55 protein-coding genes and 1 pseudogene (2 of these 56 cut by a window edge) are annotated in these 55,814 nt (G+C 71.4%); 23 read left to right on the top strand and 33 right to left on the bottom strand.

All coding sequences use genetic code 11. The features are described 5' to 3' along the window. Positions 1-494 carry the beginning of an SMP-30/gluconolactonase/LRE family protein gene (locus Raf01_RS32605; RefSeq protein WP_239134115.1) on the bottom strand. Its footprint begins 508 nt before the window's first position, so the window shows 494 of its 1,002 coding nt (coding positions 1-494); its start codon is at positions 492-494; its stop codon lies off the left edge, out of view. A 300-nt stretch (positions 495-794) separates the two neighbouring features. Between Raf01_RS32605 and Raf01_RS32600 the strand changes: the two genes are divergently transcribed. Continuing rightward, entirely contained in the window at positions 795-1,928 is a 1,134-nt protein-coding gene (locus Raf01_RS32600; protein ID WP_203921908.1) for a hypothetical protein, read from the top strand. Here the strand turns inward: Raf01_RS32600 and Raf01_RS32595 are convergent, their stop codons facing one another. The 3 genes from Raf01_RS32595 to Raf01_RS32585 all read right to left on the bottom strand — a co-directional run bounded on the left by Raf01_RS32595 (position 1,929) and on the right by Raf01_RS32585 (position 5,102). After that, positions 1,929-3,101: a low temperature requirement protein A gene (locus tag Raf01_RS32595; protein WP_203921907.1), complete on the bottom strand. Its 1,173-nt coding sequence runs from the start codon at positions 3,099-3,101 to the stop codon at positions 1,929-1,931. It lies immediately after the preceding gene. A gap of 92 nt (positions 3,102-3,193) precedes the next feature. Then, complete coding sequence (locus Raf01_RS32590) at positions 3,194-4,402, bottom strand: FAD-dependent oxidoreductase (protein ID WP_203921906.1); 1,209 nt, start codon at positions 4,400-4,402, stop codon at positions 3,194-3,196. 178 nt (positions 4,403-4,580) lie between these two features. After that, positions 4,581-5,102, bottom strand: a complete 522-nt coding sequence (locus Raf01_RS32585) for a hypothetical protein (RefSeq protein ID WP_203921905.1) — start codon at positions 5,100-5,102, stop codon at positions 4,581-4,583. Positions 5,103-5,790: 688 nt separating this feature from the next. Here Raf01_RS32585 and Raf01_RS32580 point away from each other — a divergent pair. Continuing rightward, positions 5,791-6,795, top strand: coding sequence for a phosphotransferase family protein (locus Raf01_RS32580; RefSeq protein WP_203921904.1), 1,005 nt, complete (start codon positions 5,791-5,793; stop codon positions 6,793-6,795). Between the two features lie 24 nt (positions 6,796-6,819). Here Raf01_RS32580 and Raf01_RS32575 read toward each other — a convergent pair whose 3' ends face one another. Then, positions 6,820-7,341, bottom strand: a complete 522-nt coding sequence (locus tag Raf01_RS32575) for a GNAT family N-acetyltransferase (protein WP_203921903.1) — start codon at positions 7,339-7,341, stop codon at positions 6,820-6,822. 95 nt (positions 7,342-7,436) lie between these two features. On the opposite strand from Raf01_RS32575, the gene Raf01_RS32570 reads away from it, so the two are divergent. Together Raf01_RS32570 and Raf01_RS32565 are read left to right on the top strand one after the other, a co-directional pair. Further along, positions 7,437-8,798 carry a serine/threonine-protein kinase gene (locus Raf01_RS32570; RefSeq protein ID WP_203921902.1) on the top strand — a complete coding sequence of 454 codons (1,362 nt, stop codon included), beginning with the start codon at positions 7,437-7,439 and terminating at the stop codon, positions 8,796-8,798. A 558-nt stretch (positions 8,799-9,356) separates the two neighbouring features. After that, positions 9,357-10,193, top strand: coding sequence for a hypothetical protein (locus Raf01_RS32565; RefSeq protein ID WP_203921901.1), 837 nt, complete (start codon positions 9,357-9,359; stop codon positions 10,191-10,193). A gap of 73 nt (positions 10,194-10,266) precedes the next feature. Here the strand turns inward: Raf01_RS32565 and Raf01_RS32560 are convergent, their stop codons facing one another. The 4 genes from Raf01_RS32560 to Raf01_RS32545 are packed head-to-tail and all read right to left on the bottom strand — an operon-like array spanning position 10,267 to position 14,097. Beyond that, positions 10,267-10,932 (bottom strand): response regulator, encoded by a 666-nt coding sequence (locus Raf01_RS32560; RefSeq protein WP_203921900.1) that lies wholly within the window; start codon positions 10,930-10,932, stop codon positions 10,267-10,269. A gap of 23 nt (positions 10,933-10,955) precedes the next feature. Then, a complete protein-coding gene (locus Raf01_RS32555; RefSeq protein WP_203921899.1) occupies positions 10,956-12,365 on the bottom strand; it encodes an RNA-guided endonuclease TnpB family protein in 1,410 nt (469 codons plus the stop codon). Then, the gene (locus Raf01_RS32550) at positions 12,362-12,700 is read right to left on the bottom strand and encodes a recombinase family protein (RefSeq protein WP_203921898.1); all 339 of its coding nucleotides are present in this window, start codon (positions 12,698-12,700) and stop codon (positions 12,362-12,364) included. Before Raf01_RS32550 ends, Raf01_RS32555 begins: the two co-directional genes overlap by 4 nt. Before the next feature lie 38 nt (positions 12,701-12,738). Further along, a complete protein-coding gene (locus Raf01_RS32545) occupies positions 12,739-14,097 on the bottom strand; it encodes a sensor histidine kinase (protein WP_203921897.1) in 1,359 nt (452 codons plus the stop codon). A 206-nt stretch (positions 14,098-14,303) separates the two neighbouring features. On the opposite strand from Raf01_RS32545, the gene Raf01_RS32540 reads away from it, so the two are divergent. The 5 genes from Raf01_RS32540 to Raf01_RS32525 all read left to right on the top strand — a co-directional run bounded on the left by Raf01_RS32540 (position 14,304) and on the right by Raf01_RS32525 (position 18,170). Next, positions 14,304-14,831 carry a DUF1707 SHOCT-like domain-containing protein gene (locus tag Raf01_RS32540; RefSeq protein WP_203921896.1) on the top strand — a complete coding sequence of 176 codons (528 nt, stop codon included), beginning with the start codon at positions 14,304-14,306 and terminating at the stop codon, positions 14,829-14,831. After that, positions 14,828-15,592, top strand: a complete 765-nt coding sequence (locus Raf01_RS32535) for an SDR family NAD(P)-dependent oxidoreductase (RefSeq protein ID WP_203921895.1) — start codon at positions 14,828-14,830, stop codon at positions 15,590-15,592. Before Raf01_RS32540 ends, Raf01_RS32535 begins: the two co-directional genes overlap by 4 nt. 70 nt (positions 15,593-15,662) lie before the next feature. Continuing rightward, the gene (locus Raf01_RS49910; protein ID WP_239134114.1) at positions 15,663-16,472 is read left to right on the top strand and encodes a metal-dependent hydrolase; all 810 of its coding nucleotides are present in this window, start codon (positions 15,663-15,665) and stop codon (positions 16,470-16,472) included. Further along, complete coding sequence (locus tag Raf01_RS49905; RefSeq protein WP_239134113.1) at positions 16,469-17,380, top strand: amidohydrolase family protein; 912 nt, start codon at positions 16,469-16,471, stop codon at positions 17,378-17,380. The genes Raf01_RS49910 and Raf01_RS49905 overlap by 4 nt, the downstream gene beginning before the upstream one ends. 10 nt (positions 17,381-17,390) lie before the next feature. Then, a complete protein-coding gene (locus Raf01_RS32525; protein ID WP_203921894.1) occupies positions 17,391-18,170 on the top strand; it encodes a methylenetetrahydrofolate reductase in 780 nt (259 codons plus the stop codon). Between the two features lie 192 nt (positions 18,171-18,362). Here the strand turns inward: Raf01_RS32525 and Raf01_RS32520 are convergent, their stop codons facing one another. After that, positions 18,363-18,935: an SRPBCC domain-containing protein gene (locus tag Raf01_RS32520; protein ID WP_203921893.1), complete on the bottom strand. Its 573-nt coding sequence runs from the start codon at positions 18,933-18,935 to the stop codon at positions 18,363-18,365. A 168-nt stretch (positions 18,936-19,103) separates the two neighbouring features. Here Raf01_RS32520 and Raf01_RS32515 point away from each other — a divergent pair, with 168 nt between their 5' ends. Then, positions 19,104-19,634 carry an NUDIX domain-containing protein gene (locus Raf01_RS32515; RefSeq protein WP_203921892.1) on the top strand — a complete coding sequence of 177 codons (531 nt, stop codon included), beginning with the start codon at positions 19,104-19,106 and terminating at the stop codon, positions 19,632-19,634. Here the strand turns inward: Raf01_RS32515 and Raf01_RS32510 are convergent. The 7 genes from Raf01_RS32510 to Raf01_RS32480 all read right to left on the bottom strand — a co-directional run bounded on the left by Raf01_RS32510 (position 19,616) and on the right by Raf01_RS32480 (position 28,309). Next, positions 19,616-21,493 (bottom strand): bifunctional 3'-5' exonuclease/DNA polymerase, encoded by a 1,878-nt coding sequence (locus tag Raf01_RS32510; protein WP_203921929.1) that lies wholly within the window; start codon positions 21,491-21,493, stop codon positions 19,616-19,618. The genes Raf01_RS32515 and Raf01_RS32510 overlap by 19 nt on opposite strands. A gap of 67 nt (positions 21,494-21,560) precedes the next feature. Beyond that, positions 21,561-22,505: a carbohydrate ABC transporter permease gene (locus Raf01_RS32505; RefSeq protein WP_203921891.1), complete on the bottom strand. Its 945-nt coding sequence runs from the start codon at positions 22,503-22,505 to the stop codon at positions 21,561-21,563. A 12-nt stretch (positions 22,506-22,517) separates the two neighbouring features. After that, complete coding sequence (locus Raf01_RS32500) at positions 22,518-23,429, bottom strand: carbohydrate ABC transporter permease (protein ID WP_203921890.1); 912 nt, start codon at positions 23,427-23,429, stop codon at positions 22,518-22,520. A gap of 16 nt (positions 23,430-23,445) precedes the next feature. Continuing rightward, positions 23,446-24,900 (bottom strand): N-acetylglucosamine/diacetylchitobiose ABC transporter substrate-binding protein, encoded by a 1,455-nt coding sequence (ngcE, locus tag Raf01_RS32495; protein ID WP_203921889.1) that lies wholly within the window; start codon positions 24,898-24,900, stop codon positions 23,446-23,448. Between the two features lie 22 nt (positions 24,901-24,922). Continuing rightward, positions 24,923-25,702 (bottom strand): sugar isomerase domain-containing protein, encoded by a 780-nt coding sequence (locus tag Raf01_RS32490; RefSeq protein ID WP_275413101.1) that lies wholly within the window; start codon positions 25,700-25,702, stop codon positions 24,923-24,925. Next, a complete protein-coding gene (locus tag Raf01_RS32485; protein ID WP_203921888.1) occupies positions 25,699-26,652 on the bottom strand; it encodes a MurR/RpiR family transcriptional regulator in 954 nt (317 codons plus the stop codon). Before Raf01_RS32485 ends, Raf01_RS32490 begins: the two co-directional genes overlap by 4 nt. Positions 26,653-27,001: 349 nt before the next feature. Further along, the gene (locus Raf01_RS32480; protein WP_203921887.1) at positions 27,002-28,309 is read right to left on the bottom strand and encodes an aspartate aminotransferase family protein; all 1,308 of its coding nucleotides are present in this window, start codon (positions 28,307-28,309) and stop codon (positions 27,002-27,004) included. 129 nt (positions 28,310-28,438) lie between these two features. Between Raf01_RS32480 and Raf01_RS32475 the strand changes: the two genes are divergently transcribed. From Raf01_RS32475 to Raf01_RS32460, 4 genes are all read left to right on the top strand, one after another. Next, positions 28,439-29,317 (top strand): helix-turn-helix domain-containing protein, encoded by an 879-nt coding sequence (locus tag Raf01_RS32475; protein ID WP_203921886.1) that lies wholly within the window; start codon positions 28,439-28,441, stop codon positions 29,315-29,317. A 21-nt stretch (positions 29,318-29,338) separates the two neighbouring features. Continuing rightward, positions 29,339-29,533, top strand: coding sequence for a DUF397 domain-containing protein (locus Raf01_RS32470; protein ID WP_203921885.1), 195 nt, complete (start codon positions 29,339-29,341; stop codon positions 29,531-29,533). Between the two features lie 97 nt (positions 29,534-29,630). Continuing rightward, entirely contained in the window at positions 29,631-29,984 is a 354-nt protein-coding gene (locus Raf01_RS32465; RefSeq protein WP_239134122.1) for a YciI family protein, read from the top strand. Positions 29,985-30,005: 21 nt separating this feature from the next. After that, complete coding sequence (locus tag Raf01_RS32460) at positions 30,006-31,259, top strand: RNA polymerase sigma factor (RefSeq protein ID WP_239134111.1); 1,254 nt, start codon at positions 30,006-30,008, stop codon at positions 31,257-31,259. Here the strand turns inward: Raf01_RS32460 and Raf01_RS32455 are convergent. Then, positions 31,252-32,208: a helix-turn-helix transcriptional regulator gene (locus Raf01_RS32455; protein WP_203921883.1), complete on the bottom strand. Its 957-nt coding sequence runs from the start codon at positions 32,206-32,208 to the stop codon at positions 31,252-31,254. The genes Raf01_RS32460 and Raf01_RS32455 overlap by 8 nt on opposite strands. Positions 32,209-32,290: 82 nt before the next feature. On the opposite strand from Raf01_RS32455, the gene Raf01_RS32450 reads away from it, so the two are divergent. Further along, on the top strand, positions 32,291-33,460 hold the full coding sequence (locus Raf01_RS32450) for an epoxide hydrolase family protein (protein WP_203921926.1): 1,170 nt from the start codon (positions 32,291-32,293) through the stop codon (positions 33,458-33,460). A gap of 33 nt (positions 33,461-33,493) precedes the next feature. Here the strand turns inward: Raf01_RS32450 and Raf01_RS32445 are convergent, their stop codons facing one another. Next, positions 33,494-34,078 carry a TetR/AcrR family transcriptional regulator gene (locus tag Raf01_RS32445; protein ID WP_203921882.1) on the bottom strand — a complete coding sequence of 195 codons (585 nt, stop codon included), beginning with the start codon at positions 34,076-34,078 and terminating at the stop codon, positions 33,494-33,496. A 91-nt stretch (positions 34,079-34,169) separates the two neighbouring features. Here Raf01_RS32445 and Raf01_RS32440 point away from each other — a divergent pair, with 91 nt between their 5' ends. Then, the gene (locus Raf01_RS32440) at positions 34,170-34,874 is read left to right on the top strand and encodes an SDR family oxidoreductase (protein ID WP_203921881.1); all 705 of its coding nucleotides are present in this window, start codon (positions 34,170-34,172) and stop codon (positions 34,872-34,874) included. A 55-nt stretch (positions 34,875-34,929) separates the two neighbouring features. Here the strand turns inward: Raf01_RS32440 and Raf01_RS32435 are convergent, their stop codons facing one another. Beyond that, the gene (locus tag Raf01_RS32435) at positions 34,930-35,778 is read right to left on the bottom strand and encodes a polysaccharide deacetylase family protein (RefSeq protein WP_203921880.1); all 849 of its coding nucleotides are present in this window, start codon (positions 35,776-35,778) and stop codon (positions 34,930-34,932) included. Positions 35,779-36,197: 419 nt separating this feature from the next. Here Raf01_RS32435 and Raf01_RS50820 point away from each other — a divergent pair. After that, positions 36,198-36,857: pseudogene (locus Raf01_RS50820) on the top strand (hypothetical protein); the annotation flags it as partial. Between the two features lie 235 nt (positions 36,858-37,092). On the opposite strand, the gene Raf01_RS32425 reads toward Raf01_RS50820, so the two are convergent. The 4 genes from Raf01_RS32425 to Raf01_RS32410 form a co-directional block, all read right to left on the bottom strand. Next, complete coding sequence (locus Raf01_RS32425; protein ID WP_203921879.1) at positions 37,093-38,751, bottom strand: PucR family transcriptional regulator; 1,659 nt, start codon at positions 38,749-38,751, stop codon at positions 37,093-37,095. 1 nt (position 38,752) lies between these two features. Next, the gene (locus Raf01_RS32420; protein ID WP_239134109.1) at positions 38,753-39,604 is read right to left on the bottom strand and encodes a TrmH family RNA methyltransferase; all 852 of its coding nucleotides are present in this window, start codon (positions 39,602-39,604) and stop codon (positions 38,753-38,755) included. Positions 39,605-39,809: 205 nt separating this feature from the next. Continuing rightward, positions 39,810-40,889, bottom strand: coding sequence for an SPFH domain-containing protein (locus Raf01_RS32415; protein ID WP_203921877.1), 1,080 nt, complete (start codon positions 40,887-40,889; stop codon positions 39,810-39,812). A gap of 2 nt (positions 40,890-40,891) precedes the next feature. Continuing rightward, positions 40,892-41,317 carry an NfeD family protein gene (locus tag Raf01_RS32410; RefSeq protein WP_239134108.1) on the bottom strand — a complete coding sequence of 142 codons (426 nt, stop codon included), beginning with the start codon at positions 41,315-41,317 and terminating at the stop codon, positions 40,892-40,894. Between the two features lie 215 nt (positions 41,318-41,532). Between Raf01_RS32410 and Raf01_RS32405 the strand changes: the two genes are divergently transcribed. Then, positions 41,533-42,849, top strand: coding sequence for a serine hydrolase domain-containing protein (locus tag Raf01_RS32405; RefSeq protein ID WP_203921875.1), 1,317 nt, complete (start codon positions 41,533-41,535; stop codon positions 42,847-42,849). Positions 42,850-42,891: 42 nt separating this feature from the next. On the opposite strand, the gene Raf01_RS32400 is transcribed toward Raf01_RS32405, so the two are convergent. After that, positions 42,892-43,698: a DUF3097 domain-containing protein gene (locus tag Raf01_RS32400; protein WP_203921874.1), complete on the bottom strand. Its 807-nt coding sequence runs from the start codon at positions 43,696-43,698 to the stop codon at positions 42,892-42,894. 237 nt (positions 43,699-43,935) lie between these two features. Here Raf01_RS32400 and Raf01_RS32395 point away from each other — a divergent pair, with 237 nt between their 5' ends. Beyond that, positions 43,936-44,721, top strand: a complete 786-nt coding sequence (locus Raf01_RS32395; protein WP_203921873.1) for an Rv1486c family protein — start codon at positions 43,936-43,938, stop codon at positions 44,719-44,721. Between the two features lie 37 nt (positions 44,722-44,758). Here Raf01_RS32395 and Raf01_RS32390 read toward each other — a convergent pair whose 3' ends face one another. From Raf01_RS32390 to Raf01_RS32360, 7 genes are all read right to left on the bottom strand, one after another. Further along, complete coding sequence (locus Raf01_RS32390; protein ID WP_203921872.1) at positions 44,759-45,538, bottom strand: HAD-IIA family hydrolase; 780 nt, start codon at positions 45,536-45,538, stop codon at positions 44,759-44,761. A gap of 80 nt (positions 45,539-45,618) precedes the next feature. Then, positions 45,619-46,743: a ferrochelatase gene (locus tag Raf01_RS32385; protein WP_203921871.1), complete on the bottom strand. Its 1,125-nt coding sequence runs from the start codon at positions 46,741-46,743 to the stop codon at positions 45,619-45,621. Positions 46,744-46,795: 52 nt separating this feature from the next. Then, the gene (gene fabI / locus Raf01_RS32380; protein ID WP_203921870.1) at positions 46,796-47,563 is read right to left on the bottom strand and encodes an enoyl-ACP reductase FabI; all 768 of its coding nucleotides are present in this window, start codon (positions 47,561-47,563) and stop codon (positions 46,796-46,798) included. 92 nt (positions 47,564-47,655) lie between these two features. Then, complete coding sequence (fabG, locus tag Raf01_RS32375; protein ID WP_203921869.1) at positions 47,656-48,360, bottom strand: 3-oxoacyl-ACP reductase FabG; 705 nt, start codon at positions 48,358-48,360, stop codon at positions 47,656-47,658. Positions 48,361-48,803: 443 nt separating this feature from the next. Further along, complete coding sequence (locus Raf01_RS32370) at positions 48,804-49,754, bottom strand: VWA domain-containing protein (RefSeq protein WP_203921868.1); 951 nt, start codon at positions 49,752-49,754, stop codon at positions 48,804-48,806. After that, on the bottom strand, positions 49,751-50,740 hold the full coding sequence (locus tag Raf01_RS32365; protein WP_203921925.1) for a DUF58 domain-containing protein: 990 nt from the start codon (positions 50,738-50,740) through the stop codon (positions 49,751-49,753). The genes Raf01_RS32370 and Raf01_RS32365 overlap by 4 nt, the downstream gene beginning before the upstream one ends. A gap of 93 nt (positions 50,741-50,833) precedes the next feature. After that, the gene (locus Raf01_RS32360; RefSeq protein WP_203921867.1) at positions 50,834-51,967 is read right to left on the bottom strand and encodes an AAA family ATPase; all 1,134 of its coding nucleotides are present in this window, start codon (positions 51,965-51,967) and stop codon (positions 50,834-50,836) included. Between the two features lie 273 nt (positions 51,968-52,240). Between Raf01_RS32360 and Raf01_RS49895 the strand changes: the two genes are divergently transcribed. The 4 genes from Raf01_RS49895 to Raf01_RS32340 all read left to right on the top strand — a co-directional run bounded on the left by Raf01_RS49895 (position 52,241) and on the right by Raf01_RS32340 (position 54,816). Further along, entirely contained in the window at positions 52,241-52,561 is a 321-nt protein-coding gene (locus Raf01_RS49895) for a hypothetical protein (RefSeq protein ID WP_239134106.1), read from the top strand. 83 nt (positions 52,562-52,644) lie between these two features. Then, positions 52,645-53,517, top strand: a complete 873-nt coding sequence (locus tag Raf01_RS32350) for an NAD(P)-dependent oxidoreductase (protein ID WP_203921866.1) — start codon at positions 52,645-52,647, stop codon at positions 53,515-53,517. Between the two features lie 91 nt (positions 53,518-53,608). Continuing rightward, entirely contained in the window at positions 53,609-53,989 is a 381-nt protein-coding gene (locus tag Raf01_RS32345; RefSeq protein ID WP_203921865.1) for a thioesterase family protein, read from the top strand. Then, a complete protein-coding gene (locus Raf01_RS32340; protein ID WP_203921864.1) occupies positions 53,986-54,816 on the top strand; it encodes an MBL fold metallo-hydrolase in 831 nt (276 codons plus the stop codon). The genes Raf01_RS32345 and Raf01_RS32340 overlap by 4 nt, the downstream gene beginning before the upstream one ends. 91 nt (positions 54,817-54,907) lie before the next feature. On the opposite strand, the gene Raf01_RS32335 is transcribed toward Raf01_RS32340, so the two are convergent. After that, positions 54,908-55,814, bottom strand: the 3' portion of a protein-coding gene (locus tag Raf01_RS32335) for an alpha/beta fold hydrolase (protein WP_203921863.1). Its footprint extends 776 nt past the window's final position; 907 of the gene's 1,683 nt are visible here — the last part of the coding sequence; its start codon lies off the right edge, out of view; its stop codon occupies positions 54,908-54,910.

Genomic DNA, 55,814 nt, shown 5'->3' with positions numbered 1-55,814 from the left:
AGCAGCCGCCCGGTGCCGGAGTGCTCCATCAGGTCGGCCCGCCAGTGCGCCAGGGTGAAGCGGCGTGAGGAGTCGCTGAAGTAGATGCTACCGTCGCCGGCCACCGCCGCGTTGTCGCACAGCAGCAACTGCTCCCCGTCGACCTTGTCGACCAGTACCGTGACCGTGCCCCGCCGCGGGTCGACCCGCAACAGCCCCCGGTACGCGTCGCAGACCACCAGGTCACCGCCGGGATCGACCTCGACGCCCAGCGGCCGGCCACCGGTGTCGGCGATGACCGCGACCTCACCGTCCGGCGCCAGACGCAGCAGCCGCCCGTCGGCCACCCCGGTGTACGCGGTGCCCCCGGCGTCGATCGCGATGTCCTCCGGCCCCCGGCCGCCGATCGGCCGCAGGCTCGGCGCGGGCATCGGGGGTTCGCTGTCCCGCTGGCGGGACCGCACCGGCGCGCGGGGCGCCTGCCAGGACACGGGGTGGATGCTCGGTCGACGCACGCTGCCTCCAACCACATGGGAGCCCTCGCCCGGCGGTGTGCCCGACCCAGCGAGCCCGGTCCATGCATCGTGCCGGGCGTACCGCCGGGTCGCAACCGCCCGCTCGCGCCACCGCCCGCTCCCGCCACCGCCCGCTCCCGCCACCACCCGCTCCCGCCACCGGCCGGCCCACCGGGTGCCCGGCCGGCGCCCCGTGGCCGCGAACGCCGGCACCCGCCGACACGCCGGGCGCGCGAGCCGGCACCGCCCGATTCGGTACCGCGGCCCCGCGCCCGCCCCGGCGTCCCGGAGGATGGGCACATGCGGGTCTTCATCGGAGTGCTGGGCGGCCTGCTCCTGCTCGTCACCCTCGGCAGCGTCCTGCGCAACATGGTGGTACCCCGGGGACTGGGCTCGCTGCTGACCAGGGTCGTCTGGCACGTCGTGCGGATCGTCATGTCGGCCGTGGCCCGGCCGTTCCACAGCTACGAGACCCGCGACTGGCTGCTGGCCTGGCTCGCCCCGCTGGTGCTGGTCGGCGTCCTCGCGTCCTGGCTGACCTCGGTCTTCTGCGCGTACGCGCTGATGGTGCACGCGATCTCCGCGCTCGGCTGGGCGGAGTCGTTCCGGGAGGCCGGCTCCAGCCTGTTCACCCTCGGATTCGCCTCCGGTGCCCGGTCACAGCTCAACGCCTTGGACTTCGTGGCCGCCGCGACCGGTCCGCTGATCATCGCGCTGCAGATCGCCTACCTGCCCACGCTCTACGACGCGTACAACCGGCGCGAGACCGAGGTGACCCTGCTGCAGGCCCGGGCCGCCGAACCCGCCTGGGGGCCGGAGCTGCTGGCCCGCCAGGCACTGATCGGCACCCTCGACCAGCTCGAGGGGCTGTACCAGAGCTGGGAACGGCTGGCCGCGGACATCGGCGAGAGCCACGCCAACTACCCGGTGCTGCTGGCGTTCCGCTCTCCCCGCCCGTACCGCAGCTGGATCATCGCCCTGCTCGCGGTCATGGACGCCGCGGCCATGCAGATGGCGCTGACCCCGACCACCTCCCCGGCCCCGGCGGCCCGGCTGATGCTGCGCTCCGGATTCACCGCGCTGCGCGACATCGCCCGGGTCATCCGCATACCGTTCGACCCGGATCCGCTGCCGGACTCCCCGATCCGGCTGACCTTCGAGGAGTTCGCCGAAGCGGTACGCCACGTCGAGGAGGCCGGGCTGCGCTCGGAGCGCAGCCCGGAGGAGGCGTGGCCGCACTTTCGCGGCTGGCGGGTCAACTACGAGCAGATCGTGTACGCGCTGGCCCGCAGGGTCGACGCGGTACCCGCACCGTGGAGCGGCGACCGGGACTGGACCAGCCAGCCGATGTCGCCCCTGCGCCCGCTGGACCGCCGGCCCGACAAGCCGATGGAGGGCAGACCCGACTCGACGCTGAAGAGGAGGTCCGCCTGATCACGCCGACGGCTCGGGCTTGTTCGCGAGCCGGGTGGTCACGTACTGGTGCGCGACGATCCCGAACAGGACCAGATCGGAGGCCGCGATCGACGCCGGGGGCGGCAACCGCAGCAGCGCGGGGATCAGGACCAGCAGGGCGGCCAGCGCGCTCAACCCCGCCCACGGCGGCCGGCGGTCGATCAGGTACGCGGTGAGATTGCGCCCGACCAGGAACAGCACGGTTCCCCCGACCGTGACGGCCACGACGCTGGTCGGCGTCGGCGAGTGCGGATGCTGGATGGCCAGCTCGTCCCCGACGGCTGTGGCCACGACGCTGCCGATCAGGGCCAGGTGCAGGAACGCGGTGTCCATCGCGAGGCGCCCCGGCACGTCCGACTCGTCGATCACCGTGCCCAGCCGCCCCTCCCGGGGAATGAAGTAGACCACCGCGAGCAACGCCGCGTTGAGGAAGGCCAGCGCGAAAGCGATAGACCGGGCGGTGTCGAAACCGGAGTCGCTGTACGCCCCGCCGACCGCCAGGATCAGTTCGCCGAGGGCGACGATGAAGATCTGCTCGTACCGCTCGGAGAGGTGCTCGCCGAACACGCGCAGCTCCTCCCAGGTCGACCGGCCGGCCCACGGGATCGGCCAGCGCAGCCGGGTCATCAGGTAGTCCAGGAACACCGCCAGCGCCCACAGCGCCTCCCGAGCCTGGGGTATCAGGATTCCCGCCACCCAGGGGACGCCGGTGAACCCGAACGCCATCACGATGCGCAGCGACCGCCACACCCGGGGGTGGCCGCGCAGCGCGAGGCTGAACCCGAGCCCGCGACCGACGTGCACGGCCAGGTACGCGCCGGCGAACACCATGGCGTGCCGGCCGAACGCCTCCGGTACCGAGGCGGCCATCAGCAGCCCGCCGAACATGACGGCGATCAGGAACTCGCGGGTGACCCGGTTCCCGGTGTCGTACCAGTTCGCCGACCAGGCGGTGGTGACCCACACCGCCCAGAGGGCCGCCAGCAGCAGGAAGGTACGCGCGGCACCGGCCACGCTCAGGTCGGCGAGCAGGTGCCTGGACAGCCGCATGAGCGCGAAGATGAACGCCAGGTCGAAGAAGAGCTCCAGATAGGAGGCTCTTCGCGGGTCGGTCGCCTGGCGCAGGACTCGAGGCGCCCTGCTCTGCGTCATGCCCGGGTCGTGCCCCGGACCGCCATGATCACTCCGCCCCTGCCGCGCCGCCCGCGACGCGCCGGTTCAGGCCGGATAAGCGGAGACCCTTCTCAAGAGTTGACCTCGACGCTGGCCATCTCCCCCACACGCTGCAGGTATGAGCGGATCGCGATGAGCGCCGCGATCCCGTCGCCGACCGCCGAACCCAGCTGCTTGGTCGCCCCGGAGCGCACGTCGCCGGCGCAGAACACCCCGGGCACCGACGTGGCGAACGCGTCGTCGGTGACGATGAAGCCCCACCGGTCGCGCCGCAGCATGCCGCCCAGCCAGTCGGTGTTCGGATTCAGCCCGATGAACACGAACGCCGCCGCCGGCGTGAACCGCAGTTCCCGCCCGGCCGCCCGGTCCCGGGCCAGCACCTCGGTCAGCCGGCCGCCCTCGCCGGCGAGCGACATGATGTCGGTGTTGGTGTGCACGGTGAACCGCGGATCCTTGCCGACCTTCTCCCGGACCAGCGCCGAGGCGCTCAGCTCGCCCCGGGTCACCACCCGGATCCGCTCGGCGAACTGCGACAGGTACAGCGCCTCCTCCAGCCCGGAGTTGCCGCCGCCGATGACCATCAGCTCCTCGACCCCGCGGTAGAACGGACCGTCACAGGTCGCGCAGAAATGCACCCCGGCGCCGATCAGCTCCTCCTCGCCCGGCACGCCCAGTCGCTTGTACGTCGAGCCGGTCGCGATCAGTACCGTCGGTGCGCAGATCTCCTGGCCGCCACCCAGCCGTACGCACAGGCACTGCCCGTCGGGCTCGACCTCGGTGACCTCCGCCGCCTCCAGTAGCTCCACGCCGTAGCGGCGGGCCTGCGCGATGAACCGGTCGGCCAGCTCGCCGCCCCCGATCCCGTCGGGGAAACCCGGGTAGTTCTCGATCCGCTCGGTGACCCCGGCCTGCCCCCCGAGGCCCGCCTTCTCCACCACCAGCGCCTCGATGCCCTCCCGGGCGGCGTAGATCGCAGCGGCCAGACCGGCCGGCCCGCCACCCACGATCACCAGGTCGTAGGACTCCCGCTCGGCCCGCACGGCCAGGCCGAGCTTGCCGGCCAGCTCGTCGTCGCCGGGGGCGATCAGGTGGGTACCGTCCGGAAACGCCACCGTGGGGATCGTCCGGCCACCGTGCTGTACCCGCTCGACGTAGGCGCGCCCCTCCGGATCCCGGTCGATGTCGACCCAGTCGTACGGGATGCGGTGGGAGGTCATGAACTTCTTCGCGCGCCGGCAGTCGGGGCACCACGGTGCGCCGTAGAGCTGAATGTCTGCCACGCCCTAAGCGTCACACGAAAACGCCGGCCGGGGTGGGCGGCGCGACCCCCACCCACCCCGGGTCCCTGGGGCGTTGCGGGCGGGTCGGGCCGGCTAAGGGGCCCGACCCGACCCGCCCGCGACGCCGGCCGGCTTCACTGCGTTGGCGTGGGCGACGCCGGCCGGCGTCCGCCGGCTCTCAGCCGGCCGGTAACGGCAGTGTCTGCGACCGGTCTGGCTCGGCGAGTCTGGTGTCTCGCCACGACCCAGACCAGTCGTACGGCGCGTCGACGCTGGCGTCGGCCGGCGCGCACGGGCGGATCATGCGATCCCCTGCCGCCACCCGCGGGCCGCTGTCGAAGCCGCTGTGATGGCCGCTGTCGGAATCGCTGTCCTGGCCGGTGTCGGGTGCGGTGCCGCCGACCGCCGGCGCTCCGGTGGCCCCGGGCGTGGGCACCGAACCGGAGGGGCTCATCGCGGTGCTCGCCTCCACCGGGCGCGCGATCGGTGTCGCGCTGCCGCCGGACGTGGCGCTCGTCGGGTCTGTGGGTACCGGGTCGCGCAGCCGCCGGCCACCGACCGGGCCGGAATCGGCGGACGCCGCGGTGACCACGATCGCGACGGCAGGTGCCTCACCGCCGGCGACGTCCCCGCCGGTGTCCAGGACGGCGGCGCTCCAGCGACGCAGGCGACCGACCATCCTGTGCCGGAGCAGTCTCACCGGGGGCATCCTCATGCCGACGACTCCTTGGGACCGAACGACGTTACGCGGGCGGTGGAAACTCGGGTGTTGCGCCGGGCGCGCACGGCTTGCCGACGCGCAGCGGGCCGCACTGCTGGTGTGCTTGGTTACCCGGCCGTGAACCGCGGGTGTGGTGGTCACGTCGTCGTCCCTGATCGGGTGCCCTCGACGGCGTCCTACGAGAACTGGCTCCCCATGAGTCGCTGACATCGTGGCATGGAAACGCTCCCAGGACAACCCGGCACCTTGTGAACGGCTACGGAACGCAATCTTGCCGGGGGTCTTTTACAAACTCGAAACGAGTACTACAGTCCACAACCAACATCGATGGAAGCGCTCCCATCGATGCCGGTCGAACCCGGACGATGGACCAGCCTACTGGCCCCATTGTGTCCGGTGGCGACCCGGCGGTTAGCGGCGGGCCAGCCCGGACGCCGCCGCTAACCGATCCACCGAGCCGCTCTGAAGGAGCGGTACCCGAAGGAGGTGGTCACCGGAACCACTGCGAGGCCCCGGCTCCCAAGCCGTGACACCGCCAGACGCCAGCAAGCACAACGGCGGATGTCATCGACAGCCGTGGGGGTGGGGATTGCCCTCCCCGCCCCCAACGGTACGCCAGCGGTACCGTCAGATCATTCCCCCAGTCGTCCGATCGGAGATCTGGTCGATGGTCTACAGCCGTACGAAGGTGCCGGTCAGCGATGCCGACCTGGCCGCGATGGTTCGCCGCGGATTCGGCGCCGGAACCGGTGTCATCGAGTGCGCCGAGCTGACCGACGGGTCGTACAACGCGGCGTATCGCGTGCGCCTGACCGACGGCACGCCGCTGGTACTCAAGGTCGCCCCGCCACCGGAGTTCACGCTGCTGACCCACGAGGTCGACCTGATGCGCACCGAGGTGCACTTCTACGAGCGGGCAGCCGCCGCCGGCGTACCGGTGCCGCGCGTCGCCTTCGCCGACCTGAGTCGCGAGACCTTCGACCGCGACTACGTCTTCCTGGAACTGCTCACCACCACCGACCTGTACAGCAGCCGGGAGCATGTGTCCACTGTGGACATGCAGCCGGTACGGCGGGAAATCGGCGCCGCCGTCGCCCGGCTGCACACCGTCACCGGCCAGGCGTACGGGTACCCGCTGCGCGAGTCCGCCACCTGGCAGCCGACCTGGCGCGACGCCTTCTTCGCGATGATCGACGACATTCTCGCCGACGCCAGTCGCCTGCACACCGAGTTGCCCGAAGCACCCGGCGCGATCGCGACCCGGCTGGGCCGCCACGCCGACGCGCTGGATGCCGTGACCCGCCCCGCGCTGGTGCACTTCGACCTCTGGGACGGCAACGTCTTCATCCACCCGACGCCGCACGGCTGGCGGTTGACCGGCCTGATCGACGGCGAACGCGCGCTGTACGGCGACCCGTGGGCCGAGTTCGTTTCGCTGGCGCTGTTCCGTGACGTGAGCGAGGTACCGGAGTTGCTGGAGGGCTACACGTCGGTGACCGGCGAGCCGGCCGAAATCACCGAGGAGATCCGGACCCGGCTCGCCCTCTACACCAGCTACCTGTACCTGCTGGTGGTCACCGAGGGTCCGACCCGCGACTACGAACCGGCACACTACGAGCCGGTGCGCCGGGAGACCCTGGAGCTGCTCGCCGTCCAGCTGGCCAAGCTGTAGGCGGACCCGAGACCCCGGGCCGCCTCAGCCGGAGGTCAGGTCGGCGCGCAGGACGCTGTAGAGGACGGCGTCGCGCCATTGGCCGTCGCGGAACCCGTAGCCACGCAGCACTCCCTCACGGGTGAACCCGGCCCGTTCCAGGCTGCGCTGCTCGGCCACGTTGGCGACCTCGGTGGCCGCCTCCACCCGATTGACCGGGGTGTGCGCGAACAGGTATTCGACGAGCAGCCGCTGGGCCCGGGTGCCGTGGCCGTGCCCGCGGGCGTCGGGGGCGAGCACGATGCCGAGATTCCAGCAGTGCGACGGCCGCGCGGTCACGATCTTCCGCCACCCGACGAGACCGAGCGCACGGTCACCGGACGCGACGACCAGGGTGCCGGCGTCCGGGCCGAGCATCCCGTCCTCGACCCACCGGTTGCGTACCCGCTGCGCGTCGTGCCACCCGTACCACTGGAACTTCCCGCCGCCGTCGGGATCGTTCATCAGGTAATACAGGAACGCCAGATCGGCTTCCAGGACCGGCCGCAGCTTTACGCTCTCCCCCATCCGGGCGAGGCTACCCGATGGTCATTCGGCACCGTCGGCCACAACTGGGTGACGGAACCTGGCGGGGCGCACGAGCCTGTCGCAGACTCATCGATATGTGGGCGTTGGCTGCCGGTACCCCGCTCGCCGGCCGGTACCTGCTGATCGAACGGCTCGGCGCCGGCGGGATGTCGGTGGTGTGGCGCGGCGTCGACACCGTGCTGGCCCGGCCCGTGGCGGTCAAGGTGCTGGCCGGTCCGCTGGCCGCCGACCCGATGTTCCGCCAGGTCATCGAGCGCGAGGCGCGGGCCGCCGCCCGGCTGACCCATCCCCACCTCACGCACGTGTACGACTACGGCGAAGCGTCCCTGCCCGACGGGCACGTCGTGCCGTACGTGGTGATGGAGTTACTCACCGGGCGCCCGCTGGCCGACCGGCTGCGTGAGGGTCCGTTGAACTGGCCCGAGGCGGTGCGGCTGTGCGCCCAGGTCGCCGACGGGCTGGCCGCGGCGCACCGGCGGGGCATCGTGCACCGCGACATCGCCCCGGCCAACGTCATGCTCACCGGCACCGGCGCGAAGCTGCTGGACTTCGGCATCGCCACTCCCGCCGGTACGCGCAGCGAGGCCGAGGACGGCAGCCTGCTCGGCACCCCGGCCTATGTCGCGCCGGAGCGCCTGGACGACGCCCCGGCCGCCCCGGCCATCGATGTGTACGGGCTGGGCGCGCTGCTGTACGAGACGCTGGCCGGATCGCCGCCGCTGGCCGCGCAGACCTGGGACGCGCTGGCCCGGGCGCACCGCCAGGGGGTCCGGGTCGAACCGCTGCGCATCGAGGGGCTCCCCCCGGCCGTGGACCGGCTGTGCCAGCGGTGCCTGGATCCGGATCCGGCCACCCGGCCGGGCAGTGCCGAGGTCGCCCGGTCGCTGCGCGAGGCGCTGCCGGCCGGGCACGCCGAGGTGCTGTTCACCCCGATCGTCGCGCCGGTGCCGGCGCACCCGTCCCGCCCGCGTCGGCGCCTCGACCGCCCGATCGTCGCCGCGCTGGCCGCGCTCGTCGTGGCCGGCACGCTGGCGGCGTTGGCCACGCACCACTGGCGAGCGGAGACTCCGGTGGGTGCGCCCCGGACGGCGCCGAGCACGCCCGCGTCGGTACCCGCGGCATCGGCCGCCTCGCCACCGGCGGCGCCGCAGAGTCCACCGGCCACGCCCGGCACCCGGATGGGTGTGGTGCAGCAGCTCATCGACGAGGTCGAGGCCGGACGCAGGTCCGGCGCGATCCGCTCCGACGTGGCCTTGGACCTGGACAATATCCTGCGCGATTTGCAACGCCAGCTCGCCGCCGGTACGCCGGTCGATCTGGCCGCAGAGGCGACGGCGATCCGCAACAAGATCGCCTCCCGGCTCGGTGAGGGCGGAATCGCCTACCCCAACGCCAGCCAGTTACTGTCCACTCTGGACACTCTGGTCAGCCCTTGAGCGGGCACGCAGCGGCGGGTGATCTCGTGCGTGATACGCGTCTCAGGGCGGTCGCACGGGGCGCGACGTAGCCTCGCTCGGGATCGGATCACACCGCCGCCCCGGCGCGGACCTGGACAGCCGGGCGGAGAGGGTAACCAAATCCGGGCATTGCGGCGATCATTAGGTATGCCGGCGCTTCCCGGTTCGGGGATCGCTGCGTAGAGTCTGCGGGCGACGCGTCGGTGAGGGTTGCCGTGGGAGGAGTCTGTGTCCGTGCAGCAGGAGAGGGCCGAAAATCAACCGCTGTTCGGTGGACAGCCAGCCCAGCACTCCGATGCGACCCAGCCGATCGTTCCGCCGGTCCCCGCGGCCGAGCCGCCGGCCGGGGCGCCGCCGTTCGGGTCGCCGTTCGGCGTACCCGGGCGACCGGGCTTCGGGACGACCGCCGGTGCCGTGCCGACCAGCGGCGGACCCGCCGGTGCCGCGCCGACGAGTGGGGCGCCCGCCGCGCCGGGGCGGCCGGTGAGCGGTCCGCCGGTAAGCGGTCCGCCAGTGAGCGGTCCGCCGGGAGCGCCCGTGGGTGCGCCGGGCATGCCGCACGTACCGGCACAAAGGCCGGCAAACCCGGAGTACCCGGCCAGTCGCAACGACCAGCCGACTAACCCGGAATACGGTCGCGAACACTTCACCGGGCCGCTGCGCAGCAACCGGAGCGCCCAGCACCGGGCCACCGACGAGGAAGCCGCCGACAGCGACCGCACGGTGGCCATCCCCCGTCCGGGCGAGGGCAACCACCCGGCCAACGCCGAGACCATGGTGCTGCCGGTCTTCGTCACCGGAAAGAAGGAGCCGGAGCCCGCGCCGGCACCGGCCCAACCGGCCCGTCAGCCGGGCGCCGACGGCTCCCTGCCGGCCAGCGAGCGCGGCATGCTCGTATTCGTGGCAGCGCTGCTGGGCATCGGTACGGTCGCCGTGGTCGTCATGCTCGGGCTCGGCGGGCTGGAGAAGCACCCCGCGCAGATACAGCCGACCGCGCCGGCCAGCACCGGTCCGGCGGGCGGTGTCCCCGCCCCGGCGGCAAGCCCCTCCAGCCTGTCACCGTCGCCCACAGCGCCGGGGTCCCCGTCGACGGCGGCCTCGCCGACGCTGGCCAAGACGACGGCCAAGCACATCGCGCCGCCGGCGCCGGTCCTGCTGGGCCAGCCGCAGCCGCTGGCCTACTGCGTCGCGAAGGACCACGGGCTAGCTCAGGCGCCCGGCCACGACCACAACACCTGGACGTGCACGACCGGGCGCCACGGCCAAGCCGACCCGTTCACCCCGGAGCAGGTGTGCGACTGGCAGTACGGGACCGCCGCGCACGCGGTCGTCGGCTCGCTCGCCGACTACACCACCTGGAAGTGTTACAAGTAACCGCCGGGATCGGCGGCCAGGCCGGCTCGTCAGCCCAGCCGACGCGCGGTACACGCGAGTCAGGACGGATCCGTCAGCCCAGCCAGCCCGGGCGCACCAGGCCGGCCTCGTAGGCGAACACCACCAGCTGCGCCCGGTCCCGCGCCGACAGCTTCACCATCGCGCGGCTGACGTGCGTCTTCGCGGTCGCCGGGCTGACCACCAGCCGTTCGGCGATCTCCTCGTTCGACAACCCCTCACCGACCAGGGCCATCACCTCCCGCTCCCGGTCGGTCAGCGCGGCCAGATCCTTCGGCGCGCGGGGTGCCCGGGCCCGGGAGGCGAACTCGGCGATCAACCGGCGGGTCACGCCCGGCGAGAGCAGGGCGTCGCCGCCGGCCACCGCGCGTACCCCGCGCAGCAACTCGACCGGTTCGGTGTCCTTGACCAGGAACCCGCTGGCACCCACCCGTAGTGCCTCGAACACGTACTCGTCCAGGTCGAAAGTGGTCAGGATGACCACGTGGACGCAGGTCAGCGCGGGATCGGCGGCGATGCGCCGGGTGGCTTCCAGCCCGTCGAGGCCGGGCATCCGGATGTCCATGAGCAGCACGTCGGGCCGGCACTGGGCGGCCAACCGGACAGCCTGCGCGCCGTCGCTGGCCTCACCGACCACCTCGATGTCGTCCTGCGCGTCGAGCAGGGCACGGAACCCGGCGCGTACCAGCGCCTGGTCGTCGGCCAGCAACACCTTGATCATCAACTCTGCTTCCTACTTATCGCTCATTCCTGAGCGGTTTCGGATGATTCGCTCTCCGCCCGAACGGGTGTCGGGCTGGAGTCCTGGACCGGCAGTCTGGTCCGGTGGCGATCGGCCCTATCCAGCAAGATCTGCTTCACCCGCTGATGCGGAGTGTGCAGGGCGATGTCGGGATCGCCGGCTCTTGCCAGGATGTTGATCGCGGCGTTCACGTCGGCCTGCCACACCACCCCGCACAGCGTGCAGTGAAGCCGATCCCCGGCGCGGCGCCCGAGGACGCCGCAGCGGTGACAGACTTGTGAGGTGTAGGCGGCGTTGACGTGGACGAGCACAGAACCTCTGCGCTCCGACACGTTCGCCAGCGCCTCCGCAGTGACCCCTTTGGTCCACCCGGCCAGGCGCCTGTTGATGTTCTTGCCCAGCGTTTTACGCCCGGCGAAAGTCTTGGTCAGGTCCTCTGCGACCACCGTGTCGGCCTTGTCGACCACCCGGTGGACGGCGCTGAAGATCTCCGTGCGTACCTGAGCCCGATGCGTCACGGCCTGCCGATCCCGCTTCACATAGCCCAGGTTGTTGGCCCTGATTCGCGCCGCTTTGGTGTGATTACCCCGCTGGGCGGCGGTGTTAGCGATCGAGCGCAGCCTGGCCCGCCGCCGATTGCGCTCCTTCAGCCGATCCGACTCAGCCGACAACATTCCTCCGAGTCGGATACCGTGACGCTCTCCGTCGGAGTCGGTCAATGCCTCGGTGTACCCCTTGTCCACACCGATCGCTTGGCCGCCACAGGGTCGCTTCGAGGTCGGCATCTGTCCATCGTCGATCTGGTAGTGCACCTGAACCCGGCCGCCACGCAGGATGAGCCGCAATGTACCGACAGGGGCCACCGTGGTGGACAGCGGAATCTTGATCAGATTACGACGCTCCAGTCCGGGAACGGCCAACCACAACCGGCCCCGCCCATCCATCAGAGTGTTGTACTTGTCGGCACGTACCACGATCTGATCATGGGTGCGGTTGCAACCCCGCCTCCACCGCTTACGCACCTGCCGGGCCAGAAACGGATCATCACCCCACCGATCGGCGTTCAGCGCGGTGAACAACCGCTTCCTTTCGAGCGGATCACTGGTACGCCGCGCGACTGCCCGCCGGACCCCGACCTTGGCAGCGGCCAGGTTCGCCGCGATGTCATCCACCGCGTCACGAACCGTCTCCTTCCACGCATTCGCCAACACCTCGAACCGCAGATACGTGCCATCGGCCAACCAACGATCCCGAACCTGCCGACCCGAAAGCCCACCGCCAACACCACAGACCGACCCGTACCGCTGCCACACCTCGCTACGCACCCGACCCAACCGCGCAGCCTGCTCTGCCAAGGCGGCGTACTTGCCCGGGTTCAGCTGGCGCGAATAGGCGATCCGAGTGACCTTCACCGACCCCTGCCCACCGTCAAGTCCGCTGCCTCAAGTCTCTTCAGCTGCTTCTCGTATCGCCACATCCTGGACGGTCGAGGCGAGAACGTGCGTGCGATCACCGCCAGATCCTCGACCAGTTCCTCCTGTTGGGGCAGTGGCTTTCGGTTAGCCCCGATGATCTTGCGGCTGCGACGTTTGGCGACATAGCCCATAAATTCGAATCCGAACCGGGCCAGTCGATCCTTTTCAGCCACCACGAGCGCGCCGATCTCGCCCCGTCGATCACGGCTGGAAAGTCCTTCTGGGCACGTCTTCGCGATCGCCCTGATCCGATAAACACTGCCCGCTGCCACCGAATGTGAGCAAGTATGAGATGAAGTCAACAGACTAGTCACTGCTCCCATGGCAGGTGGGCCTCGACCCGGAAACCGCCCGCGGGGCCCGGCCCGGCGCTCAACGTACCGCCCAGCGCGGTAGCCCGGGCGCGCATGCCGGCGATGCCGTTGCCGTCCTCGGCCGGCTCGCCGCCGGTACCGGTGTCGTCCACCCGTACGGTCAGCTCGCCCTCCCCGTACCCGATGGTCACCGTCGCCCGGGCCTGCGATCCGGCGTGCCGGCGGACGTTGGTCAGCGCCTCCTGGACGATGCGGAACGCGGCCCGGTCCAGTTCGGCGGGCAGCGTCCGGGCGGTACCGGTGATGACGACCTCGGTGTCCGACCCTTCCACGAGCGTGGACAGGTTCGCCAGGCTGGGCGCGGGCGCCCGGGGCGCGGCCTCGTCCTCGGGACGCAACACGCCCAGCACGGAGCGGACCTCGCGCAACGCCTCGGCGCTGGCCTGCTTGATGGCCTGCAGGGAGGCGCGGGCCTGCTCCGGGCGATCGTCCATCAGGTGCAGTCCGACCCCCGCCTGCACATTGATCAACGACAGGTGGTGGCCCAGCACGTCGTGCAGTTCCCGGGCGATGCGCAGCCGCTCCTCGCTGGCCTGGCGGCGCTGCTGCTCGGCTCGGGCGCGGAGCTGCTCGGCGCGGGTACGGGCAATCTCGGCGATCCGGATGGAACGCACCCGGATGCCCTCGGCGATCACGAGTACGACGGCCAGCCAGGCGGCCAGGGTCAGCGCCCCGCTCAGGGACGGCGTGCGCAGCCGCACCCCGCCGACCTCAGCCTCGCCCAGCAGGCCGGTGCAGACGTAGATCACGTACGCGGCGGCGGACAGCACCCCGGCGGCCAGCCGGTGCCCGGCGCGTACGGTGCCGAGTATGGCGACCAGGGCGGCCAGAAACGCCGGCCCGAACGGGTAGTTGAGCAGGTAGTACACCAGCGTGACGGCGAGTACCACGGCCAGCGTGGGCACCCGCCACCGGCGCCGCGGGATCAGCGCCGCCGGGCCGGCCAGCAGCAGCAGGTACCCGAAGTGCGACAGCGGCCGGGTGCCATCGTTGGCGTGGAAGTGCGCGGCGCCACTGCTGCCGATCAGCTGGACGACGGCCACGAACACAGCCAGCCGGAGCGCCGAGCCCGGCCGGCCGCGCCCCCACGGGGGGCCACCGCGATTCCGCTCCCACGGCGGGCCACCGCCCGACGCCAGGCCACCACCCGACGCCAGGCCGCCGTGGCCCTCATCCCACGGCGGGTCTTGCGGGTCCGGCGGCCAGGCCTCCCGCGCGGCGCCGTCGGGCGGGCCCGCCGGGCGGGACGACTGTCCGCGCGGCGGTACCGGATCCGGCTCGGTCGGGCTGTCCACAGGGCAACGGTAGGTCACCGGCGGGCCGCCCCGCGTCATCGACCGGGAGGCGACCCGCTACGACGGGTGGAGTAGCCGGGCCGGTGCGCTACTCCCCGGGCGGCACCCGCGATGCCGCCGCCGATCCGACGACGCACCCCGCCGGCCGGCGCACGCTGAAACGGTGACCGGGCCATCGGGCCCGGCATCGACACGGAGGAGTTGTCATGTCCACAGAGTCCGAGGATCCGGGACGGGTCCGGACCTCCGACGCGGAGCGCGAGCAGGTCGCCACGATCCTGCGCGCCGCGGTCAGCGAGGGCCGGCTGAGCCTTGAGGAGGGCGACGAGCGCCTCGCCCGGGTGTACCGGGCCAAGTACCGCGACGAACTCGAGCCGCTGACCGCCGACCTGCCCGACGGCGGCTGGGACGCGCTGCGCCGCACCCCGGAGATGCTGGCCGGCCTCCGGCGCCGGCTGCGTATTCACGTCGGCGCGACGGCATTGATCGCCGGTGTGCTCATCGGCCTGTGGGTGCTGTCCGGTGCGCATTTCTTCTGGCCGCTGATCCCGCTGCTCATCCTGGCGTTCAGCGTCCTGCGTCACCGGCGCTGGGCCTGGTACGCCGCGAACAGCCGAGGACCGTGGGGCGGCCCGTGGGGTGGTGCCCCGTGGGGCGGCGGGCCCGCCTGGGGTCGCGGGCCGTGGGGCCCGGCCGGGCGCGGTCGCGGCTACCGGCCGTGGGATCGGCAATGATTCCGAGCTTTCCCGACCTGGCGCGGAAGGTGGCGGTGGTCACCGGTGGCTCCGGCAGCATCGGCGCCGCCACCTGCCGGCTGCTGGCGGCGCAGAAGATGCGCATCGCCGTGGTGGGCCGCAACGAGCGCGCCGTGGAGGAGGTCCGGGAACAGGTGTGGAACTGCGGCGGCGAGGCGATCGCGGTGGTCGCGGACTGTACCGACCCGGTCGCCGTGGCGCGGCTGCACGACCGGGTCGGGCAGGAGCTGGGTCCGGTCGACGTACTGGCCACCTTCGCCGGTGGCGACGGCGCACCGCGGGCATTCCTGGATCTGACCGCCGAGGAGTTCCGCCGGATCGTCGACAGTGAGCTGACCTCGACCTTCCTGACCGTCCAGGCGTTCGTGCCGGACATGCTCGCGGCCGGCCGGGGGTCGGTGGTCACCATGTCGTCGTCGGCCGGTCGCCAGGCGTCACGAGCCAACGCCGCGTACGCGGTGGCCAAGGCCGGAGTGGTGATGCTCACTCGGCACCTCGCCGCCGAGCTGGCTCCGCGCGGTGTGCGGGTCAACTGCCTGGCACCGGCCGCCGTGCACAACGCGAAGATGGACACGCACCTGACCGCCCAGCAGCGCGAGGAGCTGGGCCGATCGTTCCCACTGGGCCGGCTGGGCGAGCCGTCGGACGTCGCGGCCGCGACCGCGTACCTGGCCTCGGACGCGTCCGCCTGGGTCACCGGCGTCACCATCGACGTCGCTGGCGGAAAGGTCATTTCGTAGCGACACGTACACAGCGGACATCTGAGGAAGATCCCCGATTCGGCGCCAGACGCCCGGCACACTGCGTGCCATGATGGGGCCCTCTCACGCATTGTCCGGTGCTGCCGCATGGCTGGCCGGCTCTCTGGCACTGGCGCATTTCGCGAATTTCCACCAGACCCCGGTCGAACTGGCCGTCGGCACAGCCATGTGCGCCGGCGGTGCGCTCGTACCCGACCTGGACCTGTCCGGACGGGTGACCACCGACCAGGGCGGCGCGACCGTGGCGCACACCTTCGGGGTGTTCTCGCTGTTCTTCGCGGAGTGCGTGGAGAAAGTGTCGCTCGGCATCTACGACCTGACCCGTACCCGCAAGGATCCCCATCTGCACAACGGACACCGGACGTTCACCCACACCCTGCCGTTCAACATCGGGCTCGGTATCGGCGTCTTCGAGCTGTGCCTGCACTTCGGCAAGTGGGCCGTGCTGTCGGTACTGTTCGTCACGTTCGCCATGGCGCTGCGCGGGCTGTTCGAGAAGTGGGCGCACCGGGCCGGCTGGGTGATCGTCACGCTGACCGCCCTCGCGGCGACCGTGTTCACGTACACCCGGCTGCACGGCGACCGCGGGTACCCGATGCTGGGCATCGCGCTGGGCGCCGGCGGGATCGTGCACCTGCTCGGCGACATGCTCACCAGTCACGGCTGCCCGATCGCCTGGCCGATTCCGCTGGGCCGGCGGATGTGGCGGTGCGTCGGCGTACCGAACGCGATCGCCACCGAGGTCGGTGGCAAGGTGGAACTCTTCTTCTGGCGCGGCCTGTTCACTGTGATCTCCGTCCTGGCCGCGCTCGGTCTGCTCGCGCCGGCAGTTCTGGACCGGTACAACCTGAAGCTGTGAACGACACCGACGTCCCCGCCTTCTGGCGGGGACTCGGCCTGCCCGGGCTGGCCGACGTACACGTGCACTTCATGCCGCCCCGGATGCAGCGCCGCGTCTGGGCGCACTTCGCCGAGGGCGGGCCGCTGCTCGGACGGCCGTGGCCGGTGCGCTACCCGTGGCCGGACGAGCAGCGGGTCGCCTACCTCGGCACGCTCGGCGTGCGGCACTTCTCCGCGCTGGCATACGCGCACCGTCCGGCGATGGCCGCCGACCTCAACGACTGGACGCTTGAACTCGCGCGTACCGCGTCCGGCTGCCTGCCCAGCGCCACGTTCTACCCGGAACCCGGAGTCGCCGGGTACGTCGACGCGGCGCTGGAGCGTGGCGCACAAATCTTCAAGGTGCACCTGCAGGTGGGCGGGTTCGACCCCAACGACCCGCTGCTGGATCCGGTCTGGGGCCGGCTGAGCGAGGCCGGCGTACCGGTCGTGGTGCACGCCGGCTCCGGTCCGGTGGCAGCCGGCCACACCGGCCCGGGGCCGTTCGGCGCCACGCTCGCCCGGTACCCGCGGCTGACCGCGGTCATCGCGCACCTGGGCGCACCGGAGTACGAGGAGTTCCTCGGCCTGGCCGACCGGTACCCCCGGGTGTCCCTAGACACCACCATGGCGTTCACCGACTTTTTCGAGGGGCTGGCCCCCCTACCGCCCCGGCTGCTGCCCCGTATCCGGGATCTGGGCCACGCCGGCCGGGTGGTGCTCGGCAGCGATTTCCCCAACATCCCCCACCCGTACGCCCACCAGCTGGAGTCCCTGGCCAGGCTGGATCTGGGCGACGAGTGGCTGCGCGCGGTGTGCTGGCACAACCCGCTGCGCCTGCTCGGGCTGCCCGCGACGGGGGTCCTGGCAGCCGGGCACGGCGCGTAACCTGCCCGCCATGACTTCGCCGTCCTTCGACCTGATCTGCGAGATCGAGCCGCCGACAAAGCCCGACCTGCGGCGCGTGCGGCACCAGATCGGCGTGTTGGCACCGGTCGCGCACTCGTTCCTGATTCCGGACAACCACATCGGTCGGGCGACGGTGTCCAGCATCGCCGTGGCGCACGAGGTGGCCGCTATGGGCGGGCGCAGCATCGCCTGCCTGAACTCGCGCGACCGCAACCTGCTGGGCTTCCGGCGGGACATGCTGACCGCCGCGGCGTACGGAGTCAGCGAGTTCCTGTTCGTCTACGGCGACAAGCCGACGGCCGGCGACCGGACGAGCGAGCTGACCGTCCGCGCGATGCTGGACGAGGCGCGCGCCCTGACCGGCGACCCGGCGTTCGAGGGCATCCCCGCGTTCCGGGTCGGTGTCGCCGCGGGCCCGCGGCGGCTGCCGAGCTGGAAGCGGGCCGCCGACTTCGTGTTCGCCCAGATGAGCTTCTCGGTCGACGCGCTGCTGCGCTGGCGGGACGCCGCCGCGCTGGACGTTCCGGTCTACGCCGGCGTGCTGGTGCTGCCCAGCGCCGCGATGGCGCGCCGGCTGGCCGCGACCATCCCCGACATAGAGATCCCCGCGGAGCTGATCGAGCGGGTGGAGCAGGACCGGCGGCACGGGGTGGACGCCGCGTGCGAGCAGATCGAACGGCTGCGCGAGAGCGGGGCGTTCGACGGGGTACATCTCGTGCCGGTCGCCCGGTACCGGGAGATGGCGCTGCGGCTGGAGGGCCGGCTCTGACTCAGCCGACGACGGCAAAGCCACGCCTCCCTCCTCAACCGTTCGGCCGAGAGGGCCGTGACCTGCGGTGCCACCGCCGGTAGGTGAACGTTGAACGACACGCCGCTGTCCACTGGCCGTCCACAGCAGTCGCGCGGTTATCCCCAGGAGTTATCCACAGGCTGAGGAAAGTCAGGGAATGATCACTGGCAGTCACCCGAGGGCGACGATCACCGCCAGGGTCACCGCGCCGCCCAGCAGGAAGGCACACGCGTACGGCAGGAGGCCGCGCAGCCGTGCGGGTACCCCGGGCAGCGGACCCGGCGCGGACGGCCCCGCGTCGACTGCCACCCGCGCGGCCAGCGCGTCGGCCACCTGGGTCAGCATCCGGGTACCTGCCGCCTGGACCAGCCTCCGGTTGCCGCGCACGAGCCGCCCGGTCATCGCCAGCTCGGCGCACAGGTCCACCCGGGTGGTCCGGTTCGGGCCCTCGCGCAACGTCGCGCTCGCCGTGGCGGCGGCGGTACCCCCGCCGTGTACGTCCTGGCCGGCGGCCTCGACCATGAGGTGCCGCGCCGACGGATCCCGGACGACGTACCGCCCGCTACCCCGGTAACACAGCGTCACCGGGCCGATCCGCACCCGCAGGGTGCCGGCGAAGCGGTCGTCGGCCCGGGTCCTGATCGCCACCCCGGGAAGCAGCGGCGGCCCGGACCGGGCATCCAGCAACGCGGCCCAGGCCAGCGGTGCCGGCACCGGGACGACGAAGCTGTGGTCGAGACGCATCGACGGAACGTACCCTTCCCATCCCCGCTCTGACCAGGGACGTTTGCGCTGAGTATCCGGCCCGATGCGATCAGCTAACCGTCCATCCAGAGGGACCGCAAGTGGCCGCGCGGAGAAATTCACTCACGTCGCCGTCGGTCGCGCACAGTAATGACCTACGGTTCAGACATGCAGTCTCCGCACAGCTGGCAGCGCACCAACCTGATCCAACACTCGCACTGCTCGTACTGCGGGACGGCGTACTCCCCCGGCGCGGCCTGGCCACGCGTGTGCCCCAACTGCGGCGAGACCACCTGGCTCAACCCGCTGCCGGTGGCGGTGATACTGCTGCCGGTGCGCACCGGACCCGACACGGTCGGCCTGGTCGTCGTGCGGCGCGACATCGAACCGGCGCGCGGGCAGCTCGCCCTGCCCGGCGGCTTCATCGAGGTCGGCGAGACCTGGCAGGAGGCCGCGGTACGGGAACTGCGCGAGGAGACCGGGCTGACCGGCGACCCCGAACAGGTCGCGCTCGTCGACACGATCAGCACCCGCGGCACCCTGAACATCTTCGGCCGCCTGCCGATCCGCGAGCAGGCCGACCTGCCGCCGTCCGCGCCCACCGAGGAAGCGTCGGAGTGGCTGATCATCACGGACACGCAGCCGCTGGCCTTCCCCACCCACACCGACGTGGTGGCCGGCTATTTCGCGTCGGCGTAACAGTCGACCACCGACACGTCGAGCGGAAACCGCACCGGGGTGTCGCCGAACAACAGCCGACCGGCCTGCTCGCAGGCGGCCTCCACCGCCGCGACGACCGTCGGCGCGTCCTGCTCCCGACAGTGCACCACCACCTCGTCGTGCTGGAAGAACACCAGCTCGGCGTCGCTGCCGGCCAGCGAGCCGCGCAGCAGGGCCAGTAGCGACAGCGCGAACTCGGCGGCGGTGGCCTGGATGACGAAGTTGCGGGTGAACCGGCCCCGGGCCCGCGCCGCGGCCCCACCCCGGGGCCCGTCGGGCGGTGCCTCGCCGCCCGCGGCCTCCGGGTCGAGGGCCGCCGCCGACTCGGCCCACGCGCCCCAGGTCACCGACGGCGGCGGGCAGGTGCGGCCGAGCCAGGAACGGACGAGGCCACCGGCCTCTCCGGTGCGCGCGGCGTCCTCGACGTAGGACAGCGCGGTCGGATACGAACCGCGCAGCGCCGCCAGGGCCGGGACCGCCTGGCCGCCGGTCTGCCCGTACATGGCTCCGAGCAGGGCCACCTTGGCCTTCGCCCGGTCGCCGCCGAACGCCTCCGCGGCCAGCGCCGCGTACATGTCACCGGTGCCGGCCGCCCGCGACATTCCCGGGTCGCCGGAGACCGCGGCCAGGATCCGGGGCTCCAACTGGCCGGCGTCGGCGACCACAAGCGTCCATCCCGGATCGGCCCGCACGGCCCGGCGGACCACCTTCGGGATCTGCAGCGCTCCCCCGCCCCGGGTGGCCCACCGGCCGGACACCACGCCGCCGGGCACATACTCCGCGCGGAACCGGCCCCGGTGCACCCACTGCTGGCACCACGACCAGCCGTGAGCCGTCCAGATCCGGTACAGCTCCTTGTATTCCAACAACAGCGGCACCGCCGGATGATCCACCGCGCGCAGCGTCCAGGCCCGGGTCGACGTCAGGCTGATGCCCTCGCGGGCGAACGCGCGCAGCACGTCGGCCGGCGACTCGGGGTGCACGCGCTGGCCGCCGAACGCGTCGCCGATCCGCGCGGTCAACTCGACCAGCCGCCGGGGCGGGCCGCCCACCGGGGAAGGCTCGCCGAGCAGTTCGACCAGCAGTTCGTTGTGCACGTCGGCGCGCCAGGGCAGGCCGTGATGCCCCATCTCGACCGCGATCAGCGCGCCGGCCGACTCCGCGGCGACCAGCAGCCGCAGCCGCCGCGCGGCCTCGGACAGCGGCCGCCGGCCAGCGTCGGTGGACGGGCCAGCGCCCGAGGACAGGCCGACGGTGTTCAGGAGCGGGCCGCCGGTGCCCGAGGGCAGGCCGCCAGCGTCAGCCGCCGGCTCCCAGCCGGCCGCCTCCAGCCGGGCCTGCTGGTCGCCGTACACCTCGATCAGCGCGGCGAGCGGGTCGAAGCCGGCGGCCGGCGGCGGCCAGGCGGTGTCGAACAACGTGCCCTGCCCGTCGCCCGGCGGCGTCGCCGGTCGCGACGGCGGATCGGGCGGCACCGGCGCCCCGGTCAGCCGGGCCCACGCGGCGGCCAGCGATCGCGGCTCACCCCACCGGCCCGCGTGGCCCAGCAGCAGCGCCTCGGTCAACTCCAGGTCGTGACAGCGGGCCACCCGGAAGCCGGCCCGCAGCAGGCGCGGGTAGCAGTCGGCGGTGGAGGCCCACAGCACGCGCGCGTCCGGTGCGGCCCGCAGCGCGGCGGCGAGGTCGGCGCTCCACTCCGCCGGGCCGAGCGGCCGGCCGGCGTCGTCGAGCCGGCGAAGCCAGGCCCCTCCTGCCGGTCCGAGTTGCGGGACCGGGCCGGGCGGCACCTCCGGCCCGCCCTCGGAGGACGGGCCGAAGCCCGAGCGCGGCCCACCCATACCGGAGTCGTCCGGCACGACCGCGATCAACACACCCGCATTCTGCGCCGCGGGTATGACATCCCGGCTACTTGACCGCCCCGGCGGTCAGGCCGGACTGGATCTGGCGCTGGAACACGGCGTACACCAGGATCATCGGCAGGATCGCCAGCACCAGCGCCGCGAACAGCGCCGCCCAGTCGGACTGGTACCCGGCCTGGGTGGAAATGTCCGCGATGCCCTGTGTCAGTACCCATTTACTCTTGTCCGTCGTGTCGCTCATTAGCACGACCGGGATGTTGTATTGCGCCCACTGCCCGATGATGTTGAAGATGCCGATGCTGATCAGACCCGGCTTGGCCATCGGCAGCATCACCCGGAAGAACAGCTTGGTGTGCGAGGCCCCGTCGATCATCGCGGCCTCGGCGACCGAGGTCGGCAGCGTCTTGAAGAACGCGGACAGGAAGAACACGGTGAACGGCAGCGAGTACGCGATGTAGACCAGGACCAGCCCACCGCGGGTGTTGAGCGTGATGAACTGCCCGATCAGCGGCACCGTGCCCAGGTTCTTCACCACGAAGAACAGCGGGCTCAGCGCGAGGAAGACTGGGAAGGCCAGCCCGGCGAGGAACAGGTAGTAGATGAACCGGTTGCCGATGAACTTGTACCGGGCCAGCACGTACGCCGCCATCGAGCCGAACAGCATGGTGCCGAACGTGCTCAACGCGACCACGATCACGCTGTTGAAGAAGTAGGTGCCCAGGTGCGCCTTGTTCCACGCCCGCGCGTAGTTGCCCCAGCGCAGGTGGTGCGGCAGGGCCCAGGCGCTGCCGAAGATCTCGGTGTTGTTCTTGAACGAGGCGAGCAGGGTCCACAGCATCGGGCCGAGTACCAGGATCGCCCAGATCAGCAGCGCGACGTGGCCGAACGAGGACAGCACCCCGACCTCGGACTTGCGCTTCTTCTTCGCCGGGACGACCGCCGGCCGGGCTGCGGACGCCTTGGTCGAGCTGTCCCGCGTGTTGATAGTCATGGTCGTCCGCTCTCAGTACTCGATGCTCTCGCGCCGGGACAGGCGCAGGGTCAGCACGGCGAAGGTCAGCGTCAGGAAGAACAGCACGACGCCCATCGCCGACGCGTAGCCGAAGCGTGAATAGACGAACGCGTCACGGTAGATCTCGTTCGCCAGTACCGTGGTCGCGCCGTCCGGGCCGCCGTTGTCCACGGTGAGGATGTTGACCAGGGCGAACGCGTCGAAGGCCGCGATGCCGAGGTAGACCCAGGCGACCTGGATGGTGTCGAACAGCAGCGGCAGGGTCACCCGGAAGAACAGCACGATCCGGCTGGCACCGTCCATCTCGGCCGCCTCGTAGATGTCTCCCGGGATCGACGACATGCCGGCCGAGAACAACACCACGTAGAAGCCGACCGCCTGCCAGACCAGCACGCCGATGATGGTCCACATGGACAGCGTCGGGTTGGTCAGGAAGCCGATGTTGGAGAACCCGAGCGCGTGCACGATCGAGTTGATCGCACCGGAGTTGTCCGGCCGCAGGATCTCCTGGAACAGCACGGCGATGATGGCGAGGGACAGGACCTGGGGAAGGAAGAACACCACCCGGTAGAACTTCGATCCCCAGACCCCGGACCTCGTGCCGCCCCGCGATCCCCCGCCGACGTTCAACATGAACGCCAGAAACAGGGCGATCGCGATAGTGATCAGCGGCAGGGCAAGCAGCAGCATGATGTTGTGCTCCGCTGCCTTCCAGAACACCGAGTCGTGGAACAGCTTGGTGAAGTTGGCGAACCCGACGAGCTTCGGGTGCGCCGCGATGCCGTGCCAGTCGGTGAACGCGTAGTAAAAAGCCTGCACGTACGGGCTGATGACGAAGACCGCGTACAGCAGCACCGGTACCACAAGGAAGCCGATGACAAACGGATACTTGCCGTGCCGCATGACCACTACTCTCCGCTCAGCGGGTGAACTTCGTGATGGACTTGTCCTTCTTGATCGCGTCGGCCTTCGCCTGCATCCGCTGGCAGAAGTGGTCCGCGGTGCCGCCCTGGTAGAACAGCTCGTTGGTGGCCGCGCGGCACTCGGTGTCGAGGTCCTTGTACCAGCCGTCGAAGCGGAAGTAGAAGGCGCTCTTGGCCTTGCTCAGCGCGTCGCTGGAGCTGGTCAGGCCCGGGGACAGCGACATGCCGTCGGAGGCGTGCGCCACCGAGGTCAGCGAACCGGTCGCGGTGGTGAAGTCCTTGGCGCCTTCCTTGGACAGCATCCGGCGGAGGTACTCCATGCCACCCTTGGGGTTCTTGCCCTTCGCGGCCACGATGAACGGCTCACCGGCCACGGCCATGACCGACGACGCGTCCAGCTTGTCGCTGGTGGTCACGCTCGGCACCGGCATCATCGCGTAGTTGAAGGTGGGCGGCGTGCTGTCCTTCTGCTCGTTCTCCAGCCAGTTGCCCGAGGGGTAGAAGGCCACCTGGTCCTGGTCCTGCTTGAGCTGCACGTCGGTGTGCTTGAGCCCGAGGAACGCCTTGTCGGAGTACTTGGCGCCGATCTCGGCCCAGGCCGCCGCCGACTGCTTGACCGCGGGGTCCATCCACGCGCCGTCCTCAAGGTTGTCGATGTTCTTGAGGATGTCGGCGCCGCCGATCTTGGCCGCGCTGGTCATGAGCACGTAGTACTGGTAGTACGAGGCGTTGGCACCGGCGTAGCCGTACGGCGTGATGCCGGCCGCGTGGATCTTGTCGAGCAGCGTCTTGAAGTCCGCCCACGTCGTGGGTACGGTCCAGCCCTTGGTCTGGAACAGCTTGGCGTTGTACCAGATGCCGTAGACGGTGAAGACGTAGTTCATCACGTACGGCTTGCCGCTGTACGTGCCGACCTCGACGGTGCCGTCCACCAGGGTGTCCTTGACCGTCTTGCTCGCGTCGTCGACCGACGGCGCGTTGAGCAGGTCGGTCAGGTCCTGCAGCTGGTTGTCCTGGATCAGGGCGCCGAAGTCCATGAACTTGGTACCCGAGTTGTCCACGACGTCCGGCGGGTTGCCGCCGGAGAAGCGCGGCTGCAGCGTGCCCTGGATGTCCTGGGTGCTGGACTCGGTGACCTTGGCCTTCGGGAACGCCTTCTGGTACAGCGGAACGTGGTACTTGGTGGCGTAGGCGTCGCCGTATCCACCGGCGAAGATGACCACCTCGACCCCGGCGGCCGGGTCGACACCCAGCGGGTTGTCGGAGCTCTTGGCACCGCCGGTGCTCTGGTCCGAGGGCGTCGAGCCGCCACTGGTGGCGCAAGCCTCCAGCAGGCCCACGGCCGGTACGGCGAGCAGGCCGAGTGCGCTGGCCCGCTTCAGTACCGTGCGCCGGTTCAGGTCGGGCTTCGCAATCTGGGCGGTACCCGGGTTCTCTGGCGAAAGGGACATGCGTGTCTCCTTGGAAATCGGGTCAGGCCGTGCGCCGGATGCGACCGGCGTACCGCGACTCGAGGGTGGTGTTGTGCTCGTCCCCTCCGGGGACATTTGCGGACAGGTAAATCGGGGGTACCTGACCGGCATCCTGGAGCTGCCGTGCCACCTCGACGGCCACCAGCTGCCCGAGTAGGGCCGAGGTGATCGAGGAGATGGCGCCGACCGTGCCGCCGCCGGGTAGGGGCAGCAGTGCGTCACCGTACGGCGCGCCGTTGTCCAGCACGACATCGGCGATCTCGGCAAGCCGGCGGCCGGACGGGTGTCGTGGCGTCACCCGTGCGGTGTGCTCGGCCGAGGTGATGGCGATGAGCGGATGCGCGTGCTGCTTGACCAGCAGTGCGAACTCGACGATGCAGCCGTTGATGCCCGAGTTCGACGCGACCACGAACACGTCCTCGGGACGCGGCGCGGCCAGCGCGTAGAGCTGATGGGCGATCCGCGGATCCCGTTCGAGCTTGTCGTCGTGCAGCACCTCCCGCGGGGCGTCGCCGAACACCACGACGTCCCGCAGCGAGATCTTGTTGGTGGGTACCAGGCCGCCGGCCCGGCCGACGAGTTCCATGGCCAGCGCCTCGGAGTGGCCGGTTCCGAACGCCTGCAACACGCCACCGGCCCGCAACGCACCGGCGATCAGGTCGACCGCTTCGGTCACCCGTTCGCCGTTGCCGGCCACGACCCGGTCGATGACCTCACGGGCGGCGTCGGCGAACGTCCGGGCGTTCACCGCCGTGCCGTGGTCTGCGCGTACCTCGGTCACTCCCCCTCCTCCTTCGCCGCCCAGTGCCCGGCCACGGCCCGTGCGGTGGCCTGGAAGGCCGCGTGGGACCGGTCGTGGGTCCGCTGCGCGACGGCGATGTAGAGCAGGTCGAGCACGACCAGCTGCGGGTGGCGACCGGACAGCGCGTCGGTGCGGAACGCGGTCGGCTGCATGGCGTGGATCAGCACGACGTCGGCGATCTCGGCCAGCGGCGAGCGCGGGATGCTGGTCAGCGCGACCGTGGTCGCGCCGTGGCTGCCCGCCTCGGCCAGCACCTCGATGGTCTCCCGGGTCTGGCCGCTGTGCGAGACGCCGATCGCCACGTCGCCCGAGCCGAGCAGCGCGGCGCTGGCCAGGCCGTTGTGCAGATCCGTCCACGACCAAGCGGCCAGCCCGATGCGGTGCAGGCACAGCTGCATCTCGGCGCCGACCAGCCCGCTGCCGCCGATGCCGTACAGGTCGATGCGGCGCGAGGCGGCCAGTGCGTCCGCGGCGCGCTCGAGGGCCGTCAGGTCCAGCATGGCGGCGGTGTCCGCCAGCGCCCGGGTGTCCGCCGCGATGATCTGCTGCAGGACCCGGTCCAGCGGGTCGGTCGGCTGGATCTCCCGGCCGATGTCCACGCTCCAACCGGCGGAGCGGGCCGCTCGACCGGTCTCGCCGGCGATGCCCAACCGCAGGTCGGCGTAGCCCTCGAAGCCCAACGCGCGACAGAAGCGGGTCACCGTGGCCGGCGAGGTGCCGCTGCGCTCGGCCAGTTCCACGATGGTCGCCCGGGCCGCGCCCGCCGGGTCGCTGAGCACCAGCTCGGCGACCCGCTGCAGCGCACCGGTGAACTCCGGCAGCCGGGCCCGCAACCGCGCCAGCACGCCCTCGGGGGCCGGAACGGACGGCGCCGTGACGCGCGAGTCGACCACCGCGGTGCCCGCGACGGTGGTCTCCTGCTCGGTCATCGCGCGCCGCCTCTCCAGAGAACTTTCAACAAGGACTGTTAACTGATAGTGGTAAAATTTCTTACTACGGCCCTCTCCTTGTCAAGAAGATGGGCGAAGTTTTCAAAGTTGTTACCTTCCCCGGAGCGCGCTGCCGCTGCCTCCGCGTGACGACCGGGCCGGCGGACGCGACCGTCCACGTCGGAGAGTGCACCCACCGTGGGCGATATCCGCCCACGCCGGAGCCACTGTCGACGGCCGCGGGCGGCGGCGCGCGGACGCGCGGAGGTACTCGATCAAGATCGATCCGTCGATAGCGCCGCCGACCCCGCCGGCCGTCGCGTGAAGGCGCGGGATCTGTCCGCGTCGCTCAGACCTCGGCGACCTCCCGGTCCACCTCGGCGATGGCTGTGGTAAGAATTTCCAGTCCTTCGCGGGCCTCGTCGGCGGTCAGCGTCAGCGGCGGCCCGATGCGCAAGGTGTTGCCGTACAGCCCGCCCTTGCCGACCAGCAGGCCGCCGCGCCGGCACTCCTCGAAGACCCGGGCCGTGGCGTAACTGTTGGGATTCGTGCCGCCCGGCTCGACGAACTCGACGGCGAGCATCAGTCCCCTGCCCCGCACGTCCCCGACGATCGGGTACCGCCGCGTCGCCTCGGCCAGCCCGTCGACCAGCAGCCGGCCGACCTCCCGGGCGTTGGCCTGCAGGTCATGCTCCAGCAGGTAGTCCACGACCGCGTTGCCCCCGGCAGTGGACAGCGGATTGCCGCCGAAGGTGGAGAACGAGATGCCCTGCACCGACTCGACGATCTCCGCCCGGCCCACGACGCCGGCCAGGGCCAGCCCGTTGCCGATGCCCTTGGCGAAGGTCAGCAGGTCGGGGATGACGCCCTGGGCCTGGTACCCCCAGAAATGGTCGCCGGTGCGCCCCCAGCCGGTCTGCACCTCGTCGGAGATGAACAGCACGCCGTACTCGTCGAGAACCTTGCGGTACGCGGCGAACAACCCGTCCGGCGCCCGGACGAAACCGCCAACGCCCTGGATCGGCTCGGCGATCAGCGCCGCGACCGTACCGCTGGTCGTGGTCGCCACCACCTCCCGCAGGTCGGCGACCGCCGCCTCGATGTGCCGTTCGTCGTCGAGCCCGGCGAGCAGACCGCGCATCCGGTCGCCGGAGTGCAGGTAGCTGACGGACAGCGGGGACAGCCCGGACGCCGACCAGGCGCGGTTGCCGGTGATGCCCACCGTCGCGTAGGTGCGGCCGTGATAGCTGTTGCGGATCGCCAGGATCTGGTTCGAGCGCCGGTAGTTCGTGGCGAACATGAGCGCGGCCTCGTTGGCTTCGCTGCCGGAGTTGGTGAAGAACACCCGCGGGTCCGGGATGCCGGACAGCCGCGCGATCTTCTCGGCCAACTCGACCTGGCTGCGAATCAGGTACAGCGTCGAGGTGTGTACGACGCCGGTGCGCAACTGGCGCTCGACGGCCTCGCGGACCTCTGGGATGTCGTACCCGAGCATGTTGGTCAGCACGCCACCGAAGAAGTCCAGGTAACTGCGCCCCTTCGCGTCGGTGACACGCCGACCCGAGCCCGAGACGATCTCGATCGGCTCGTCGTAGTAGAGCAGCTGCCACCCGGGCAGCACGGCCTTGTGCCTGGCCAACAGATCGTCAGTCGTCATGCTGGCACGTTGCCACCGCCGTCCGACCCGGACAAGGGGCAACGTGTGCGCCTACCGCTCGCGAACAGGTCAAACCCGCCGGAGCGCGAACCTTGCTTGCTCACCGCGACGCCGAGCACACTGTCCGCCATGGCGATTGGCAGTCCCACGGTAAGGCGGCGCCGCCTCGGCCTGATCCTGCGCAGCCTGCGGGAGCGGCAGGGGCTCACCGGCGAGCAGGTCGGCACCGCGGTGGAGCGTTCCGGCTCCTGGGTGAGCCGGGTGGAGACCGGGCGCGTGGGCCTACGCGGCCGGGACCTCACCGAGCTGCTCGACCTCTTCGAGGTCGCGGACACCGACCTGCGTACCGAGCTGACCGCCCTGGCCCGGGAGGGCAAGCAGCGCGGCTGGTGGAGCAAGTACGCCGACTCGCTGTCCGGCCCGTACGCGACCTACATCGGGTTCGAGGCGGAGGCAACCCGGCTCCAGGTGTACGAGACGCTGACCGTCCACGGCCTGCTGCAGACCGAGGAGTACGCGCGGGCGCTGTTCCGCGCCGGGCTGCCGGTGCTGGACACCGAGGCCGTGGACCGGCGGGTCAAGGTCCGGCTCGCCCGGCAGAACGCGCTGCTGGCACCCGCGCCCGAGTCGGGCGAGCCGGGCCGGCCGCTGGCGTTGTGGGCGATCTTCGACGAGTCGGTGCTGCACCGGCGCATCGGTGGCGAGGACGTGCTGCGGGGCCAACTGGCGTACCTGCTCCAGGCGACCGAGCTGCCGAACGTGACGGTACAGATCCTGCCGTTCACGGCCGGCGCGCATCCGGGCATGGTCGGTTCGTTCACGGTGATCAAGTTCCCCGCGGACGGCGACCCGGACGTGGTGTACGTCGAGGGGGTCACCGGTGACATTTTTGCCGAATCTGAGGACGCACGCTGGTATAACGTGGTATTTGAACACTTATTGGCTAATGCACTCAGTCCGTCCTCGTCTCGGGAGCGCATCGCCCGGGCGATCGACGAACTGAGCTGAGTGTTCGAGGAGGTGAGACTCATGTCCACTCTCACCACACGGTGGCGCAAGAGCAGCCGCAGCAGCACCAACGGTTCGTGCGTGGAGGTACGCCGGGCCACCGGCACCGTCCAGGTTCGCGACACCAAGGACCGTGGCGGCCCGGTATTGTCCTTCGACGCGCGCTCCTGGGGAGCGTTCATCGCGGCGGTACGCGCCGGTCACTTCGACCACTGACCGGCGTGACCCGCCCGCTGTCCATTCCAGCGGGTCCCGTTCGTAGTGAAGGCGTATGCGCACCGACACCAGGGACGGGAGACAAACCGTGAAGTACATGCTGCTGATCCACAGCGGGGCGGCGGGCGATGACACCAGCGCCATCGAGTCGGAGAGCGAGAGCTTTTTCCAGGACTGGCTCAACTACGACAAGGCGGTCAAGGAGGCCGGGATCTGGGTCTCCGGACACTCGCTGGCGGACCTGACCACGGCCACCACGGTCCGGGTCGGCCCGGCCGGCGAGCGGACCGTCACCGACGGGCCGTTCGCCGAGACGCGGGAGGTGCTCGGCGGGTACTACGTCATCGACGTCCCCGACCTCGATGTCGCGCTCGACTGGGCCGCCCGCTGCCCCGGGTCCCGCGGCGGCGGTTCGGTGGTGGTGCGACCGGTCGCCGAGTTCGAGGTCTGATCGGTGGTGGAGGAGCCGGCCGTGGGCGGGGTCTCGCCGGTGGCCGCACCGGTCGAGGCGATCTTCCGCGAGGAACGCGGCCGGCTGCTCGCCGCCCTCGTCCGTCGCTTCGGCGACCTGGACCTGGCCGAGGACATGGCCTCCGAGGCGATCGAGGCGGCGCTCGTGCACTGGCCGGTCGACGGCGTCCCACCCCGGCCCGGCGCGTGGCTGATGACCACGGCGCGGCGCCGGGCCGTCGACCGGCTGCGCAGGGATCAGGCGTACGCGGCCCGGCTGGCCGTCCTGCAGGTGGAGGCGGATCGAGCCGGCCCGGCCGCACCCGTCGAGTCCGGCAGCGACCTGCCCGACGAGCGGCTGCTGCTGTTCTTCACCTGCGCCCACCCGGCACTGGCCGCCGACGACCGTGGGGCGCTGACCCTGCGATGCCTGGCCGGGCTGACCACACCCGAGGTGGCCCGCGCGTTTCTCGTCCCGCCTGCGGCGATGGCCAAGCGGATCGTGCGGGCGAAGAAGAAGATCCGCGAGGCGCGCATTCCGTTCCGGGTACCCGGCGTGGACGAGTTGCCGCAACGCCTGCCGGGGGTGCTCCAGGTGCTCTACTCGCTGTTCACCGAGGGCTATGCGGCAAGCTCCGGACCCGACCTGCAGCGGCTCGACCTCGCCGAGGAGGCCATCCGGCTGGCCCGGATACTGCGCCGGCTGCTGCCGGCCGAGCGGGAGGTCGCCGGGCTGCTCGGGCTGATGCTGCTGATCCACGCGCGCCGGGACGCCCGGACCGGCCCGGACGGCGCGATCGTGCTGCTGGACGACCAGGACCGAGGTCGGTGGGACGCCGCATCGATCGAGGAGGGTCGGGGACTGGTACTCGTCGCGCTGACCGGCGGCCCACCCGGCCCGTACGGGGTGCAGGCCGCGATCGCCGCCCTGCACGACGAGGCCGCCGACCTGGCGACCACCGACTGGCCGCAGATCGTCGCGCTCTACGACGTGCTGCTCGCCCTCACGCCGTCGCCCGTCGTCGCGCTCAACCGGGCGGTGGCGGTGGCGATGCGCGACGGGCCGAGGGCAGGGCTGGCACTGCTCGACGAGCTCGCCGATCAGCCCCGGCTGCGCGGGTACCACCCGTACCTGGTGGCCCGGGCCGACCTGCTGTGCCGGCTGGGCCGCCTGCCCGAAGCCGCGGCCGCCTACCGGCAGGCGCTGGACCTCGCCGGTACCGAGCCGGAACGCGCACACCTGCGGCGCCGGCTGGACGGTCTGCGGCTCAGCTGACCGCCCGCGCGTACCGGGCCGACAGCGTGCGCAGGTACCCGGCCAGGTCGGCGGCGGCCGCACCGTCCAGGTGGAAGTCGGCGTCGAGCATGCCCAGGTACAGCGCGAGCAGTTGCGGAGAGTCGGATCCGACGTCGATCACACAGGTGCGCTCGTCGACCGGCTCGACCGTGATGGCCGCGGGCAACCGGGTTCTGACCTCGGCGGCCGGCGCGTGCACCGTGACCCGGGCACGGTAGCGCCAGGTCGCCGTCGCCAGTCCACGGCGCAGGCGCTCGGCCACCTCGTCCTCAGACAGGTGCCGGGGCACGAACCGGGGCCCGGTGGGCGGCAGCGGGCTCATCCGGTCCACCCGGTACGTGCGCCAGTCCCGCCGGTCGAGATCCCAGGCCAGGAGGTACCAGCGCCGGCCGGCGTGGACCAGGCGGTGCGGTTCGGTGACCCGTACCCCGTCGTGCCCCTCGTGGGTCCGGTACCCGAAACGCAGCCGCTCGTGGTCGCGGCACGCCGCAGCGATCGCCGTCAGGGTGTCCGCGTCGACGGCCGGCCCGTCACCCGGAACCGTGACCACGGTGGCGGCCAGCGCCGCGATGCGGCTGCGCAGCCGGGCCGGTAGCAGCCGTTCCAGTTTGGCCAGGGCGCGTACCGAGCTGTCCTCGATCCCTGCCACCGTGGCGCCGGCGGCGGTGCGCAGTCCGACCGCGACCGCCACCGCCTCGTCGTCGTCGAGCAGCAGCGGCGGCAACGCGGCCCCCACACCCAGCCGGTACCCGCCGGCCACGCCCGGCGCCGCGTCGACCGGGTACCCGAGACCACGCAGCCGCTCCACGTCCTTGCGCACGGTCCGGGTGGTGACGCCGAGCCGGTCGGCCAGCTGCCCGCCGGTCCAGTCGCGGCGGCCCTGCAACAGCGACAGCAGCCGCAGCAGCCGCGCGGAGGTCTCCCACATTCCGTCGAGTCTGGCGGATATCGCGGAACGAATCCTTCCGCGATCGGCCCTAGCGTTGCCCGCCATGACGAACCAGAACGAGATCCGACCCTTCCGTATCGCGATCGATCAGGCCGATGTCGAGGACCTGCGGTCCCGGCTGGCCGGCACGCGCTGGCCGGCCCGGCCCCGGGTGGACGACTGGAGCCGCGGCGTACCCGTCGACTACCTGCGCCGGCTCGCCGAGTACTGGGCCACCGAGTACGACTGGCGGGTGCAGGAGGCCGCGCTCAACGAGATCCCGCAGTACCACACCGACGTCGACGGGCAGGCGATCCACTTCTTCCACGTCCGCTCGCCGGAACCGCACGCTCTGCCGCTGATCCTCACGCACGGCTGGCCGAGTTCACCGGTCGAGTTCACCAGGGTCATCGGCCCGCTGACCGATCCGGTCGCGCACGGCGGGGACGCCGCCGACGCGTTCCACGTGGTCGTGCCGTCGTTGCCCGGGTACGGCTTCTCCGATCCGAGCGCGACGGGATTCAACCTGTTTGCCGTGGCCCGGGCGTGGGCCACCCTGATGGCGCGGCTGGGCTATCCGCGCTACGTCGCGCACGGTACCGACGTCGGCTCGGGTGTTGCCGGGATGCTGCCCGTGGTCGACCCCGATCACGCGGTCGGCGTGCACCTGACCGGCACCTCCGCGGGTACGCCCTTCGACCCGCCGATTTCCATCGACGGTCTCTCCCCGGCCGACCGGGTACGGGCGGAGCGGTTCAACGGCTTCCTGCGCGACGGGCTCGGGTACTTCACGCTGCAGTCCACCCGGCCGCAGACCCTGGCGTACGCGCTGACCGACTCCCCCGCGGGCCAGCTCGCCTGGATCGTGGAAAAGTTCCGCGAGTGGACCGACCCGGCGGCCGAGCTTCCCGAGGACGCGGTCGACCGCGACCAGTTGCTGACCAACGTCAGCCTCTACTGGTTCACCGGTTCCGGCGCCTCGACGGCGCACGCCGGGTACGAGGGCATCCAGGCGTGGCGGGCCATCGTCGCGCAACAGCGGTCCGCGGCGCCCCAGCCGCAGAGCCCGCCGAAGCGCCCGCCGACCGGCGTCGCCGTGTTCGCCGCCGACACCGCCATCCGCGCCCTGATGGACCCGGACGGCAGGATCGAGCACTGGTGCGAGTACGACCGGGGCGGGCACTTCGCCGCGATGGAGGTACCGGAGCTGCTCACCGCCGACCTCCGTACCTTCTGCCGGTCGCTGCGCTGACCGTTCACGCCGGCAGGCATCCGATCGCGGCGGTCAGGCGGTGGCCAGGTCGATCAGGGCCGCCGCCGCCGCGCGGGCGTGGTAGGCCGGTTGGGTCGAGTGCAGCGCGCCGCCCTGCGCCGTGGCACCGTCGTAGAGCACGGCGAGCTGGTGTCCCAGGGCGTCCGGGTCCCGTGCTCCGGCCTCGGCCGCGAGGCGGATGAGCGTGTCGATGAACGCCTGCTTGTTCTCGCTGCACACCCGGCGGGCGGGGTGCTCGGCGTCGGCCAGCTCGGCGGCAGCGTTCACGAACGGGCAGCCGCGCGCCGCGTCGACGTCGAAGACCCCCAGCAGGCGCTCGCGTGCCGTCATGCCGGTGTCGGCCAGCACACCGGTCAGTGCGGGCAGGCGCTGCTCGGTGACCCGTCGCAGGTACCCCACGATCAGCTCGTCCTTGCTCGGGAAGTGCTGGTACAGCGTCCGCTTGGACACGTGGGCCGCCTCGGCGAGCTGTTCGACCCCGGTGTTGCCGATGCCCTGCTCGTAGAACAGGTCGGTGGCCGCCCGCAAGATCCGCTCCCGGGCTCCCCGCCCGCCCCGGGAGGCCGGCTGCTCGCCCGCTGTGGTTTCCGTCGTCACACCCACCATGGTACCGATCGGTTTACTTTCCGCCAGTCCCGCGCTAACGTCGAAGTACACCGAACGGTTTACTTTTTCTGAGGAGATCATCATGCGGATCGAAGACTCGGTGGCGCTGGTCACGGGGGCGAACCGCGGACTCGGGCGAGCCTTCACCCGGACGCTGCTGGATCGCGGCGCACGCCGCGTCTATGCCGGTGCGCGCGACCCGGGCACGGTACCGGCCGGCGAGGGCATCACGCCGGTGAAGCTGGACATCACGAACCCCGAGGACATCGCCGACGCGGTCCGCCGCCACCCGGACGTCACCCTGCTGATCAACAACGCCGGCGTGTCCGGCGGCGGGTCGCTGCTGGCATCACCGGTGGAGGGCATCCGGGGCGACTTCGAGACCAACTTCTTCGGCACCCTGAACGTCAGCCGCGCCTTCGCGCCGGTCCTGGCCGCCAACGGCGGCGGGGCGCTGGTCAACGTACTGTCCGTGCTGTCGTTCGTGACCATGGGGCCGTCCGGGTCGTACAGCGCCTCGAAGTCGGCCGAGTGGTCGCTGACCAACGCGCTGCGGCTGGAGCTGCGCGAGCAGGGTACGCAGGTGCTCGGCGTACACGTGGGCTACATCGACACCGACATGGCCGCCCACATCACCGGGCCGAAGAACCGGCCGGAGGATGTCGTCGCCCAGGTGCTCGACGCGCTCGCCGAGGGCCGGCACGAGGTACTGGCGGACGACCTGACCCGCACAGTCAAGGGCGCGCTGTCCGGCGACCTGGCGGGCCTGTACCCGGCACTGGCCTGACTCAAGTCGCACTGGGCCCGTCATGGCCGGCCACTCGATGGGCAGCCATGACGGGCTACGGCTGGAACGACACGTAGTTCTCCAGCAACGCCGGCGTCAGGCCGGAGTTGTGGATCGCGGTGAGCGCGGCGGTGACATCGGCGAGGAACGCCGGCCGGAAGTGCATCAGGATGATGTCGCCGGGCTGGATCCGGTGCGTGGACGTCTGGTAGTAGACGACGCCGTTGTTGACGGTTTCGGACCAGTCGAAGGCGGCCCGGAGGCCGCAGTCATGCACGGCTCGCAGCGTGGTGGTGTCATAGTCGCCGTACGGCGGCCGGAAGAACGTCATCGTCTTGCCGAAGGTGTGCTCCAGCGAGGTGCGGGCGTCGCACACTTCCCGGTGCTGGAACTGGTAGGACTTGCCCTTCATCTCCGGATGCGTGATGGTGTGGTCCTCGATCACGCCGCCGGCCGCCTCCATTCCCCTGAAGAACCCCGGATTCCTCGCCGCCACCGGGGCGATCAGGAACATGGTGAACGGTATGTGGGCCGCCCGCATCAGGGGGATCGCGTCCGACAGTTGGGTCTGACCGTCATCCATGGTCAGGAACGCCACCGGCTGGTTGACCGGGAGCCGGTGGTACATCGGAGCCTTCGGACCGGTCGGCAGCGTGACCGGTTGGGGCGTCGGCGGCGGGCCGAAGTGCGGCAGCCGCGCCAGGTACGGCGCCAGGGTCGGGTCGGGCGGAAGCGGAGAGCTCGCGGCTACCGGCGTCGGCTTGGCCGATCCCGTCGCGCTCGGTGTACTGGTTGCGTGGCTTGACGCCGGTGTGTGCCCAGGATCGACGGTCGGGGACCCGCATCCACCTACCATGCCGATCGCGAAGACACAGACGACGAGCATGGTCACCTTATGAAGCACGGCGACACGATAACGGAGCGCCGCAAGGGCGTCGAGAGCTGACCTCGACCTAGATCGATGTCAGCGACCGGCGGTTGCCCCCGGTTTCAGCTGCGCTTTTCCTATTGCTTCTCGTGAATGTTCGACCGGCCGTCACGAAATCGTCCGTGGCGCACCGGACGCCATTCCGCGCCCCATCCGACGCGCCTTTCCGGATGCGCCCGATGTCCCCGAATGCGCAATCCGAGCGACGCATATCCGCAGGTCAGAGCGCGGAATGTCGGGCGGCCGGCGGTGGTTGAAACCTATCCACGGCCACGAAAGGAAAAGCGCAAGTGCTGAATTACTCCCGCATCCAACACCTGCTGCCTGACTTTGCCAAGAGCTCGAAGCGCGCCGCATCGGCGATCGCGCTGAGCCGTCCCCGTGTCGGACATCTGGTGCCGAACTTCGCCAAGAGCCCCAAGCGCGCCGCCGCGTCGGTCGCCCTGATCGCCGGCCTGGCCGCCGGCCCCCTGGCCGGCGTCGCCGCGACCGCGGACCCCACGACCACGGGCACCGCGCCCACGGGCACCACGCCCGCAGGCACCAGCCCGGCCACGGCCGCGGTCAACGCGGTGACCGGCGGATCCTCGGCCGGCAAGGCGGCACCGTCCGCGGCGCAGCTCCTGCCGGGCGGGGCGCCTGATCCGTCCACTCAGTCGGTCATCGGCCTGAGCGGCGCCCAGATCGGCAACGCGAACACGATCGTGGCCACCACCCACGCCAAGGGCCTGCCCCCGCGCGCCGCGGTGATCGCCGTGGCCACGTCGCTGCAGGAGAGCAAGCTCGAGAACCTCGGCAACCTCGGCGCGATCAACGACCACGACTCGCTGGGCCTGTTCCAGCAGCGGCCGTCGTCCGGGTGGGGTACGCCGGAGCAGTTGACCGACCCGGAGTACGCAACCAGCGCGTTCCTCAACGCACTGACGCAGGTACCGAACTGGCAGAACCTGCCGCTGACCGACGCCGCCCAGGACGTGCAGGTCTCCGCGTTCGGCGGGGCCTACGCCCAGTGGGAGCAGCAGGCCTCCGACATCGTCGAGGGGTACTACAACGCCGGACCGGGCGCCCACGGCGGTTCGCACGACAACGGCGGCGGTTCGCACGACAACGGCGGGTCGAAGGCCAACGACGATTCGAAGGCCGACAAGGGTTCCAAGGCCGACAAGGGTTCCAAGGCGAAGAACGACTCGAAGGCCAACAACGGGTCCAAGGCCGACAACGGCTCGAAGGCCCACGCCGGCTGACACACCATCGGCGGAAGCCGCGCCCGCTCGACGGGCGCGGCTTCCGTCATGCCCGGCTGGACCGGCCGTCCCGGATCGCGTCGAGCGCGAGCAGCGCCACGTGCAGCGACAGGCACGCGTCCACCGAGTCCAGGTCCGCGTCGAGGATCCGTTCGATGCGGGCCAGCCGCTCGTACAGGGCCGGACGGGACAGGTGCGCCGCGTTGGCCGCCGCGGACTTGTTACGCCCGCTGTCCAGGTACGCGCGCAGCGACCCGAGCAAGGGGTCCTTCGGGTGCCCGGCGTCGTGCGCCAGCAGCGCACCCAGCTCCCGCTCGACGAACGTCTGCAGCCGGGGTTCCTCGCGTAGCAACTGGAGCAGGCCGACGAGGCCGACGTGTGGCGGGCGGAACACTGGTACCGGCCGGGTGTCGTGCCGGGTCGCGTACGCCACTTGTCGCGCCTCGGTCAGTGACCGGCGCGCCTCGCGCGGGACGTCGACTCCGGAGCCGGCCGCGACGATCAGACCGTCCCGGTCGCGGCGCAGGGCCGCCGCGAACGCGCCGAGCGCGCTCTCCTCGTCGGTACCCGGGCGCATCGTGACGAGCGCGCCGACCGACTGGTCGTCCAGCGGGCCGACCAGTCCCGGCAACTTCGCCTCGCGCAACGCTACGGTCACCGCCTCGGCCAGGTCGCGCTGCCGGGGCAGCGCCGGCGCCGGCGCACCGTCGTTCATCGGTACCGGTTGGCTGCGCTGGCGTACCGCGACGCCGACCAGCCGCCGGCGCTCCAGCGGTACCCCGAGTGCCTTGGCGCGCACCGCCACCTCCTCGACGGGACGGGTACCGTCCAGCAGCGCGCTCAGTACCGTCCGGTGGCTCTGCCACTCCAACCGCTCGGCGTCCCGGTGGATGAGCCGGCCCAGGGCCAGCGTCGAGGCGGCCCGCTCGACCAGGACGGTCAGCCGGCTCGGTGGCCGCTCCTCGGACGCGACCGGGGCACCCGACGCCGGCCAGCGCAGCAGCAGCCGGCCCCAGTCCTGCCCGCGCGCTCCGACCGTGGTGACCAGCCAGCCGGCATGCGGGTCGTACCCGGTGCGCCCGCCCGCGGCGATCTGGCGGGAGTGCTGCTCCCAGCCGTCCAGCAACAGGTCCGCGCGGTCACCGGCCGCGGCGCAGGCCAGTACCTGCCGGCTCAGGTTCTCCAGCACGACCGGGCAGCCGGCCAGCTCGGCGACCTGCGCCACCACCTCGGCCGGCTCGGCGCCCTCGACGGACAGCTCGGTGAACCGCTGGTGGATCTCCTCGGCGGCCCGCAACTCCGCCAGCTGCGCGTCCACGATCCGCGCGTGCACCGTCTCGGTGATCTGCACGAACGGGGTGGCCCGGCGCAGCTCCACCAGGGGCAGCCCGTGGCGCTGGGCGGCGGCGACCATGCTGTGCGGCACCCCGTCGACGTAGCGGCGTCCCAGCTCGACCACCAGCCCGGCACAGCCCACCTCGGCCAGTTCGGCGATGAACCGGCGCAGCCCGGCGTCCTGGGACGGCAGGCCGATCCCGGTGGTGAGTACCAACTCGCCGCCGCGCAGCAGGCTGGCGATGTCGGGTACCTCGGCGGAGTGCACCCACCGCACCGGCGAGTCCAGCGCCTCGGCGCCGGCCACCACCCGCGGCGCCCCCCGCCGGAACGAGTCGAGCGCGAGCACCTCCCGTACGGTGGGGAACACGCTAATCCTCCCGGCCCGCGTCCCGGCACAGCTCCCAGAACGCGACCGCCGCCGCGGCGGCCACGTTGAGCGAGTCCACGCCCCGGTGCATCGGGATCACCACCCGCGCGTCGCTGGCCTCCTGCGCCGGCCAGGACAGCCCCGCTCCCTCAGCGCCCAGCAGCAGCGCCGGGCGGTGCCGGTGCCGCTCGGGCAACCGCTGGATGGGCAGAGCGTCCGGCGCCGGGGTCAGCGCCAGGACGGAGAAACCCGCCTCGCGTACCGTGTCCAGCCCCGCCGGCCACGGCTCCAGACGCGCGTACGGGACGGCGAAGACCTCACCCATGCTCACCCGTACGCTGCGCCGGTACAGCGGATCGGCGCACGAGGGCGACAGCAGCACCGCGTCCATGCCCAGCGCGGCCGCGCCCCGGAAAATCGCGCCGACATTGGTGTGGTTGTTGACGTCTTCCAGGATCGCCACCCGGCGGGCGGTCGCCAGCACCTCGGCGGCGGAGGCCGGCGGCCGGCGGTGGAACGAGGCCAGCACCCCGCGGTGCACGTGGAACCCGGTCGCCTTCTCCAGCACGTCCTGGGTACCCGCGTAGAACGGCGCGTCGGCGCCGGTACCCGCCTCCTCGACGGCCGCTTCATCGACGGCTGCGGCCACCTCGGCCACCCGCTTGGCGTCCACGAGTACCGAACGCAGCTGGTACCCGGCCCGTAGTGCCCGGCGCAGCACCAGCTCGCCTTCGGCGATGAACAGCCCGTTGGGCGGCTCCCACCGGGTACGCAGTTCGACGTCGGTAAGCGCCCGATAGTCGGCGATGCGCTCGTCGTCCGGGTCGGTGATCGTGGTGACGGTGGGTGACACGTCGCCATTCTGACCCGCCGCCGGCCCGTCGTGCCGCCCGCCCCGCCCGGCGCTCCTCAACCGCGGCGGCGACCCGCTCCCTCAGCGCCTTGATCAGTCCGCGGACGCGACGCGGCCCCGGCGCGTTTCCGCACCGGGGCCGGGATCGGGATCTTCGACCGGTCGGGGCGTGGCGCGGCGCGCGCCGAGCCTGACCGGTCGGGGATCAGGCTCGTTCGCGCTGCGGGGGCTCGTCGCCCAGCACGTCGTGCGCCGTCAGCTCCCGCGGAGCCGGCAGCCCGCGGACCGCCTCCTGCTCGGTCTCCGCGGCCGCCGCCTGCGCCTCTGCCAGCGCCTGATCCAGCACGGACGGGTCGGCCTCGGGCAGCTTCGCCTCGGGCTTTGCCGGGCCGCCGGTGTCCTGCACCAGGTTGCCCAGCGCGCCGCCGATGCCCTCCAGCGCCTTGGTCAGCTCGGCCGGCACGATCCACACCTTGTTCGACTGCCCGGCCGCGATCTGCGGCAACGCCTGCAGGTACTGGTAGGCCAGCACCTTGGAGTCCGGGTTGGAGCTGTGCACCGCGTTGAACACGGTCTGGATCGCCTTCGCCTGGCCCTCGGCGGACAGGATCCGCGCCTCCCGCTCGCCCTGCGCGCGCAGCACGGCGGCCTGCCGCTCACCGTCGGCGGTCAGGATCTGCGACTGCTTGACACCCTCGGCGTTGAGGATCGCGGCGCGACGGTCCCGCTCGGCGCGCATCTGCTTCTCCATGGAGTCGCGGATCGACGGCGGCGGCTCGATCGCCTTGATCTCCACCCGGGTCACCTTGATGCCCCAGCGGCCGGTGGTCTCGTCCAGCACGCTGGACAGGTGCTGGTTGATCTCGTCGCGGCTGGTCAGCGCCCGCTCCAGGTCCATCGAGCCGATGACGTTACGCAGCGTCGTGACGGTCAGCTGTTCGATGGCCTGCAGGAAGCTGGCGATCTCGTAGGTCGCCCGAACCGGGTCGACCACCCGGTAGTACAGCACCGTATCGATGGACACCACCAGGTTGTCGGACGTGATGACCGGCTGCGGCGGGAAACTCTGCACCGCTTCCCGCATGTCGACCTTCTCGCGGACCTTGTCCACGAACGGCATCAGCAGGTTCATGCCGGGCTTCAGCGTGCGGTGGTACTTGCCCAGCCGCTCGACGATGTCCATCCGCTGCTGCGGAACGATCCGCACCGATCGCGCGATCGTGAGGATCACCCACAGCACGATCAGGACGGCGACCACGATCAGAAAGACCTCGAAGCCTTCCATCGCTACTCCCTCCAGACAAGGGCAGTCGCGCCCTTGATCTCTATGATCCGCACCCGCTCACCCTTTTCGATCACTTGGGTGGCGTCGTACGGACGAGCACTCCACATTTCGCCTTCAATCTTGATCAATCCGTGATCGAGATCGACGCGTTCCAGTACCAGGCCCAGCGAGCCCTCGATCGCGGCCAGCCCGATGGGCGCGCCCTCGGTTTCGGAGTTCAGGTGCCGCTGGATGGCCGGGCGCACCAGCGCCAGCGCGGCCGCCGAGACGGCCCCGAACGACAGGACCTGCGCATACCACGGCAGGCCGATCGCCGCGGCTCCCGCGGCGGCGAACGCGCCGGCCGCGAACATCACCAGCACGAAGGTGGTGGTGAAGACCTCCGCGATCGCCAGCGCCACTCCTATGACAAGCCACAACCAGGCCACACCTCGATCGTGGCACGCCGATGCACGCCTGGCGATCCTCGTTTGGGCCGGGAGGCCGCCCGCTGCCCGACAGGCGGCGTCCGGGGCGAGGCTCGGCGCGTCTGGCGCCGCGTAACGACCGGACCAGTCGTGTCCCATCGGGCGCCGGCACGCTTGCCGGGATAAGGTTTCCGCCAACCTTCGCAAAGATCGATCAGCCACGGGAAGGGGAGTCCATGCTGTCCGACACCGCCCGACGGGTCGATGACATCGTCGCGTCGGCGCAGGCCAAGGGCCGGGTACCCTCGCTCATCGCCGGAGTGGTACGGGACGGGACGCTCGCGCACGTCTCGGCCGCGGGCGAGGTACCCAGGCCGGAACCGGACATGCAGTACCGCATCGGTTCGATCAGCAAGTCCTTCACCGCCGCACTCGTTCTCCAACTGCGCGATGAGGGCCGGCTGGACCTCGACGACCCGCTGCGGCACCACCTGCCGGATGGCCCGCCGGGCACCACCACCCTGCGCCAACTGCTCGGCCACGTCGGCGGGCTGCAGCGCGAACCGGACGGGCAGTGGTGGGAGCGCTCGGCCGGCAAGGACTCCGACGACCTGCTCGCCGGGGTGAGCGCGACGAAGATGGCGTACCCGCCGAACCACCGGTACCACTACTCCAACCTGGCGTACGGTTTGCTCGGCACGCTCGTCGAGCGGATCGCCGGCGAGTCCTGGCGTACCCAGGTCACCAAGCGGCTGCTGGAACCGCTGGCGATGAACCGCACCACCTACCACGCCACCGAGCCGTTCGCCCGCGGATACGTGGTGCATCCCTGGCACGGCACCCTGCGCGAGGAGCCGCGGCACGACGCGGGCGCCATGGCGCCGGCCGGGCAACTGTGGTCGACGGTGGCGGACCTGGCCGTCTGGGCGGCGTTCCTGGCCAACCCGGCGCCGTCGGTGCTGTCGCCGGCCAGCGTGGCGCAGATGTGTACCCCGACGGTCATCGACGACGTGGACGCCTGGACCAGCGGGTACGGGCTGGGGCTGCGACTGTGGCGGCGGGGCGAGCGGGTGTACGTCGGGCACACCGGTTCGATGCCCGGGTACCTGGCGGTTCAGGCGACGCACCGGCCCAGCCGTACCGGCGTGGTCGCGTTCGCCAACGCGTACACGCTGCACCACTCCAGCATCGACACGCTCGGCCTGGACCTGCTGGACGCGGCGGTGGACGAAACGCCGGTCCGGGTCGCGCCGTGGCGTCCGGGCGCCGCTCCCCCACCGGAGGTCGAGATGCTGACCGGCCGGTGGTGGTGGATGGGGCGGGAGTACTCGGCGGCCTGGGACGCCGCCGCTCGCCAGTTGGTGATGTCGTCGCTGACGTCGCCGGACGCGACGCCGTGGCGCTTCATCCAGGAGGGCGTGGACCGCTGGCGCTGCCGGTCGGGCAGCAACGACGGCGAGGTACTGACGGTGCGCCGCAGCGGTACCGGTGGGATCGCCGCGCTGGACATCGCGACGTTCGTGTTCACCCGCGACCCCTGGTCGGCGCTGTAGCGCCGGGCGCTGCTCCGTGGGAGGCCTGCGCCGTGGGCGGTCCTACTCCGCCGGTTCGGTCACGAAGTCGATCAGCCGCTCCATCGAGTTGATCAGCGGCGTCTCGACGTCGTGGTACCCGCGTACCGTCGACAGGATCCTGCGCCACATCTCCGCCGGTTCGGCCACCCCGAGCGCCGCGCAGACGCCCTCCTTCCACGGCCGTCCCGGTGGCACCACCGGCCACGCACGGATGCCCAGGCGCTCCGGCTTGACCGCCTGCCACACGTCCACGTAGGGATGCCCGGTCACCAGGACGTGCGGCGAGGTGACCGAGGCGACGATCCGGCTCTCCTTGGAACCGCCGACCAGATGGTCGACCAGTACCCCCAGCCGCCGGGACGGCCCGGGACCGAAGTCGCGTACCGCGGCGGCCAGTTCGTCGATGCCGGACAGCGGCTCCACGACCACGCCTTCGATGCGCAGGTCGTCGCCCCAGATCCGCTCCACCAACGCGGCGTCGTGAATGCCCTCCACCCAGATCCGGCTGGCCCGCGCGACCCGGGCCCCGGCGCCGTCGACCGCGATCGAACCGCTGGCGGTGATCCGGCGCTGGGCCGGCACCGGTCGCGCCGCCGGCCGGCGCAGCGTGATCGCCTGCCCGTCGAGCAGGAACGCGGCCGGCAGCATGGGAAAGTTGCGACGCTTGCCGAACCGGTCCTCCAGCACCACCGCACCGGACTCGAATCCGACCACCGCGCCGCAGAAGCCGGACTCGGCGTCTTCCACCACCAGATCGGGCTCCGCGTCGACCTCCGGGACGATGCGCCTGCGCCGCCAGTCCCCCTTGAGAACGTCCTCCCCATACATGGCCCCGACGCTAGTCGCTAAATCCGCCGGGCCGCTTGACCGGCTCGCCCACAAACCAGGCGAGCCTGGCGGCCCAAAAGCACGCACCGCCCACCGCCCGGCACGCCGCCCGGATCCCGCCGTGGCGCGTGTCTTTCCGCCGACGGCGGGCGGAAAGTCCACGTGCGGAAGGGTTTAGTTCCCGCCGGACGGTCCACCACAAGACATCAACCCGGCCTGCCACGTACGCTTGCCTGCATGTCCCCCGCAACAGGTGCGGCAACGCTGGCTGTGCGCCGCTCGACCCGCTTCGTGACCTGGGTCCGTTCCTGGCGCGCCGGACTGTCGCCGTACGACGAGGTGGCCGGCGAGATCGCCGGTGACGAGGAGCACCTGGTCGCCGATGCGCCGGACACCTGGACGGACGTACCGCTGGCCAGCGTGCTCAGCGCCTTCGCCAAGTTGAGCCCGGACGAGATCCGGCTGGTTCTGCCGGTGGCCGGGGACCCGCGCGGGCTGCCCGGTCCGGGCCCGTTCACCGGCGCGGCGTTGCTGGCCGAGGAGGGCGTGATAGCCGGGCGGTTCGGGTTGGTCCCGGAGGTGCAGCGCCACACGTCCGGTTCCGGGGACACGTTCGAGACCGTGCTGTGGCAGATGCATCCGCTGGCCGAGGCGCCGGCGCGGGGATACGAGCCCGGCCCGGCAGAGGCCGAGGCCGACCTGACCAACGCGATCGTCGAGGCCACCGGGCAGCTGACCCGCCTCGACATCGCCCAGTGGCGCCCGGAGTTGGCCGGCGCGCTGGCCACGCTGCGCCGCCCGGACTTCGCCGGCGACCTGCCGCCCGGCTACGACGCGCGCTCCCGCCGGCTGTACGCCCGGGCTAGCGTGCTGGACCAGGTGCTGACGCTCGCCGGGCAGGCCGCACCCGGCGGGGCGGTCACCGGCTACGAGGCAAACCGGCGCGACGAGGCACTGCGACCGCTGCGCACCGCGTGCCGCCACGCCCTGGTCGCCGCGTGCAACGCGCGCCTGGCCCCCTGAACCGCCACCGGTAGCGCCCACCGGCGCCCGGGGTACCTCAGACCTCGTCGATCAGGTCGGCGACCGAGTCGACCACCCGCGACGGGCGGTACGGGAACCGATCGATCTCGTTGCGGGTGCTGATCCCGGTCAGTACCAGAATGGTCTCCAGACCTGCTTCCAGTCCGCACAGCACGTCGGTGTCCATCCGGTCGCCGATCATCGCGGTGGTCTCCGAGTGCGCGCCGATCGTGTTGAGCGCCGAGCGCATCATCATCGGGTTCGGCTTGCCCACGAAGTACGGGTCCACGTTGGTGGCCTTGGAAATCAGCGCGGCCACCGAGCCGACCGCGGGCAGGACGCCCTCGTTGGACGGCCCGGTCGCGTCGGGGTTGGTGCAGATGAACCTGGCACCGTCCAGGATCAGCCGGATCGCCGTGGTGATCGCGGTGAAGCTGTAGGTGCGCGTCTCGCCGAGCACGACGTAGTCGGGCTCCATGTTGCTCAGGATGTAGCCGGCGTTGTGCAGCGCGGTGGTCAGGCCGGCCTCGCCGATGACGTACGCGCTGCCGCCCGGCCGCTGATCGGACAGGAACTGAGCGGTGGCCAGCGCGGAGGTCCAGATCGACGATTCCGGGACGTCGAAGCCCATCCGGGTCAGCCGGGCCTGGAGGTCGCGCGGGGTGTAGATCGAGTTGTTGGTCAGGATCAGAAACGGTTTGCCGGAGGCCCGCAGCCGGTTGATGAATTCGGGGGCGCCGGGGACCGGCAGGCCCTCATGGACGAGAACCCCGTCCATGTCGGTCAGCCAGGACTCCACGGGCTTGCGCTCGGTCATGCTGCCGCCCGCCGCGCCGAGGGACGTCGGACCGCCGGCGACACCGGCGGAACCTCACGTGTTGTCATGCCGAAATCATCTCAGCCGTTGGTTACGGGCCGGGTTGCCGCCCCGGGACGCTTCGGTGCCGGGCAGCAGGCCGCGTCGCAAAAGTCCCAGGTGGGTACGTTTCCCAGCGCGGCGCGGGGGTGGCCGGGCTCGGTACGCTCCAGCACCAGCTCCCGGATCATGTCGACGAACCGGGGATCGGTACCCGGCGTGGCGGCGCGCACGAAGTCCAGCCCGAGCGACTTGGCCGTCTCGGCGGCCTCGGTGTCCAGGTCCCAGACCACCTCCAGGTGGTCGGAGATGAACCCGATCGGGCTGACCACCACGGCCCGGGTGCCGGCCCGGGCCAGCGCCGTCAGGTGCTCGTTGATGTCCGGACCCAGCCACGGCACCTGCGGCGGCCCGGAGCGGCTCTGGTACACCAGGTCCCACGGCAGGTCGCCGGTGGCGACCAGGCGGGCGAGGTCATCCAGTTGCGTCTCGTACCGGTGGCCCGCTGGTTCCGACCGGTCTGGCTCGGCGCTTCTGACACCGCGCGACGACCCAGACCCGTCGCCGGTCAACGCCGCCATGGTGGCCGCACCGGCCGCCTCGGCCATGGTGACCGGGATCGAGTGCGCGGTGAACACCAGCCGGGTGGCGCCGGGCTCGTGCTCCGGCAGGGTGGCCAGGGCCGCCCGGACGGCGTCGGCGTGCGGCCCGACGTACCCGGGATGATCATGATAGTGGCGGATCTTGTCGATCACCGGGGCACCGTCGCCGACCTCTGCCCGGGCGCGGGCGATGTCGTCCTGGTACTGGCGGCAGGCCGAGAACGACCCGTACGGGCTGGTGACGAACGCCAGCGCCCGGCGCACCCCGTCGTCGCGCATCTGCCGCACGGTGTCGGTCAGGAACGGGTGCCAGTTGCGGTTGCCCCAGTAGGTCGGCAGGTTCGGCCCGTCGGCGGCGAACCGCTCGGTGATCGCGGCCAGCAACGCCCGGGACTGCTCGTTGATCGGCGAGACGCCGCCGAAGTGCCGGTAGTGCTCGGCGACCTCGGCCAGCCGCTCCTCCGGCACGCCCCGGCCACGGGTCACGTTGCGCAGGAACGGCAGGACGTCGTCGGGCCCCTCCGGGCCCCCGAAGGACACGAGCAGGAAGGCGTCGTACTCCACGGACCCATCTCATCAGGTCGCCGGGGCGGCCCGCATGCCCGGGTGAGTCGCCTCACGCACCCAGGGCGTGGTACCCGCCGTCGACGTGCACGACCTCGCCGGTGGTGGCCGGGAACCAGTCGGACAACAGGGCCAGTACCGCCCGGGCCGCCGGCTCCTGGTCGGTCAGGCTCCAGCCCAGCGGCGCCCGCTCCGCCCACGCGTCCTCGAACTGCTCGAACCCGGGGATCGACCTGGCCGCCATGGTACGCAGCGGGCCGGCCGAGACCAGGTTGCTGCGGATGCCCTGCTTGCCCAGGTGCAGCGCCAGGTACCGGTTGGCCGACTCCAGGCCGGCCTTGGCCACGCCCATCCAGTCGTAGACCGGCCACGCCTTCGTGGCGTCGAACGTGAGCCCGACCACCGAGCCGCCCTGCTTCATCAGCGGCAGGCAGGCCACCGCCAGCGACTTGTACGAGTACGTGGAGACCTGGATCGCCTGGGCCACGTCCTCCCACGGCGCGTCCAGGAACCCGCCGCCCAGGCAGCTCTGCGGCGCGTACGCGATGGAGTGCACCACACCGTCCAGACCGTCCACAGTGGACTGCACCTTGCCGGCGAGCCCGGCGAGATGCTCCGCGTTGGTCACGTCCAGCTCGATCACCGGCGCCTCGGCGGGCAGCCGCTTGGCGATGCGCTCGACCAGGGACATCCGGCCGAACCCGGTCAGCACGACCGTCGCGCCCTGCTCCTGTGCGATGCGCGCCACCGAGAACGCGATGGACTGATCCGTGATGACGCCGGTGACGAGCAGTCGCTTGCCGGCCAGCAGTCCAGACACCGTTGCCTCCAGGAGAGAGTGTGCGATGGGATCGGGGCGCCGGCCGGGCCGGCGCGGGTGGGTCGTGACGCGGTGAGCGGCCGATCGGGTGGTCAGTGGCCCATGCCGACGCCACCGTCGACCGGGATCACCGCACCGCTGACGTAGCCGGCCGAGTCGCTGGCCAGCCAGGTGACCGCACCGGCGATCTCGTCCGGCTGCGCGAAGCGGCCCGCCGGGATCTGGGCCAGGTATCGCTGCTTCACGTCCTCGGGCAGGTTGTCGGTCATGTCGGAGACCACGAAGCCGGGTGCGACCACGTTCGCGGTGATGTTGCGGGTACCCAGTTCGCGGGTGATCGAACGGGCGACACCGACCAGGCCGGCCTTGCTGGCGGCGTAGTTGACCTGCCCGGCGCCGCCGAGGTGTCCCACCACCGAGGAGATGAAGATGAGCCGGCCCCACCGGGCGCGGAGCATCTTGGTCGAGGCCCGCTTCGCGCACCGCCAGGCGCCGGCCAGGTTGGTGTCGACGACCCGGTCGAACTGCTCCTCGGACATGCGCATCAGCAACGTGTCCTCGGTGATGCCGGCGTTGGCCACCAGCACCTCGACCGGCCCCAGTTCCGCCTCGATGGCGGTGAACGCGGCGTCGACCTGGGCGGAGTCGGTGATGTCGCAGCGCACGCCGAACAACCCGTCCGGGACGGTGCTGCCCCGGTGGGTGACGGCGACCCGGTCGCCCTGCTTGGCGAATGCCTGAGCGATGGCCAGGCCGATTCCCCGGTTACCCCCGGTGACCAGCACGGTACGTGGCACGAGGTTTCCTCCGCTGCGATGGGTTGTGGCGCGACAACTGGGCAGTGCAGAGACTATGCGCTGGCCGTACGGCGGGGAAACCGGCCCTCCGGCACCACCCCGCCCGATTGCGCTATGATGTTCGCCGGCAAATGACGGGCCCACGACCACAGGAGGTGATCGCTGTGCGAGATAGCGATCCTCCGAGTCGTGGTCACCTTCTGCGTCAGCTGCCCTGACACCTGTGCGCCCTCGCCGGCGCGCAGCTGACCACGACTCGACACGTGCGTCCCCGCCACTTCCAGCCCCGGGAGCCGTCGATGAGCCGCTACGCCGTACCCCTGACGTTTGTCCTGATCATCAGCTGGGTGATCGTCGTCTTCCTGCTGGTCCGCAACGCGACTGGCTGAGCCGCGCGGTCACCACCGCCGAACGCGCAGCGGCCCGGACTCAGGGCCGCCGGTTCACGGCAGCCGGGAGGTCCACAGCAGGCTCATCCCGGCCGCCGCGAAGGCGAACAACAGCCCCACGCCCACGTACCACTGGGTGATCTCCCGGGGCACCGTCTTGAACCCGATCGAGCTACCCATGTCCTGGTAGACCTGCTTGAGCTGGCTCAGGCTGGCCGCCTCGTAGTAGTGCCCGTGCGTGGTCTCCGCCAGCTGTTGCAGGGACGGACGGTCCACCGGTACCCGCTGCAACTGGCCCTGGATCTGCACAGTGCCCTGGTCGGTGCCGAACGCGATGGTGGAGACCGGTACGTTCGCCGCCGCCGCCGACGAGGCCGCGTCCTCGATCGGCCGACCCGCCGTGCGGTACCCGTCGGACAGCAGCACGATGCGCGCCGGTGGCGGCCCGGACGCGCCGTCGGAGGGAACCGACTGGATCGCCGACAGGCAGGTGAACACCGCCTCGCCGGTCGCCGTCGCCTCGGCCAGCTGGAGCCCGTCGATCGCCTGGTCGACCGCCCCCTTGTCCTTGCTCGGCGAGACCAGGACGCTGGCGGACTTGGCGAACGAGACGAGCCCGATGTTGTACGAGTCGGGCAGCGTCTTGACGAACTCCTTGGCCGCCTCCTTGGCCGCCTGGATCCGGGTCGGGGCCACGTCGTCGGCCTGCATGGACAGCGACACGTCGATGGCGATCATGACGGTCGCCCGCTCCAGCGGCTGCTTCGCGTCGGTCGCCGGGCGCGCCATCGCGCAGCCGAGCGTCACCAGCATGAGCAGGAACGCGCCGGCCGCCAGGTGCCGGCGGTAGCCCAGGCCACGCGGCGCCAGCCTCTCTAGCAGCGACACGTTGGTGAACCGCACCGCGTAGGAACGGCGGCGCAGCTGGCGCAGCACGTAGACGCCGGCCAGTGCCAGCACCGGGATCAGTGCCAGCAGCCACAGCGGTTCGAGGAAGCGAATCATCGGGTGGTCCCCCTGGTGCGCGCGTGACGTTGCGCCGCGACAAACCGAACGATATCCAGAAGCCAGTCACGATCGGTACGCAGCCGCAGGTGTGCCGCACCGGCACCGCGCAGGGCGGAGGCGATGGCGGCACGCTGGGCGGCGGCCGCCGCGGCGTACCGGGACCGCAACTGGGCGTCCCGGGTGTCTACCTCGTGCAACCGGCCGGTCTCCGGATCGACGAACTCCATCACGCCGGAATCGTTGAGTTCCAGCTCCCGCGGGTCGACGACCTCGATCGCCAACACGTCGTGGCGGACTCCGAGCTTGCGCAGCGGGCGCTCCCACTCCCCCGGCGCCACCATGAAGTCCGAGATCACCACGGTCAGCCCGCGCCTGCGCGGCGGCCGGTTCAGCGAGTCGATCAGGCCGCCCAGGTCGGCCCGGCCGGGGCGGGCCGGTGTCTGCGCGACGACCCGGAGCATCCCCTGGGCGTCCTTGCGGCCGGACCGGGCCGGCATCCGGGCGATCTGCTCCCCGGTTCCGACCACGGCGCCGATCCGGTTGCCACCCCGAACCGTGAGGTGGCTGACCGCCGCCGCGGCGGCCACCGCCAGGTCGCGCTTGAGGCAGTCCGCGGTGCCGAAGTCCAGGCTCGCCGACAGGTCCACCGCCAGCCAGGTCTCCAGCTCGCGGTCGGCGACGGTCTGGCGTACGTGCGGGATCGTGGTCCGGGCGGTCACCGGCCAGTCCATCCGGCGCACGTCGTCGCCGGGCCGGTACTCCCGCGACTCCCCCGCCTCGGTGCCCGGGCCGGGCAGCAGCCCGAGATAGTCGCCCTGCAACAGCCCGTCCAGCTTCCGGGTGACCAGCAGCTGCAGCTTGCTCAGGGCCGGTTCGGCGCGGTTGGCCGACAGCGGCAACTCGCCGTGTCCGGAACCGGGGGGCGCGGTGGCCCCGATGTCGCCCCGCGGCTGCGTGCGTAGCCTGCGGATCAGGCCGAGCATGTCCCGACTCACGTCGGCATCGCCCTCATACCCGCACCGCCCTCATGCCCGCACCATCGTCATGCCCGCACCATCGTCACGCTCGCACCGTCGTCATGCCGGGCGACCGGGGGTCGGCCACGTCGCAGCCTGGGCGGCGGCCGGCGTCTGCGGGTACCCGCCGTGGTGGTTGCCGCCCGCCGCGACGCCCACCGGTGTCGCGTTCTGCCGGGGCGCGACCGTCGGCAGCGGCACGGTCGTCAGGATCCGTTCGATGATCTGGTCGGCCGGGATGTCGTCGGCCAGCGCGTCGTAGGAGAGCACCAGGCGGTGCCGCAGGATGTCCGGCGCGATGTCCTGCAGGTCCTGCGGGAGCGCGTAGTCGCGGCCGCGCAGCAGGGCCAGCGCCCGGGTGGCCCGCACGATGCCCAGCGACGCGCGGGGGCTCGCGCCGTACTGGATCAGAGGGGCGACGTCGGGCATGCCGTACTCCGCCGGGGCGCGGGTGGCCAGCACCAGCCGTACCGCGTAGTCGACCAGCGCGTTGTGCACGAACACCTCGTCCGCCTTGCCCTGCAGGGTGACCAGGTCGCTGGTGTTGAACACCGGTACCGGCTCGGGCGGCGAGACACCCATCCGGTACACGATCTCCCGCTCCTCGGCGTCGGTCGGGTACCCCACCTGGATCTTCATGAGGAACCGGTCGCGCTGCGCCTCCGGCAGCGGGTACACGCCCTCCTGCTCGATCGGGTTCTGCGTGGCCATCACCAGGAACGGCCGCGGCACGTCGTGAGTCTGGCCGCCGACCGACACCTGCTGCTCGGCCATAACCTCCAGCAGCGCGGACTGCACCTTGGCCGGCGCCCGGTTGATCTCGTCGGCGAGGAGGAAGTTCACGAACACCGGGCCCAGTTCGATGTCGAACTTCTCGCTGGACGCGCGGTAGATCCGGGTGCCGACGATGTCCGCGGGGACCAGGTCCGGGGTGAACTGGATGCGGGCGAACGAGCCGCCGACCACCTGGGCCAGGGTCTCCACCGCCAGCGTCTTGGCCACTCCCGGGACCCCTTCGAGCAGGCAGTGCCCGCGGGCGAGCAGCGCGACGAACATCCGCTCGATCATCCGGTCCTGACCCACGATCACGCGCTTGACCTCGAACAGCGCACGCTCCAGCAGGCCCGCGTCCTGGGCGGGGGTGCTCGGTGCCGTCGAGGGCTGCGCGGACGGGGGCGGGGTCGGTTGGGCCACCGGTCCTCCAGGCGTTTCAAACGGGTACGACCAACCTAGCTTGGCACGCTCCGCCCAGCACGCGCGCACGGACCGGTGTGCGCGATCAAAATACCCGGTCGGCGCCGGGTACGCACTCGATGATCGACATCATCCCCCGAGCAGCGCCGGAAGACCGGGAACCGCCCGATTCGGCACACGGTACGGGTAGACACCAGGGGCGTGTTCAGCGGTACGATTCACCCGTCGCCGGGCGGCTTCCCCCGTGGCCGCCCGGCGCTCAATCATTTCGGGGTGAGTGCGATCCTCCTCTGTTCCGCCAAGGGCTGTCGCGTGGCCGCCGAGTGGGCGCTGCGTTGGAACAACCCGAAACTGCACCCGCCGGAGCGGCGCAAGACCTGGCTCGCCTGCGCCCAGCACCGGGATTCCCTGAGCGAGTTCCTGTCCGCGCGCGGCTTTCTGCGCGAGGTGACGCCGGTCGAGGCCGGCTCCGGACCGGACCCGTCGCCGGATCCGGCGGACGCCTCCGCACCGGCCGGTGCGCCCGCCGACGCGATGCCCACCGACACCATGCCCGCCGACGCGCTCGGCGACCGGCCCTCGAACCGGGAGTAGGCTCCGCCGGCCGGCCACCGCAGGGTTTTCGGCCCTGGTGTCCGGGTACGGTACAGCGATCTCCCCCAGAGAGGATCCCGCCGATGCAGAACACCACGTCCCCGGCGCGGGTCACCGTCCTCGGCCTCGGGCTCATGGGCACCGCCATCGCGGCCAACCTGGCCGAGCACGGTTTCGACGTACGCGGCTGGAACCGCACCGCCGGACGGGGCGCGGGCCTGGCGGAGCAGGGAGTCGAGGTCCTGACCGACGCCGCCGAGACGGCCAACGGGGCGGACATCGTGCTGACCATGCTCACCGACGGCGCCGCCACCGCCGAGGTGATCCGGCAGGCCCGACCGGCCGCCGGCACGGTCTGGGTGCAGATGGGCACCGTCGGCGTACCGGCCACCGCCGAGCTGGGCGAGCTGGCCGGGGCCCAGGGGCTCGTCCTGGTCGACGCGCCGGTGCTCGGCACTGTCGCACCCGCCCGGCAGGGACAGCTGCTGGTGCTGGCGTCCGGGCCGGACGAGTTGCGCGAGCGGGTCCAGCCGCTGTTCGACACTCTCGGGAAGCGGACCCTCTGGCTCGGGCCGGCAGGCCGGGGCAGCGCCGTCAAGCTGGCTCTCAACACCTGGCTGGCGGCGGTCGTGGAGGGCATCGCCGAAACCATGGCGCTGGCCACCTGCCTGGACATCGACCCGGCCACGATCCTCGACGCGCTGGACGGCGAGGCGGTCGCGTCGCCGTACGCGCTGATGAAGGGCCGCAACATGCTGGCCGGCAAGCTCGACCCCGGCTTTCCGCTCAAGCACGCGGCCAAGGACATCGCGATGGTCGTCGCGGCGGCCCGCGAGCGAGGCGTGGACCTGCCGGCGGTGGAGGCGACCCTGCCGGCCTGGCGTGCGGCGGTGGAGGCGGGCGGCGGCGACGCGGACATCGCCGGCGCCGGTACCCGCTACCGGCTGACCCCCTGACCGCAGGCGGCGGCCTCCGGATGCGCAGCCGGCCGGGCGACCATCCTCGGCCCTGACGGCAAGCCGCCGACAACCCCGTAGGCTTTCATTCATGGACTTGCGGCCCGGACTCGCCACGCGGGTGCAGCTGACCGTCACCGACGCCGACACCGCGCAATCGCTGGGCTCTGGCGACGTGCCCGTGCTGGGCACGCCGCGGGCGCTGGCACTCGCCGAGGCGGCCACGGTGGCGTTGACCGCAGGCCGGCTGCCGACCGGCTCCACCACGGTCGGAGTGCGAGTGGAGCTCGACCACCTGCTGGCCACCCCGGTCGGCGGGTCGGTGGTGGCCGAGGCCGTCGTGTCCGAAGTCGACGGCCGCCGGTTGGCGTTCGTGGTGACGCTGCGCCAGGGCGAGCAGGTGGCCGCGCGGATCCGGGTCGACCGGATGATCGTCGACCGGGAGAAGTTCGTGGCGAAGGCGTACGCGTGATGGCCGAGTTCACCGAGGTCGCCGCCGGGGTGCACGTGCTGCGCCACGAGTCGCTGAACGTCAACTCCACGCTGATCGTCGGCGACGGCGGCGCCCTGCTGGTCGACACGCTGTCCGGGCCGGGGCAGGGCCGCGAGTTGGCCGAGGCCGTCCGCCGGCTGACCCCGGCTCCGCTGGCCGCGGTCAACACCCACCACCACTTCGACCACTGCTTCGGCAACGCGGCCTTCCGGGAGGCCGGTGGCGGCGCGATCTGGGGGCACCGGGACGCGGTCGCCCAGTTGCGCGATCACGGACCCAACTGGCAGCGGGCATGGTACGAGCAGTGGCTGCCGACCCAGCCTGAGCTGGCCGAGGAACTGAGTGGCGCCGCCATCGCGGCACCCACCAGGGTCGTGCACCGCAGCGCGACTCTGGACGTCGGCGGCCGGCGGGTCGAGTTGCGCCACCTCGGTCGCGGCCACACCGAGGGCGACCTGGTGGTGCTGGTACCCGACGCGGCGGTGGTGGTGGCCGGCGACCTGGTCGAGCAGGGCGGGCCGCCCGACTTCACCGACTCGTACCCGCTGGAGTGGCCGGAGACCGTGACCGCCCTGCTGGAGCTGGTCTCCCCCGACACCGTGGTGGTACCGGGCCACGGCGTACCGGTCGACCGCGACTTCGTCAGCGAAGCGCACCGGCAGCTCAGTGAACTGGACTGGCTGATCCGTTATGGGCACCGGGACCGGGCCACCGCGCAGGCCGTGGCCGACCGGTCGCCGTTCGGGCCGGAGGTCTCCCTGGTCGCCGTGGAGCGCGGTTTCGCCGAGCTGTCCGGCCGGGCCTGATCCGAGCCACCCAGTCGGGCCCGAGTCGTCCGAGCCGGGCGGAGCCGAGCCGGCCGGACCCGAGCCAACCCGTCCGGCCGGGCCTGATCGGTCACCTCGCCGGGCACTCGTCCGGCTTGAAGTTCTGGTTCGACCGGCCGGCGACCGCACGCCAGGCCGGATTCCACGGCACCCGCAGCGACGGCGCCTGCCAGGCCGCGCCGGCCCACTGCAGGGCCGCGTAGCCCCACACCCGGCGCTGCTCCTGGCGCCCGCTCTCGATGAACACGGAGAGCCGCCGCCGGGCACTCGGATCGTCGATCAGGATGCCGTGCACCGCGGTCACCTCGACCACCGGAACCCGCGGATGGATCGATGGCGAGACCGTGATCGCGTCGCTGGTGGGCAGGAAGGCGATGGTCTTCACCCCCCGTTCGGGGCACAGCAGCCGGTTGCCACGAAACAGCGGGGCGCTGTCCATCAGCGACCGGATGAACGGCTCGTCGGCACTGTTGGGCAGCCCGTTGGTAGCGCTGAGTATCGCGAAGATCGCGCGTAGCTCCCACCCGGTCGCGATACCCCAGCCCGCGTTCCGGTCCTGCGGCGGGTAGTAGATGCGCCCGGCCCGGATCGGCGGGCTGAGATATGCCACCCGGTCCACCCCGGGGTGCGGCATGGTCTGCAGGTAGAAGTGGGCGACGAAGGCCCCCTCGCTCTCCGCCAGCAGCGCCACCGGGCGACCGGTGCGGCGGTTGACCTGCTCGACCTGCCGGGCGAGCAGCGTGGCGCTGGTGGACAGCGACTGGTGGGTGGCCAGCGCCGGGTACGGGCGGGGGTGCCCGTCGCGGTCGAGGCCGCGGTACGAGAAGCGCAGGACCGGCAGCGTGCGCCCGCTGGGCTCGCCGGTGTAGTCGGAGTCGTAGCCGGCCAGGAAGATCGCCGGATGGCCGTCCGAGGCCGCCTCCAGTTCGGCGATCGGATCCGGCTCCCGCTGCTCGCGACCGTGGCCGCCGAGCAGG

Source organism: Rugosimonospora africana, from assembly GCF_016862975.1.
Taxonomy (GTDB): Bacteria; Actinomycetota; Actinomycetes; order Mycobacteriales; family Micromonosporaceae; genus Rugosimonospora; species Rugosimonospora africana.
This window is presented reverse-complemented; position numbering and strand designations above follow the sequence as displayed.

Excerpts from the sequence above, each read along its gene's own strand:
- Raf01_RS32600 (WP_203921908.1), top strand. The coding sequence starts at position 795 with ATGCGGGTCTTCATCGGAGTGCTGGGCGGCCTGCTCCTGCTCGTCACC.
- Raf01_RS32595 (WP_203921907.1), bottom strand. The coding sequence starts at position 3,101 with ATGACGCAGAGCAGGGCGCCTCGAGTCCTGCGCCAGGCGACCGACCCG.
- Raf01_RS32580 (WP_203921904.1), top strand. The coding sequence starts at position 5,791 with ATGGTCTACAGCCGTACGAAGGTGCCGGTCAGCGATGCCGACCTGGCC.
- Raf01_RS32575 (WP_203921903.1), bottom strand. The coding sequence starts at position 7,341 with ATGGGGGAGAGCGTAAAGCTGCGGCCGGTCCTGGAAGCCGATCTGGCG.
- Raf01_RS32570 (WP_203921902.1), top strand. The coding sequence starts at position 7,437 with ATGTGGGCGTTGGCTGCCGGTACCCCGCTCGCCGGCCGGTACCTGCTG.
- Raf01_RS32560 (WP_203921900.1), bottom strand. The coding sequence starts at position 10,932 with ATGATCAAGGTGTTGCTGGCCGACGACCAGGCGCTGGTACGCGCCGGG.
- Raf01_RS32540 (WP_203921896.1), top strand. The coding sequence starts at position 14,304 with ATGTCCACAGAGTCCGAGGATCCGGGACGGGTCCGGACCTCCGACGCG.
- Raf01_RS32535 (WP_203921895.1), top strand. The coding sequence starts at position 14,828 with ATGATTCCGAGCTTTCCCGACCTGGCGCGGAAGGTGGCGGTGGTCACC.
- Raf01_RS49910 (WP_239134114.1), top strand. The coding sequence starts at position 15,663 with ATGATGGGGCCCTCTCACGCATTGTCCGGTGCTGCCGCATGGCTGGCC.
- Raf01_RS32525 (WP_203921894.1), top strand. The coding sequence starts at position 17,391 with ATGACTTCGCCGTCCTTCGACCTGATCTGCGAGATCGAGCCGCCGACA.
- Raf01_RS32520 (WP_203921893.1), bottom strand. The coding sequence starts at position 18,935 with ATGCGTCTCGACCACAGCTTCGTCGTCCCGGTGCCGGCACCGCTGGCC.
- Raf01_RS32515 (WP_203921892.1), top strand. The coding sequence starts at position 19,104 with ATGCAGTCTCCGCACAGCTGGCAGCGCACCAACCTGATCCAACACTCG.
- Raf01_RS32510 (WP_203921929.1), bottom strand. The coding sequence starts at position 21,493 with ATGGGTGGGCCGCGCTCGGGCTTCGGCCCGTCCTCCGAGGGCGGGCCG.
- Raf01_RS32505 (WP_203921891.1), bottom strand. The coding sequence starts at position 22,505 with ATGACTATCAACACGCGGGACAGCTCGACCAAGGCGTCCGCAGCCCGG.
- Raf01_RS32500 (WP_203921890.1), bottom strand. The coding sequence starts at position 23,429 with ATGCGGCACGGCAAGTATCCGTTTGTCATCGGCTTCCTTGTGGTACCG.
- ngcE (WP_203921889.1), bottom strand. The coding sequence starts at position 24,900 with ATGTCCCTTTCGCCAGAGAACCCGGGTACCGCCCAGATTGCGAAGCCC.
- Raf01_RS32485 (WP_203921888.1), bottom strand. The coding sequence starts at position 26,652 with ATGACCGAGCAGGAGACCACCGTCGCGGGCACCGCGGTGGTCGACTCG.
- Raf01_RS32480 (WP_203921887.1), bottom strand. The coding sequence starts at position 28,309 with ATGACGACTGACGATCTGTTGGCCAGGCACAAGGCCGTGCTGCCCGGG.
- Raf01_RS32475 (WP_203921886.1), top strand. The coding sequence starts at position 28,439 with ATGGCGATTGGCAGTCCCACGGTAAGGCGGCGCCGCCTCGGCCTGATC.
- Raf01_RS32470 (WP_203921885.1), top strand. The coding sequence starts at position 29,339 with ATGTCCACTCTCACCACACGGTGGCGCAAGAGCAGCCGCAGCAGCACC.
- Raf01_RS32465 (WP_239134122.1), top strand. The coding sequence starts at position 29,631 with ATGCTGCTGATCCACAGCGGGGCGGCGGGCGATGACACCAGCGCCATC.
- Raf01_RS32455 (WP_203921883.1), bottom strand. The coding sequence starts at position 32,208 with ATGTGGGAGACCTCCGCGCGGCTGCTGCGGCTGCTGTCGCTGTTGCAG.
- Raf01_RS32440 (WP_203921881.1), top strand. The coding sequence starts at position 34,170 with ATGCGGATCGAAGACTCGGTGGCGCTGGTCACGGGGGCGAACCGCGGA.
- Raf01_RS32415 (WP_203921877.1), bottom strand. The coding sequence starts at position 40,889 with ATGGAAGGCTTCGAGGTCTTTCTGATCGTGGTCGCCGTCCTGATCGTG.
- Raf01_RS32405 (WP_203921875.1), top strand. The coding sequence starts at position 41,533 with ATGCTGTCCGACACCGCCCGACGGGTCGATGACATCGTCGCGTCGGCG.
- Raf01_RS32400 (WP_203921874.1), bottom strand. The coding sequence starts at position 43,698 with ATGTATGGGGAGGACGTTCTCAAGGGGGACTGGCGGCGCAGGCGCATC.
- Raf01_RS32395 (WP_203921873.1), top strand. The coding sequence starts at position 43,936 with ATGTCCCCCGCAACAGGTGCGGCAACGCTGGCTGTGCGCCGCTCGACC.
- Raf01_RS32390 (WP_203921872.1), bottom strand. The coding sequence starts at position 45,538 with ATGACCGAGCGCAAGCCCGTGGAGTCCTGGCTGACCGACATGGACGGG.
- Raf01_RS32370 (WP_203921868.1), bottom strand. The coding sequence starts at position 49,754 with ATGATTCGCTTCCTCGAACCGCTGTGGCTGCTGGCACTGATCCCGGTG.
- Raf01_RS32365 (WP_203921925.1), bottom strand. The coding sequence starts at position 50,740 with ATGCTCGGCCTGATCCGCAGGCTACGCACGCAGCCGCGGGGCGACATC.
- Raf01_RS32350 (WP_203921866.1), top strand. The coding sequence starts at position 52,645 with ATGCAGAACACCACGTCCCCGGCGCGGGTCACCGTCCTCGGCCTCGGG.
- Raf01_RS32345 (WP_203921865.1), top strand. The coding sequence starts at position 53,609 with ATGGACTTGCGGCCCGGACTCGCCACGCGGGTGCAGCTGACCGTCACC.